This is a genomic window from Kitasatospora sp. NPDC004531, from assembly GCF_053602195.1.
This window is the reverse complement of record NZ_JBSGDD010000047.1, coordinates 1-55321: the sequence shown is the minus strand read 5'-3', so window position 1 is coordinate 55321 and position 55321 is coordinate 1. Positions and strand designations below refer to the sequence as shown.

49 protein-coding genes are annotated in these 55321 nt (G+C 73.8%); 28 read left to right on the top strand and 21 right to left on the bottom strand.

The annotated features are described in order from the left end of the window. Window positions 1–18: 18 nt before the first annotated feature. From ACWEMJ_RS19915 to ACWEMJ_RS19905, 3 genes are all read right to left on the bottom strand, one after another. A complete protein-coding gene (locus tag ACWEMJ_RS19915; RefSeq protein WP_452138383.1) occupies window positions 19–1164 on the bottom strand; it encodes a hypothetical protein in 1146 nt (381 codons plus the stop codon). 138 nt (window positions 1165–1302) lie between these two features. Further along, complete coding sequence (locus ACWEMJ_RS19910) at window positions 1303–2451, bottom strand: metallophosphoesterase (protein WP_452138382.1); 1149 nt, start codon at window positions 2449–2451, stop codon at window positions 1303–1305. A 147-nt stretch (window positions 2452–2598) separates the two neighbouring features. After that, on the bottom strand, window positions 2599–3756 hold the full coding sequence (locus ACWEMJ_RS19905; protein ID WP_073818037.1) for a LacI family DNA-binding transcriptional regulator: 1158 nt from the start codon (window positions 3754–3756) through the stop codon (window positions 2599–2601). 287 nt (window positions 3757–4043) lie between these two features. Between ACWEMJ_RS19905 and hisC the strand changes: the two genes are divergently transcribed. The 12 genes from hisC to ACWEMJ_RS19845 all read left to right on the top strand — a co-directional run bounded on the left by hisC (window position 4044) and on the right by ACWEMJ_RS19845 (window position 21209). Next, entirely contained in the window at window positions 4044–5120 is a 1077-nt protein-coding gene (gene hisC / locus ACWEMJ_RS19900) for a histidinol-phosphate transaminase (RefSeq protein WP_452138381.1), read from the top strand. Window positions 5121–5218: 98 nt separating this feature from the next. Next, entirely contained in the window at window positions 5219–6508 is a 1290-nt protein-coding gene (locus ACWEMJ_RS19895; RefSeq protein ID WP_452138380.1) for a TrpB-like pyridoxal phosphate-dependent enzyme, read from the top strand. A gap of 243 nt (window positions 6509–6751) precedes the next feature. After that, a complete protein-coding gene (locus ACWEMJ_RS19890) occupies window positions 6752–8119 on the top strand; it encodes an efflux RND transporter periplasmic adaptor subunit (RefSeq protein WP_452138379.1) in 1368 nt (455 codons plus the stop codon). After that, window positions 8116–8889, top strand: coding sequence for an ABC transporter ATP-binding protein (locus tag ACWEMJ_RS19885; RefSeq protein ID WP_452138378.1), 774 nt, complete (start codon window positions 8116–8118; stop codon window positions 8887–8889). Before ACWEMJ_RS19890 ends, ACWEMJ_RS19885 begins: the two co-directional genes overlap by 4 nt. After that, the gene (locus ACWEMJ_RS19880) at window positions 8886–10088 is read left to right on the top strand and encodes an ABC transporter permease (RefSeq protein ID WP_452138377.1); all 1203 of its coding nucleotides are present in this window, start codon (window positions 8886–8888) and stop codon (window positions 10086–10088) included. Before ACWEMJ_RS19885 ends, ACWEMJ_RS19880 begins: the two co-directional genes overlap by 4 nt. Window positions 10089–10101: 13 nt before the next feature. Next, window positions 10102–10695, top strand: coding sequence for a hypothetical protein (locus ACWEMJ_RS19875; protein ID WP_452138376.1), 594 nt, complete (start codon window positions 10102–10104; stop codon window positions 10693–10695). A gap of 222 nt (window positions 10696–10917) precedes the next feature. Next, window positions 10918–11610 (top strand): response regulator transcription factor, encoded by a 693-nt coding sequence (locus ACWEMJ_RS19870; RefSeq protein ID WP_452138375.1) that lies wholly within the window; start codon window positions 10918–10920, stop codon window positions 11608–11610. A 1-nt stretch (window position 11611) separates the two neighbouring features. Further along, entirely contained in the window at window positions 11612–13075 is a 1464-nt protein-coding gene (locus ACWEMJ_RS19865) for a sensor histidine kinase (RefSeq protein ID WP_452138374.1), read from the top strand. 261 nt (window positions 13076–13336) lie between these two features. Then, window positions 13337–14878, top strand: coding sequence for a cytochrome ubiquinol oxidase subunit I (locus tag ACWEMJ_RS19860; protein WP_452138373.1), 1542 nt, complete (start codon window positions 13337–13339; stop codon window positions 14876–14878). A gap of 11 nt (window positions 14879–14889) precedes the next feature. Beyond that, window positions 14890–15894, top strand: a complete 1005-nt coding sequence (gene cydB, locus ACWEMJ_RS19855) for a cytochrome d ubiquinol oxidase subunit II (RefSeq protein ID WP_452138372.1) — start codon at window positions 14890–14892, stop codon at window positions 15892–15894. 34 nt (window positions 15895–15928) lie between these two features. Beyond that, window positions 15929–19384, top strand: a complete 3456-nt coding sequence (gene cydD, locus ACWEMJ_RS19850) for a thiol reductant ABC exporter subunit CydD (RefSeq protein WP_452138385.1) — start codon at window positions 15929–15931, stop codon at window positions 19382–19384. A 43-nt stretch (window positions 19385–19427) separates the two neighbouring features. Next, window positions 19428–21209 (top strand): sensor histidine kinase, encoded by a 1782-nt coding sequence (locus tag ACWEMJ_RS19845; protein ID WP_452138371.1) that lies wholly within the window; start codon window positions 19428–19430, stop codon window positions 21207–21209. A 19-nt stretch (window positions 21210–21228) separates the two neighbouring features. On the opposite strand, the gene ACWEMJ_RS19840 is transcribed toward ACWEMJ_RS19845, so the two are convergent. The 5 genes from ACWEMJ_RS19840 to ACWEMJ_RS19820 all read right to left on the bottom strand — a co-directional run bounded on the left by ACWEMJ_RS19840 (window position 21229) and on the right by ACWEMJ_RS19820 (window position 24228). After that, entirely contained in the window at window positions 21229–21621 is a 393-nt protein-coding gene (locus tag ACWEMJ_RS19840; RefSeq protein WP_452138370.1) for a PIN domain-containing protein, read from the bottom strand. Then, entirely contained in the window at window positions 21618–21896 is a 279-nt protein-coding gene (locus ACWEMJ_RS19835) for a hypothetical protein (RefSeq protein ID WP_452138369.1), read from the bottom strand. The genes ACWEMJ_RS19840 and ACWEMJ_RS19835 overlap by 4 nt, the downstream gene beginning before the upstream one ends. A gap of 48 nt (window positions 21897–21944) precedes the next feature. Further along, the gene (locus ACWEMJ_RS19830; RefSeq protein ID WP_452138368.1) at window positions 21945–22757 is read right to left on the bottom strand and encodes an HAD family hydrolase; all 813 of its coding nucleotides are present in this window, start codon (window positions 22755–22757) and stop codon (window positions 21945–21947) included. Between the two features lie 64 nt (window positions 22758–22821). Further along, window positions 22822–23730, bottom strand: a complete 909-nt coding sequence (locus tag ACWEMJ_RS19825) for a hypothetical protein (protein WP_452138367.1) — start codon at window positions 23728–23730, stop codon at window positions 22822–22824. Between the two features lie 81 nt (window positions 23731–23811). Further along, complete coding sequence (locus tag ACWEMJ_RS19820; RefSeq protein WP_452138366.1) at window positions 23812–24228, bottom strand: hypothetical protein; 417 nt, start codon at window positions 24226–24228, stop codon at window positions 23812–23814. A 264-nt stretch (window positions 24229–24492) separates the two neighbouring features. On the opposite strand from ACWEMJ_RS19820, the gene ACWEMJ_RS19815 reads away from it, so the two are divergent. After that, window positions 24493–25428 carry a hypothetical protein gene (locus tag ACWEMJ_RS19815; RefSeq protein ID WP_452138365.1) on the top strand — a complete coding sequence of 312 codons (936 nt, stop codon included), beginning with the start codon at window positions 24493–24495 and terminating at the stop codon, window positions 25426–25428. Between the two features lie 189 nt (window positions 25429–25617). After that, window positions 25618–26514, top strand: a complete 897-nt coding sequence (locus ACWEMJ_RS19810) for a LamG domain-containing protein (protein ID WP_452138364.1) — start codon at window positions 25618–25620, stop codon at window positions 26512–26514. A gap of 54 nt (window positions 26515–26568) precedes the next feature. On the opposite strand, the gene ACWEMJ_RS19805 is transcribed toward ACWEMJ_RS19810, so the two are convergent. Continuing rightward, window positions 26569–27636: a ParB-like protein gene (locus ACWEMJ_RS19805; protein ID WP_452138363.1), complete on the bottom strand. Its 1068-nt coding sequence runs from the start codon at window positions 27634–27636 to the stop codon at window positions 26569–26571. Between the two features lie 151 nt (window positions 27637–27787). After that, complete coding sequence (locus ACWEMJ_RS19800; protein ID WP_452138362.1) at window positions 27788–28675, bottom strand: LLM class flavin-dependent oxidoreductase; 888 nt, start codon at window positions 28673–28675, stop codon at window positions 27788–27790. 340 nt (window positions 28676–29015) lie between these two features. On the opposite strand from ACWEMJ_RS19800, the gene ACWEMJ_RS19795 reads away from it, so the two are divergent. The 9 genes from ACWEMJ_RS19795 (at window position 29016) to ACWEMJ_RS19755 (ending at window position 37944) form a co-directional block, all read left to right on the top strand. Beyond that, complete coding sequence (locus ACWEMJ_RS19795; protein ID WP_452138361.1) at window positions 29016–30305, top strand: DUF7544 domain-containing protein; 1290 nt, start codon at window positions 29016–29018, stop codon at window positions 30303–30305. A 200-nt stretch (window positions 30306–30505) separates the two neighbouring features. Further along, entirely contained in the window at window positions 30506–31441 is a 936-nt protein-coding gene (locus ACWEMJ_RS19790) for a hypothetical protein (protein ID WP_452138360.1), read from the top strand. 34 nt (window positions 31442–31475) lie between these two features. Next, on the top strand, window positions 31476–32417 hold the full coding sequence (locus ACWEMJ_RS19785) for a hypothetical protein (protein ID WP_452138359.1): 942 nt from the start codon (window positions 31476–31478) through the stop codon (window positions 32415–32417). After that, window positions 32414–33259, top strand: coding sequence for a hypothetical protein (locus ACWEMJ_RS19780; protein ID WP_452138358.1), 846 nt, complete (start codon window positions 32414–32416; stop codon window positions 33257–33259). Before ACWEMJ_RS19785 ends, ACWEMJ_RS19780 begins: the two co-directional genes overlap by 4 nt. Beyond that, window positions 33256–34269 carry a hypothetical protein gene (locus ACWEMJ_RS19775; RefSeq protein WP_452138357.1) on the top strand — a complete coding sequence of 338 codons (1014 nt, stop codon included), beginning with the start codon at window positions 33256–33258 and terminating at the stop codon, window positions 34267–34269. Before ACWEMJ_RS19780 ends, ACWEMJ_RS19775 begins: the two co-directional genes overlap by 4 nt. A gap of 129 nt (window positions 34270–34398) precedes the next feature. After that, window positions 34399–35397 carry an ABC transporter ATP-binding protein gene (locus tag ACWEMJ_RS19770; protein ID WP_452138356.1) on the top strand — a complete coding sequence of 333 codons (999 nt, stop codon included), beginning with the start codon at window positions 34399–34401 and terminating at the stop codon, window positions 35395–35397. After that, the gene (locus tag ACWEMJ_RS19765; RefSeq protein ID WP_452138355.1) at window positions 35394–36290 is read left to right on the top strand and encodes an ABC transporter permease; all 897 of its coding nucleotides are present in this window, start codon (window positions 35394–35396) and stop codon (window positions 36288–36290) included. The genes ACWEMJ_RS19770 and ACWEMJ_RS19765 overlap by 4 nt, the downstream gene beginning before the upstream one ends. 9 nt (window positions 36291–36299) lie before the next feature. After that, window positions 36300–37217, top strand: coding sequence for an ABC transporter ATP-binding protein (locus ACWEMJ_RS19760; RefSeq protein WP_452138354.1), 918 nt, complete (start codon window positions 36300–36302; stop codon window positions 37215–37217). A gap of 10 nt (window positions 37218–37227) precedes the next feature. Continuing rightward, window positions 37228–37944: an ABC transporter permease gene (locus tag ACWEMJ_RS19755; protein ID WP_452138353.1), complete on the top strand. Its 717-nt coding sequence runs from the start codon at window positions 37228–37230 to the stop codon at window positions 37942–37944. Window positions 37945–38011: 67 nt separating this feature from the next. On the opposite strand, the gene ACWEMJ_RS19750 is transcribed toward ACWEMJ_RS19755, so the two are convergent. Continuing rightward, window positions 38012–39259, bottom strand: a complete 1248-nt coding sequence (locus ACWEMJ_RS19750; protein WP_452138352.1) for a CynX/NimT family MFS transporter — start codon at window positions 39257–39259, stop codon at window positions 38012–38014. Window positions 39260–39319: 60 nt separating this feature from the next. Further along, a complete protein-coding gene (locus tag ACWEMJ_RS19745) occupies window positions 39320–40039 on the bottom strand; it encodes a FadR/GntR family transcriptional regulator (protein ID WP_452138351.1) in 720 nt (239 codons plus the stop codon). 337 nt (window positions 40040–40376) lie between these two features. Here ACWEMJ_RS19745 and ACWEMJ_RS19740 point away from each other — a divergent pair, with 337 nt between their 5' ends. Next, a complete protein-coding gene (locus ACWEMJ_RS19740; RefSeq protein ID WP_452138350.1) occupies window positions 40377–42194 on the top strand; it encodes an LCP family protein in 1818 nt (605 codons plus the stop codon). 63 nt (window positions 42195–42257) lie between these two features. Here ACWEMJ_RS19740 and ACWEMJ_RS19735 read toward each other — a convergent pair whose 3' ends face one another. The 9 genes from ACWEMJ_RS19735 to ACWEMJ_RS19695 all read right to left on the bottom strand — a co-directional run bounded on the left by ACWEMJ_RS19735 (window position 42258) and on the right by ACWEMJ_RS19695 (window position 52302). Next, entirely contained in the window at window positions 42258–43070 is an 813-nt protein-coding gene (locus tag ACWEMJ_RS19735) for an HAD family hydrolase (protein ID WP_452138349.1), read from the bottom strand. 45 nt (window positions 43071–43115) lie between these two features. Further along, window positions 43116–44393, bottom strand: a complete 1278-nt coding sequence (gene serS, locus ACWEMJ_RS19730; RefSeq protein WP_452138348.1) for a serine--tRNA ligase — start codon at window positions 44391–44393, stop codon at window positions 43116–43118. A 672-nt stretch (window positions 44394–45065) separates the two neighbouring features. After that, the gene (pheA, locus tag ACWEMJ_RS19725; RefSeq protein WP_452138347.1) at window positions 45066–46001 is read right to left on the bottom strand and encodes a prephenate dehydratase; all 936 of its coding nucleotides are present in this window, start codon (window positions 45999–46001) and stop codon (window positions 45066–45068) included. Window positions 46002–46113: 112 nt separating this feature from the next. Continuing rightward, window positions 46114–47319 carry a Dyp-type peroxidase gene (locus ACWEMJ_RS19720; RefSeq protein ID WP_452138346.1) on the bottom strand — a complete coding sequence of 402 codons (1206 nt, stop codon included), beginning with the start codon at window positions 47317–47319 and terminating at the stop codon, window positions 46114–46116. Next, a complete protein-coding gene (locus ACWEMJ_RS19715) occupies window positions 47316–49373 on the bottom strand; it encodes a copper resistance CopC/CopD family protein (RefSeq protein ID WP_452138345.1) in 2058 nt (685 codons plus the stop codon). The genes ACWEMJ_RS19720 and ACWEMJ_RS19715 overlap by 4 nt, the downstream gene beginning before the upstream one ends. Before the next feature lie 2 nt (window positions 49374–49375). Further along, entirely contained in the window at window positions 49376–49855 is a 480-nt protein-coding gene (locus tag ACWEMJ_RS19710; RefSeq protein ID WP_452138344.1) for a copper chaperone PCu(A)C, read from the bottom strand. Continuing rightward, on the bottom strand, window positions 49852–50535 hold the full coding sequence (locus ACWEMJ_RS19705; protein ID WP_452138343.1) for an SCO family protein: 684 nt from the start codon (window positions 50533–50535) through the stop codon (window positions 49852–49854). Before ACWEMJ_RS19705 ends, ACWEMJ_RS19710 begins: the two co-directional genes overlap by 4 nt. Before the next feature lie 92 nt (window positions 50536–50627). Further along, window positions 50628–51344: a YcnI family copper-binding membrane protein gene (locus ACWEMJ_RS19700; RefSeq protein ID WP_452138342.1), complete on the bottom strand. Its 717-nt coding sequence runs from the start codon at window positions 51342–51344 to the stop codon at window positions 50628–50630. 133 nt (window positions 51345–51477) lie between these two features. Next, a complete protein-coding gene (locus tag ACWEMJ_RS19695) occupies window positions 51478–52302 on the bottom strand; it encodes a hypothetical protein (protein ID WP_452138341.1) in 825 nt (274 codons plus the stop codon). Between the two features lie 230 nt (window positions 52303–52532). On the opposite strand from ACWEMJ_RS19695, the gene ACWEMJ_RS19690 reads away from it, so the two are divergent. From ACWEMJ_RS19690 to ACWEMJ_RS19675, 4 genes are all read left to right on the top strand, one after another. After that, complete coding sequence (locus ACWEMJ_RS19690) at window positions 52533–53147, top strand: ATP-binding protein (protein ID WP_452138340.1); 615 nt, start codon at window positions 52533–52535, stop codon at window positions 53145–53147. 90 nt (window positions 53148–53237) lie between these two features. Then, the gene (locus ACWEMJ_RS19685) at window positions 53238–54470 is read left to right on the top strand and encodes an MFS transporter (protein ID WP_452138339.1); all 1233 of its coding nucleotides are present in this window, start codon (window positions 53238–53240) and stop codon (window positions 54468–54470) included. Window positions 54471–54573: 103 nt separating this feature from the next. Continuing rightward, entirely contained in the window at window positions 54574–54963 is a 390-nt protein-coding gene (locus ACWEMJ_RS19680) for a YciI family protein (protein WP_452138384.1), read from the top strand. A 48-nt stretch (window positions 54964–55011) separates the two neighbouring features. Continuing rightward, entirely contained in the window at window positions 55012–55245 is a 234-nt protein-coding gene (locus ACWEMJ_RS19675) for a hypothetical protein (protein ID WP_452138338.1), read from the top strand. The last annotated feature ends 76 nt before the right edge of the window (window positions 55246–55321 follow it).

Sequence of the window (55321 nt, the reverse complement as noted above, 5' to 3'; positions counted from 1 at the left end):
GGGCGATCGCGCCTGCCGTCAGTCGTCGTCCCGGCGCGGGCGGCCGTCCCGGTCGGTCAGCCCCTCGGGCCCCGGGCTGGTGAAGTCGGGTGCGGTCCAGTCGGGGTGGCTCCCCGGCCCGGGGCCGGTGAAGCCGGGGCCGTCGGTGCGCTTGCGGCCGCGGTCGTCGGTCAACCCCTCCGGCCCCGGCCCGGTGAAGTCGGGGCTGCTGTGGCCCGGCCCGGTGAACCCTGCCGGGCGCGGGCGGCCGTCCCGGTCGGTCAGCCCCTCGGGCCCCGGGCTGGTGAAGTCCGGTGCGGTCCAGTCGGCGTGCGCCTCGGGCCCGGGGCTGGTGAAGCGGGGGCCGTCGGTGCGCTTGCGGCCGCGGTCGTCGGTCAACCCCTCCGGTCCGGGGCTGGTGAAGTCCGGGCTGTGGTGGCCCGGGGAGGTGAATCCGCCGAGCCGCGGGCGGCCCTGATCGTCCGTCAGCCCCTCCGGCCCGGGGCTGGTGAACCCGGGGCTCGCGTACCCGGCGCGGCCGAAGCCGGGGCTGTGCAGGTCCGGTCGGCCGGTGCGGGCGTGCGGGACGCCGGGCGTCGGGGTGTGGTTGGCGTGCAGCCAGGGCAGCAGGGCGCGTTCGCGCAGCGCGCTGTGCCAGGCGGCCCGGGCCTCGGCCAGCTCGGCGTCCTGCCGGGGGTCGGCGCCGGGGGCGGGGGAGGTGGCGCGGAGCGCGGTGAGGACGAGTCCGGCGCCGCCGATCAGCAGGGCGGCGGCGGCGACGGCCAGCGCGAGCAGTCCGGCGGTGACGGTGGAACGGCCGAGCGCCAGCCCGGGCGCGACGGCCCGCAGCAGCCAGCCGAGCAGCAGCAGCGCCAGCCCGGCGGACCCGGCCAGCACCGGGGTCAGCACCGTCAGCACCGGGAACAGCCCGGCCCCGGCGGGCGGCTCGCCGTCCGGCCGTTCGGCGAGCGCGGTGCGCAGCGCCAGGTAGCGGGCGTACTCGGCGGCGGCGGGCGCGGCGACGGTGTCGGCGTCGGCGAGGGCCCTGGTGTGCAGCTGTTCGGCGGTGAGGTGCTCGCCGGGCGCGGCCAGGGCCTGCCGGACGGTGGGGTCGCGCAGCGCTTCGTCGAGCAGCCGCGCGAAGTCGGCGCGGTCCTCGGCGAGCAGGCGCGGCGGGTGGCTCATGGGTACCCCGTTCCGCGAGGTGGACGACAAGTCGCAGGCCTCGATGGTAGGGGTGCGCGGGAGCACGCCGACAGGCTCTTTCCGGAACTTCGGGACGCCCGATTCCCTTGCCCCGTCGAGCAGTTGTTCTCCCGGAGGTCAGTTCAGCGGCAGCCGGGCGACCAGCAGGCGGCCGTCCATGGTGACGCCGCCGTCCATCGCGATGGCCAGCTCGTCCGCGTAGATGTACGGGCCGGGCACGTGCGGCGGGATGCCGTCCTCCGGGTGGTCGCCGGTCAGGTACGGGATCGGGCTGTGGCCGTGCACCACCCGGTAGCCGCCGTACATGGCGAGCAGCTCCTGCGCGGCCATGGTGCCGGCCTGGCCGCGGAACGCGAACCGCTTGGTGAACTTGCGGAACGCGTCCCACCATTCGTCGATGCCCTCGTCGGCGAGCAGCGCGTGCACGGCGTCGTTGACGTCGGCGATGGTCTCGCCGTACTCCAGGTACGCGGTGGTGTCGGAGTGCAGCAGCAGGTGGCCGTCCTCCAGGGCCATCGCGGGCAGCCGGGACAGCCAGCTGATGTGGTGCGGCTGGAGGCGTTCCAGGTCGTGCTGCTGGCCGCCGTTGAGCCGCCAGGCGGCGAGGAACGAGGCGGTGCCGGCGGTGGACTGGACGGCCTCGTCGCCGTAGCGGGCGGCGCCCAGGAACAGCAGTTCGTGATTGCCCATCAGGGCGCGGCAGTAGCCGCCGGCGGCGGCGGCCTCGGCGGCGAGCTGCATCACCAGGTCGATGACGCCGATGCCGTCCGGGCCGCGGTCGGTGAAGTCGCCGAGGAACCAGACCCGGGAGCGGCCGGCCGACCAGTGGCCGTCGGCGTCGATCAGGCCCTGCTGGTGCAGCGCGGCGAGCAGTTCGTCGAGGTAGCCGTGCACGTCGCCGATGACGAACAGCGGGCCGGGGCCCTCGCCGGGCTCGGGCTGCGGGTACGGGAAGTGCACCTCGACGGCCGGCGCGGGCTCGATCGGCGGGCCGAGCTCGATGGTCGGCGGGTCCTCGTGCGGGACGGCCATGGTGGGGGCGTAGTGCCCGGGCACCGGCGCGTTGTCGCCGAACTGCCCGGCGGGGGCCCAGTGCTGCTCCAGGTAGTGGGCGCCGCCGTAGGTGCTGTGGGTGTCCTCGTACTGGTAGCCGGCGGGTTCCGCCGGCTCGAACCAGGAGCCTTGGGGGAGCACGTCGAGGTCCTGGCGGGAGCGGATGCCCGAGTGCGGGTGCTCGGGTTCGCGGAAGAGGTCCTCGGGTGTCATTCGCCCATCATAGGAAGCGCACTCTCCCGCCGTCCTCACCTGGTCGGTATCCGTTTTCCCCGCCGACCGGTCGGGCGGCGGATCGGCCGCCCGGTCTGCCCCGGTCCGGGATGGTCCGGACCGCGGGCGGGCGCGGGCGGCGGGCGCTCAGACCTCGCCCGGCGGGCGGGGCGGACTGACCGTGGTGCGCGGGCTGCGGCGCTGCGAGGAGGCCCGCACGATCAGCTCGGTGGGCATCAGGGTGCCGGGCGGCGGGCCCGTCCCCGCGGTGCGGTAGCGCGGCGGGAAGAGCCGCCCGGGCACCGATCCTGATCCCGCGTCGACTCCTTCGATCGCGTCGATCAGCAGGTTGACCACGGTGGTCCCGATCCGACGCGGTTTCAGCGACAGTGTGGTGATGGGGGGTTCGGTGTTGGCGTAGACGTCCGACTCCGAGCAGCACACCAGCAGCAGGTCGTCCGGCACCCGCAGGCCGTAGCGGCGGGCGGCGGCCAGCAGGTCGGTGCCGTTCGGGTCGAACAGTCCGTACACCGCGTCGGGCCGGTCCGGGCGGGCCAGCAGGCGGTCGGCGGCGACCGCGCCGGCGGCCGGGTCGTGCGCCGGGTACGCCTCGTACACCGGCTCCTGGCCGACCCGGTCGCACCAGGCGAGGTACGCCTCGGTGGACAGCCGGGTGTAGGTGTCGGTGGAGGTGCCGGTGAGCAGGCCGATCCGGCGGGCGCCGGCCTCGCTCAGGTGCTCCAGGATGCCGAGCACCGCCGCCTCGTGGTCGTTGTCCACCCAGGCGGTGACCGGGCAGTTGCCCGGTTTGCCGTCGGAGACCACCGGCACCCCGGACCGGTACAGCTCGGTGACCAGCGGGTCCTGGTCGGGCGGGTCGATCACCACCGTGCCGTCCAGCGCGATGTTGCTCCACACGTCGTGCCGGGAGGACGCGGGCAGCACCACCAGGGCGTAGCCGCGGCCCAGCGCGGCGCTGGTGGCGGCCCGCGCCATCTCCGCGAAGTAGGCGAACTCGGTGAAGGTGAACGGCTCTTCGCCGTACGTGGTGACGGTCAGGCCGATCAGGCCGGACCGGCCGGTGCGCAAGGTCCGGGCGGCGGCGGACGGCCGGTAGCCGAGGCGCTCGGCTACCTCGCGGACCCGGCTGCGGGTCTCGTCCGGGAGCCGGCCCTTCCCGTTGAGGGCGTCCGAGACCGTGGTGATGGAGACTCCGGCGGCCGCCGCGACGTCCCGGATGCCTGCCCGTTCCAGGCGCCGTGAGGCGGTGGCTCGGCGACCGTTCTGATTGGCTGCTGCTGTCATGGCGGACCGATCGTATGGCGCGTCGCAGCGTTCCGTGACCGGATCGCTACGGGCCGTCGAAGATACGTTTCTCCATGACCGACTCAGGGTCGCACCCTTCGAGAACTGCGATTTTCCGGCTCAGATACCTCTGACATGTGCCAAAGGAACCCGGCAGAATGGCTGATCTGCACCCGTAACCCGGACGAGCATCTCACCCGCACGGGTGAGGAGCGGTCGGTATCGTTCACGGCACCCGACCGGGGAGCGACCGGTACCACCGCCGAGGAAGAGAAACGGAGAACCCCGTGGTTCAGCGCGAGCACGGCCCCCGCCTGCGGCCGACCCTGGACGACATCCCCAGCTACAAGCCCGGGAAGCCCGCCGAAGCGGACTCCTACAAGCTGTCCTCCAACGAGAACCCGTACCCGCCGCTGCCCGGCGTGCTGGAGGCCGCGGTCGCCGCCGCCGGCGGCTTCAACCGCTACCCGGACATGGGGGTCGGCGCGCTCACCACCGAGCTCGCCCGGCGCTTCGACGTCCCCGCCGAGCACATCGCCACCGGCACCGGCTCGGTCGGCGTCGCCCAGTCCCTGGTGCTCGCCACCGCCGGCGAGGGCGACGAAGTCATGTTCGCCTGGCGCTCGTTCGAGGCCTACCCGATCATCACCCAGGTCGCCGGCGCCACCCCCGTGCCCGTCCCGCTGACCGCCGACGAGGCCCACGACCTCGACGCAATGCTCGCCGCGATCACCGACCGGACCCGGCTGATCTTCGTCTGCAACCCCAACAACCCGACCGGCGCCGCCCTGCACCGCGAGGAGCTGGTCCGCTTCCTGGACGCCGTGCCGTCGCACATCCTGATCGTCCTCGACGAGGCCTACCGCGAGTTCATCCGCGACGAGGACGTCCCCGACGGCATCGAGCTGTACCGCGACCGCCCCAACGTCTGCGTGCTGCGCACCTTCTCCAAGGCGTACGGCCTGGCCGGCCTGCGGGTCGGCTTCGCCGTCGGCCACGAGCGGGTCGCCACCGCGCTGCGCAAGACCGCCGTCCCGTTCGGCGTCAGCCAGCTCGCGCAGGACGCCGCGGTCGCCTCGCTGCGCGCCGAGGAGGCGCTGCTGGAGCGGGTGGAGGCGCTGGTCGCCGAGCGCGTCCGGGTGACCGCCGCGCTGCGCGCCCAGGGCTGGACGGTGGTCCCCTCCGAGGCCAACTTCGTCTGGCTGCGGCTCGGCGAGCGCACCCTCGACTTCGCCGCCGCCTGCGCCGAGGCGGGCGTGGTGGTCCGCCCGTTCCCCGGCGAGGGCGTGCGGATCTCGATCGGCGAGGTCAAGGGCAACGACCTGTTCCTGGGCGTCGCGGAGGCGTTCCGCAAGGAGCTCTGACGGATCGTGGGAAACGCGGGGCGGGCATTCCGGTTGCCCGCCCCGTCGGCGTGGAAGGACTCCCGGCGGCAGCGATCGCACCGCAGGGGAGAGCCCGGATGAGCCAGCACACCGATCCCACGCCCACCACCTGGTACAACATCATTCCGGACCTCCCGGAGCCGGTGCCGCCGATGCTGCACCCCGGCACCAAGGAGCCGGTCACCGTCGAGGACCTCACCCCGCTGTTCCCGGCCGAGATCGCCGCCCAGGAGCTCGGCGGCCCCCGCGAGGTCGACATCCCCGGCCCGGTCCTCGACCTGTACCGCCGCTGGCGCCCCGCCCCGCTGGTGCGCGCCGAACGCCTGGAGCGGGCCCTCGGCACCCCCGCCCGGATCTACTACAAGTACGAGGGCGGCAACCCCACCGGCTCGCACAAGCTCAACACCGCGCTCGCGCAGGCGTACTACAACAAGCGGGCCGGCGTGACCCGGCTGGTCACCGAGACCGGCGCCGGGCAGTGGGGCAGCGCGCTGGGCCTCGCCTGCTCGTTCATGGAGCTGGACTGCGAGGTCTTCATGGTCCGGGTCTCCTACGACCAGAAGCCCTACCGGCGGGCTCTGATGGAGACCTACGGCGCGCGCGTGCACGCCTCCCCGTCCGACCTGACCGCCGCAGGCCGGGCCGTGCTCGCCGAGGACCCGGCGAACCCCGGCAGCCTCGGGCTGGCGATCGCCGAGGCCGTCGAGTCGCTGGCGGCGGCCGGCGGCAGCGCCAAGTACGCGCTCGGCTCGGTGCTCAACCACGTGCTGCTGCACCAGACCGTGATCGGGCAGGAGGCGCTCGTCCAGTTCGAGCGGTTCGACGACTACCCGGACGTGGTGATCGGCGCGGCCGGCGGCGGCTCCAACTTCGGCGGGCTCGCCTTCCCGTTCCTCGGCGAGCAGTTGGCGGGCCGCCGGTCGGTGCGGGCGGTCGCGGTGGAGCCCGCGTCCTGCCCCACGCTGACGCAGGGCCGCTACGACTACGACTTCGGCGACAGCGCCGGCACCACCCCGCTGCTGAAGATGCACACCCTCGGCCACGCCTTCACCCCGCCGCCGATGCACGCCGGCGGGCTGCGCTACCACGGCATGTCGCCGATCGTCAGCCACCTCAAGGAACTCGGCCTGCTGGAGGCCGTCGCGGTGCCGCAGACCGCCTGCTTCGAGGCCGGGGTGGCCTTCGCCCGCGCCGAGGGCATCGTCCCCGCCCCCGAGTCCACCCACGCGGTGCGGGTGGCGATCGACGAGGCGCTGGCCTGCCGGGAGTCCGGCGAGTCGAAGGCGATCGTGTTCGCGCTCTCCGGGCACGGCAACTTCGACATGCAGGCCTACCTCGACCACTTCGCCGGGAAGCTGACCGACTGACGCTCCCGCCGTCCGAGGCTCCCGCCGGCCGACGCTCCCGCCGTCCGAGGCTCCCGCCGGGTGAAGCGGGGACGGGACTTCGCTGGGAGCTCCCTGGGCGTTCGGTCAAGAGCTGGTGGTCCGCCGGTGATCCGGCGGGCCGCCGGTGGTCGATGAGCGGTGATTCGTCCGGATCGCGACGCCCAGCGGGCTCCCAGGATCCGCCCAGGGCGGCGAAAGAGCCCGGGGCGATGCTTCTGCGCCATGAAGGTGCTTCCGCGACGGCGTGGTGCCGTCCTCGTCAACTCCGCGCTCGGCGTGGCCCTGCTGGGCGGGGCCGCGCTGGCGTACACCACCCTGGACAGCGGGACCGGCAAGGCCGCCACCGGCCCCAAGGTCCGCACCGCCACGGTCGCCAAGGGCGCCGTCCAGGCCACCGTGTCCGGATCGGGCACGCTGTTCTCGCCCTCCGACGCCGGGCAGGACTTCACCACCGGCGGCCGGCTGACCGCGGTGAAGGTCGCGGTCGGCGACACGGTGAAGAAGGGCCAGGTGCTCGCCACCGTCGACACCACCACCGCCCAGCAGCAGGTCGACCAGGCGCAGTCCGCGCTGAACACCGCCCAGGCCAACCTGAGCAAGGCGGAGGCCGGCGAGAGCGTCACCACTACCGTTCCCGGATCCTCCAACTCCGGTGCGGGCACGGGCGGTTCGGGCACCCGAGGCGGCTCCGGCGGCACGGCCCAGGCCACCCCGCAGCCGACCACCACGACCACCGTGAAGATCGACCAGGCGCAGATCGCCCAGGCCCAGCAGCAGGTCGACAACGCGCAGACCACGCTCGCCAACGCCCGGACGGCGCTGGCCGGCACCACCCTCACCGCCACCACCGACGGCACCGTCGCCTCGATCTCCGGCAAGGTCGGCGACACCGTCGCCGGCGCCGGCTCCGCCGGCTCCGGCAACGGCTCCTCGACCTCCGCCAAGTCCGGTACGTCGAGCGGCAGTTCGAGCACCACCCCGACCGGCTTCGTGGTGCTGACCAACCCGTCCGGGATGGAGGTCACCGCCAACTTCTCCGAACTGGACTCGCTGAAGCTGAAGAAGGGCCAGCCGGCCACCGTCACCCTGAACGCGCAGTCCGACACCAAGCTCGACGCCACCGTGCTGTCGGTCAGCTCGCTGCCGTCCAGCACCGCCAACGGCGCCGTGCAGTACGGCGCGACCCTCCAGCTCACCGGCGACACCGCCGCGCTGCGCACCGGGCTGAGCGCCACCGTCTCGGTGGTCACCGGCTCCGCCGAGAACGCCCTGTCGGTGCCCACCGCGGCCCTCCAGGGCACCGGCGCCACCCGCACCGCCACCGTGGTGCACGAGGACGGCAGCACCGAGCGCGTGCAGGTGACCGTCGGCATCGAGGGCGACACCACCGCGCAGGTCACCGAGGGCCTCACCGAGGGCGAGAAGGTCGAGCTGACCGCCACCACGGCGGGCACCGGCAACGGCTTCCCGTCCGGCCAGTTCCCCGGCCTGGGCGGCGGCGGCACCGGCGGCTTCGGCGGCGGCACCGGCCGCAACGGCGGTGGCGGCAACGGCGGTGCGGGCAACGGCGGCGGGGGTTCGCGCGGATGAGCAGCGGCAAGCCCCCGGTGATCCGGATCCGCCGGGTCACCAAGTCCTACGGCCACGGCGACGCCGTCGTGCACGCCCTGCGCGGCCCGCTCGGCCCGGACGGCGCGCCCCTCGGCGTCGACCTGGACATCGCCGAGGGCGACTACGTCGCGGTGATGGGCTCCTCCGGCTCCGGCAAGTCCACCCTGATGAACATCCTCGGCTGCCTGGACGTCCCCACCTCCGGCCGCTACCTGCTGGACGGCGCCGACGTCGGCCACCTCGACGAGCGCCGGCTCGCCCTGGTCCGCAACCGCAGGATCGGCTTCGTGTTCCAGTCCTTCAACCTGGTGCCGCGCACCACCGCCCTCGCCCAGGTCGAACTGCCGCTCGCCTACGCGGGCGTCCGGGCCGCCGAACGCCGCCGCCGCGCGCTGGCCGCGCTCACCCTGGTCGGCCTCGCCGACCGGGCCGGCCACCGGCCCAACCAGCTCTCCGGCGGCCAGCAGCAGCGCGTCGCGGTGGCCCGCGCCCTGGTCACCGCCCCCGCGATGCTGCTCGCCGACGAGCCCACCGGCAACCTCGACAGCCGCTCCACCGAGGAGGTGCTCGGCATCATCGACGACCTCAACGCGCGCGGCCGCACCGTCGTGGTGATCACCCACGAGGACGAGGTGGCCCGGCACGCCAAGCGGGTCGTCCGCCTGGTCGACGGCGCGATCGTCTCCGACGTCCGGCAGGCCCCCGTCGACGGCCCGCCGCCGGCCCGGGCCGCGGAGGTGGTCGCGTGATCGCCTGGCAGATGGTCCGCTTCGCGGTCGGCGGCCTGGCCGCCAACAAGGTCCGCTCCGCGCTGACCATGCTCGGCGTGCTGATCGGCGTCGCCTCGGTGATCCTGCTGCTCGCCGTCGGCAACGGCTCCTCGGTGGCGGTGAAGGAGTCCATCACCTCGCTCGGCACCAACTCGCTGACCGTCTCCTCCGCGGCCTCCCGCGGCTCCGCCACCGCCGCCAAGAAGCTCACCGTGGAGGACGCCAAGGCACTCGCCTCGGCCACCGACGCTCCGGCCATCAGGTCCGTCGCCCCGGTGGTCACCACCAGCGGCACCGCGCTGTACGGCAACATCTCGTACCAGCCCGGCCAGATCGTCGGCACCTACCCGGCGTACTTCGAGACCGCCAACCAGAAGATCGCGAAGGGCGACTACTTCTCCGCCGACGACGTGCTCAACTCCCGCAAGGTCGCCGTGCTCGGCTCGACCACCGCCAAGGAGCTGTTCGCCGCCGAGGACCCGATCGGCAAGAAGATCACCATCGGCGGCACCCCGTTCACCGTCACCGGCGTGCTCACCGCCAAGGGCTCCACCGGCTTCAACGACCCCGACGACGTGGTGGTCGCCCCGCTGCCGACCGTGCAGAACGCGTTCACCGGCTTCGGCTCGGTCAACCAGATCCTGGTGCAGGCGTCCTCCGCCGACACCACCGCCGAGGCGCAGTCCGACATCACCCGGATCCTGATGGGCACCCACGCCCTCAAGGACCCGACCAAGGTCGACTTCCGGATCAGCAACCAGACCTCGCTGCTCAGCGCCCGCGAGTCCACCACCAAGACCTTCACGGTGCTGCTCGGCGCGGTCGCCGCGATCTCGCTGCTGGTCGGCGGCATCGGCATCACCAACATCATGCTGGTCACCGTCACTGAGCGGACCAGGGAGATCGGCATCCGCAAGGCGCTCGGCGCGCCCCGCGCCGTCATCCTCGGCCAGTTCCTCGCCGAGTCCACCCTGCTGTCGGTGATCGGCGCCGGCCTCGGCGTGCTCGCCGGGATCGTCGGCTCGCACTTCTCGGTGGTCGGCATCAAGCCGGTGGTCATCCCCGAGTCGGTGCTCGGCGCGTTCGCCATCGCCGTCGCCATCGGCCTGTTCTTCGGCAGCTACCCCGCCAACCGGGCCGCCTCGCTGCGCCCCATCGACGCCCTCCGGCACGAGTAGAAGGAGCCCTTTCATGTCGGACGAGCAGGAGTTGCTGGCCACCGCGCCGGACGCCCGCGACATCACCGCCGAGCTGGCCGCGCCGCCCCGCCGGAAGCTCCCCTGGCCCACCCTGGCGCTGGCCGGCGGCCTGATCGCCGTGCTGTCCTTCGCCGGCGGCGTCTGGTACCAGAAGGACAACGGGCCCGCGGGCGGCGGCACCCGCGCCTCGGGCGGCCAGCTCCCGGGCGGGCAGAACGGCCAGCAGGGCGGCCGCCGCGGCACCGGCCAGTTCCCCGGCGCCGGGCAGAACGGCCAGGGCGGCCAGCAGCCCGGCGGCGGCGGCTTCACCCGCGGCACCGTCAAGCAGGTGGACGGCACCACCGTCTACCTGACCGACGCCAACGGGAACACCGTGAAGGTCACCACCGGCGACTCCACCAGGGTCACCACCACCAAGGAGGGCAAGGTCGGCGACCTCCAGCCCGGCCAGAGCGTCACCGTGCTGGGCAGCAAGGGCGCCGACGGCTCCTACAGCGCCACCCAGCTCACCGAGGGCGGCGCGGGCGGCCGCGGCGGCTTCGGCCCGGGCGCCCCGGGCGGAGCCGGTGCGGGCCCCACCGGCTGACTCAGCCGATCTTCATTCCTTTGGCGTAGCCTGCCCGGGCTAGGGTTCTGTCTGACGATGTTCGGTCGGGTGCACCCGGCGGACCTCGTCCGACCGTCCCGGAAACCGCCCGGGCCGGCCCTTTTCGTCCTCGCCCGGGAGGCGGAGCAGATCGTGTCAGGCGCAGTGCAGTCGAGCCCGTCCGCAACGACCCCGGCAGGCGGTGAACCGTTCCTGCTGGTCGTGGACGACGAGCCCAACATCCGCGAACTGCTCTCCGCCAGCCTGCGGTTCTCCGGCTTCCGGGTGGCCTCCGCCGCCACCGGCCAGGAGGCCCTGGACGCCATCGCCGCCGAGCGCCCCGACCTGGTGGTGCTCGACGTGATGCTGCCCGACCTGGACGGCTTCACCGTCGTCCGGCGGCTGCGCGACCAGACCCAGTGGCCGGGCAGCCCCGAGCACGTCCCGGTGCTGTTCCTCACCGCCAAGGACGGCACCGGCGACAAGGTGCAGGGCCTGGCCGTCGGCGCCGACGACTACGTCACCAAGCCGTTCAGCCTGGAGGAGCTGATCGCCCGCATCCGGGCGATCCTGCGCCGGGCCGGCGGCCCCGCCGACGACGGCCGCCTGGTGGTCGCCGACCTCACCCTCGACCCCACCGCCCACGAGGTCACCCGCGGCGGCGTCCCGGTCTCGCTCTCCCCCACCGAGTTCAAGCTGCTGCACTACCTGATGTCCAACGTCGGCCGGGTGGTCTCCAAGGCGCAGATCCTCGACCACGTGTGGGCCTACGACTTCGGCGGCGACCTGTCCATCGTCGAGTCGTACATCTCCTACCTGCGCCGCAAGCTCGACTCCGGCCCGGCGCACGGCCCCAAGCTGATCCACACCGTGCGCGGCATCGGCTACGCGCTGCGCCGCCCGCCGAACAGCTGAGATGGCGCGCATCTCGCTGCGGACCCGGCTGCTGGTGCTGGCGCTGCTGCTGGTCACCACCGGCCTGGTGGTCAGCGACACGCTGGTGCTCGGCGTCGTCCGCGGCCAGCTGGTCGAACGCGCCGACCAGCAGCTGGAGCGCTACGCCGAACCGCTGTCGCGCCGCGCGCCGAGCAGGCAGCAGTCCCCGGTGTCGGTGTTCAGCCCGCAGACCGTCGGCCGCCGCAGCGGCCAGACCCTGCCCAGCGAGTACGTGGTGCGTTACCTGTCCGCCGACGGCGCCGTGCTGTCGGTGCTGCGCCAGCCGCTGACCGACTCCGAGCCCGCCCCGCAGCTGCCCGTGCTGACCGCCGCCGACCTGGCCGGGCGGGAGGCCGAGCCGTTCACCGCCAAGGTGCCGCGCGGCAGCGAGTGGCGCTCCCTGGTGCTCCCGCTGCAGCGCACCGTCGCCACCGACTTCGGCTCGCCGCGCTTCGTGCAGGTCGCGGTGCCGCTGGACGACGTGCAGTCCACCATCAGGCACCTGCGCTCGACCTTCTTCACGATCGGCGGCGCGCTGCTGGTCGGCCTGGCCGGCCTGGGCGCCCTCGCGGTCCGGGCCGGGCTGCGGCCGCTGCGCCAGCTGGAGGCGGGCGCGCAGCGGATAGCCGACGGCGACCTCTCGCACCGGATGCCGGAACTGCCCGCCCGCACCGAGGTCGGCCGGCTGTCGGCCGCGCTGAACCGGATGCTCACCGACATCGAGACCGCCTTCGCCGACCGCGCCGCCTCCGAGCGCCGGATGCGCCGCTTCGTCGCCGACGCCTCGCACGAGCTGCGCACCCCGCTGGCGGGCATCCGGGGCTTCGCCGAACTGCACCGGATGGGCGCGCTGGACGACGTGGACCGGGCGATGGACCGGATCGAGTCGGAGGCGGTCCGGATGGGCGGCCTGGTCGAGGACCTGCTGATGCTGGCCCGCCTGGACGAGGAGCGCCCGCTGAACCTCGCCCCGATGGACCTGCGCACCCTCGCCGCCGACGCCCTGCACGACCTGACCGCGCTCGACCCGGGCCGCCCGGTCGCGCTGACCGGCCCGAACGGCGAGGGCGCCCCGCAGCCCGCCCCGGTGTTCGGCGACGAGGCCCGGCTGCGCCAGGTGGTGACCAACCTGGTCGGCAACGCGGTCAAGCACACCCCGCCGGGCACCGCGGTACGGATCGGCGTCGGCCGGGTGGACGGCGGCTGCCTGCTGGAGGTGGCCGACCGGGGCCCCGGCATGACGGAGGAGCAGGCCGCGCTGGTGTTCGAGCGCTTCTACCGGGTGGACGCCTCCCGCACCCGCCGGGCCGGCGAGGGCGGGGGAGCGGGCCTGGGCCTGGCGATCGCCTCGGCCCTGGTGGCCGCGCACGGCGGCGAGCTGAGCCTGCGCACCGCGCCGGGCGACGGCGCGGCGTTCCGGGTGGTCCTGCCGCACCAGCGCTGAGGCGGCGTCAGCGGCAGGGGTGTCAAGCGCCGTTCGGTACAGCCGGGGCTCCTCGCGGCGGCTTGTGGCGGCCCGCGCGGCCGACCGATCATCTGGCTGTCGGCAAATACCCCCCCCGTGCGAACGCACCGATAAGCATCATGGATACTGCTCTTGTGAACGTGTTCACGTTCACAAGCGGACAAGCTTGGGCAGGTACGCCACCCCCGCGTGCTAAATATGCTTTTTGTCCGGTATGCACATCCTGTGAGAGAGGGCGCAGTGGACCTAGCAGTCGCTCACGAGACCATCTCGCGATGGCAGTTCGGCATCACCACCGTCTACCACTTCCTCTTCGTGCCACTCACCATCAGCCTGGCCACGATCGTGGCCTGCCTGCAGACGGCGTGGGTGCGTACCGGCAAGGAGAAGTACTTCCACGCCACCAAGTTCTGGGGCAAGCTCTTCCTGATCAACATCGCCATGGGCGTGGTCACCGGCATCGTGCAGGAGTTCCAGTTCGGCATGAACTGGTCCGACTACTCCCGCTTCGTCGGCGACGTGTTCGGCGCCCCGCTGGCGATGGAGGCGCTGATCGCCTTCTTCTTCGAATCCACCTTCATCGGCCTGTGGATCTTCGGCTGGGACAAGCTCCCGAAGAAGATCCACCTGGCCTGCATCTGGATGGTGGCCATCGGCACGGCGCTGTCCGCGTACTTCATCCTGGCCGCCAACTCCTGGATGCAGCACCCGGTCGGCTACCGGATCGACCCCGCCACCGGCAAGGCCCAGCTGACCGACATCGTGCGGGTGCTGACCCAGAACACCACCCTGGTGCAGGTCTTCCACACGCTCACCGCGGCCTTCCTCACCGGCGCCGCCTTCGTGGTCGGCATCTCCAGCTACCACCTGTGGCGCGCCAAGCGGGGCAAGCAGCCCGACCGGCGCAAGACCGCCGCGATGCGCACCTCGCTGCGCTTCGGCCTGGCCATCGCCGTGGTCGCCGGCCTGGGCACCGCGATCAGCGGCGACACCCTCGGCAAGGTCATGTTCGAGCAGCAGCCGATGAAGATGGCCGCCGCCGAAGCCCTCTGGGACACCCAGGCCCCCGCCCCGTTCTCGGTGTTCGCCGTCGGCGACGTCTCCAAGGGCCACAACTCGGTCGCCCTGGAGATCCCCGGAATACTGTCCTTCCTCGCCCACAACGACTTCTCGTCCGAAGTCCCCGGCATCAACGACGTCGCCGCCGCCGAGGCCGCCGCGCACGGCGGCGACCCGACCGACTACATCCCCAACATCTTCGTCACCTACTGGGGATTCCGGCTGATGATCGGCTTCGGCATGACGTCCTTCGTCGCCGCGCTGATCGGCCTGTGGACCACCCGCCGAAGGTTCTGGCTCGCCCCCGAGCACCGCACCGGCGACGACGAGCCGCCGAAGCTGATGCTCACCAGGAACCGCGAGATGAGCGTCTTCTTCACCCGGTGGAGCTGGCGGATCGGCATCCTCACCATGGGCTTCCCGCTGATCGCCAACAGCTTCGGCTGGATCTTCACCGAGATGGGCCGCCAGCCCTGGGTGGTCTTCGGCCTGATGTTCACCCGCGACGCGGTCTCCCCCAACGTGAGCGTCGGCACCCAGGTCCTCGGCCTGTGCACGCTGACCGCCCTGTACGCGATCCTCGCCGTGATCGAGGTCAAACTGCTCGCCAAGTACGCCGCCGCCGGCCCCGACACGGACGAGAAGCCGCCCGCCAAGGACCCGACCCTGCGCGGTCCCTCCGACGACGAGGACGCCGACAAGCCCCTCGCCTTCGCGTACTGAGGACGGATCACATGCACCTGCACGACCTCTGGTTCATCCTGATCGCCGTCCTGTGGATCGGCTACTTCTTCCTGGAGGGCTTCGACTTCGGCATCGGCATCCTCACCAGGCTGCTGGCCCGCGACACCACCGAACGCCGCGTCCTGATCAACACCATCGGCCCGGTCTGGGACGGCAACGAGGTGTGGCTGCTCACCGCCGGCGGCGCCACCTTCGCGGCCTTCCCCGACTGGTACGCCACCCTGTTCAGCGGCTTCTTCATCCCGCTGCTGGTCATCCTGGTCTGCCTGATCGTCCGCGGCGTCTCCTTCGAGTACCGGCACCAGCGCGACAGCGAACGCTGGCAGCGCAACTGGGAACTCGCCATCTTCTGGACCTCCCTGCTGCCGTCCTTCCTGTGGGGCGTCGCCTTCGGCAACATCGTCCGCGGCGTCGAGATCGACCAGGACAAGAACTACGTCGGCACCCTCTGGGACCTGCTCAACCCGTACGCGCTGCTCGGCGGACTCACCACCCTGGTGCTGTTCACCTTCCACGGCGCGGTGTTCGCCGCCCTCAAGACCGACGGCGACATCCGGCACCGGGCCCGCGTCCAGGCCAACGTCCTCGGCCTGGTCACCGCGGCCCTCGCGGCGGCCTTCCTGATCTGGACCCAGATCGACTCCGGCAACGGCTGGAGCCTGGCCGCGCTGATCGTCGCCGTGCTCGCCCTGGTCGGGGCGCTCGGCGCCAACCAGGCGGGCCGCGAGGGCTGGGCGTTCGGCCTCAGCGGCCTGACCATCGTCGCCGCCGTCGGCATGCTGTTCCTGTCGCTGTTCCCCGACGTGATGCCCTCCACCCTGAACGCCGACTGGTCGCTGACCGTCAGCAACTCCTCGTCCTCGCCCTACACGCTCAAGGTGATGACCGTGGTCGCCCTGGTCTTCACCCCGATCGTGCTGCTCTACCAGGGCTGGACGTACTGGGTGTTCCGCCGCCGGATCGGCGTCCAGCACATCCCCGCCGCCCACCACTGAGCCAGGAGCACACCTGATGGACAGCCGGCAGCGGATGCGACCGATCGACCCCCGGCTGCTGGCCCACGCCCGCACCACCCGCGCCTTCCTCGCCGGATCCGTGATCCTCGGCGGGGTGGGCGCGGCCCTGCTGGTCGCCCAGGCCGCGCTGATCGCCGACCTCGTGGTCCGCGCCTTCCAGCGCGGCCAGCACCCGCTGTGGGGGCCGCTGCTCGGCCTCGCCGGCGTCACCCTCGGCCGGGCGCTGGTCGCCTGGCTGACCGAACTCACCGCGCACCGCTCGGTCGCCACCGTCAAATCCACCCTGCGCCGCCGCCTGCTCGACCACGCCACCGCGCTCGGCCCCGGCTACCTCACCGGCCGCCGCACCGGCGACCTGGCCACCCTCGCCACCCGCGGCGTCGACGCCCTCGACGACTACTTCGCCCGCTACCTGCCGCAACTGGCCCTCGCCGTGGTCGTCCCCGCGGTCGTGCTCGCCCGGATCCTCGGCGCAGACTGGGAGTCCGCCGCGATCATCTGCGTGACGCTGCCGCTGATCCCGCTGTTCATGATCCTCATCGGCTACGCCACCCAGGCCCGCACCGACCGCCAGTTCGCCGGCCTGTCCCGGCTCTCCCACCACTTCCTCGACGTCGTCGCCGGCCTGCCCACCCTCAAGGTCTTCGGCCGCGCCAAGGCCCAGGCCGCCGCCATCGGCCGGATCACCGAGGACTACCGCCGCGCCACCCTGCGCACCCTGCGGCTCGCCTTCGTCTCCTCCTTCGCCCTGGAACTGCTCTCCACCCTCTCCGTCGCCCTGGTCGCCGTCTCCATCGGCTTCCGGCTGGTGAACGGCACCCTCGACCTGGAGACCGGCCTGCTGGTGCTGGTCCTCGCCCCCGAGGTCTACCTGCCGCTGCGCCAGGTCGGCGCGCTCTACCACTCCAGCGCAGAAGGACTCGCCGCCGCCGGGAAGATCTTCGAAGTCCTGGAGACCCCGCTGCCCGAGGCCGGCCGCCGCCCCGCCCCGCCGGCGGCCGGCGCCGACCTGCGCGTCGAAGGCCTGACCGTCCGCCACCCGGGCCGCGCCCAGGACGCCCTGCACGAGGTCTCGCTGGTGGTACCGGCCGGACGCACCACCGTGCTGACCGGGCCCAGCGGCGCCGGCAAGACCACCCTGGTGAACGCCGTGCTCGGCTTCGTCCGGCCCGACGCCGGACAGGTGCTGATCGGCGGACAGCCGCTCGCCGACACCGACCTGGCGAGCTGGCACGCCCAACTCGCCTGGGTCCCGCAGCACCCCCACCTGTTCGCCGGCACCGTCGCCGAGAACGTCCGCCTCGCCCGGCCCGACGCCACCGACGCCGAACTCGCCGCCGCCCTCGCCGCCGCCCACGTCGACTTCGCCCGCCCCGACACCCCGCTCGCCGAGAACGGCCACGGCCTCTCCGCCGGCCAGCGCCAACGCCTCGCCCTGGCCCGCGCCCTGCTCGCCGACCGGCCGCTGCTGGTGCTGGACGAGCCCACCGCGCACCTCGACCCCGTCACCGAGGCCGCCCTGCTGGAGACCCTCCGCGGGCTCGACCGCACCGTGCTGCTGATCACCCACCGGCCCGCGCTGATCGCCCTCGCCGACCACCACGTGCACCTGCCCGGCCCGCCGGCCGAGCCCCGCCCCGCCGCTCCGGAGCCCGCACCGGCGGCGACCCGGCCGGTACCGCGACCGGCGGAGCAGGACGAACCGGCCGCCGACGGACCCGCCCGGGTGCCCCGAATGTGGCTCGCCGTGCTGCTCGGCTCGCTCGCCCTCGGCTGCGCCGTCGCCCTGATGGGCACCTCCGGCTGGCTGATCTCCCGCGCCTCGCAGATGCCGCCCGTGCTGTACCTGATGGTCGCCGTCACCTCCGTCCGGGCGTTCGGCATCGGCCGCAGCGTGTTCCGCTACGCCGAACGGCTGGTCTCCCACGACGCCGTGCTGAAGGCCCTCGGCGGAATCCGCACCGCCGTCTACCGCCGCCTGGAACAGCTCGCCCCCGCCGGCCTCCCGCAGTTCCGCCGCGGCGACCTGCTGTCCCGACTGGTCGCCGACGTGGACGCCGTCCAGGACTTCCACCTGCGCTGGCGACTGCCCGCCGCCACCGCCGTCGTGGTCTCGCTCGCCGCCTCCGCCGCCCTCGCCGCCTTCCTGCCGCTCGCCGGACTCGTGCTCGCCCTCGGCCTGCTGCTCGCCGGGGCCGCCGTCCCCGCGCTGGAACGCCGGATCTCCGGCCGCCTGGAGCGCCGGCACGCACCCGCCAAGGGCGAACTCGCCACCGCCGTCCTCGACACCCTGACCGGCACCGCCGAACTCACCGTCGCCGGCGCCCTCCCCGCCCGGCTGCGCGCCACCCGCGCCGCCGACGCCGCGCTGACCCGGCTGGCCGGGCGCTCCGCCGCCTCCGGCGCGCTCTCGGCGGGCCTGGTCGCGCTGGTCTCCGGCCTGACGGTGGTGGCCTCCGCCGCCGTCGGCGTGCACGGCGTCGCCTCCGGCGCGCTGCCCGGCGTCTGCCTGGCCGTCGTCGTCCTGACGCCGCTCGCCGCGTTCGAGGCGGTCGCCGGGATGCCCACCGCGGTGCGCTTCCGCGAACGCGCCCGGGCCTCCCGGGAGCGCCTCGCCGAGGTGCTGGCCGCACCGCTCCCGGTGGTCGAACCGGCCGCGCCCAGGCCGCTTCCCGCCGAGCAACTCCCGCTGGTGGTCAGCGACTTGACCGCCCGCTGGCCCGGCGCCGCGGACGACGCGCTGCGCGGCGTCGACCTCGAACTGCGGCCCGGCCGGCGCGTCGCGGTGGTCGGCCCGTCCGGCTCCGGCAAGACCACCCTGGCGCACGTCCTGCTGCGCTTCGTCGAACCCTCCGGCGGCTCCGTGCGGCTGGCCGACGGCGTGGACACCCGGGACCTGGCGGGCGAGGACGTCCGCCGGGTGATCGGCCTGTGCGCGCAGGACGCGCACGTCTTCGACAGCTCCGTGCGGGAGAACCTGCGACTGGCCCGCCCCGACGCCGACGAGGACCGGCTGCGCGCCGCGCTCGGCCGGGCACGGCTGCTCGACTGGGTGGACGGCCTGCCGGACGGCCTCGACACCATGGTCGGCGAACACGGCGCCCGCCTCTCCGGCGGCCAGCGCCAGCGCCTCGCGCTGGCCCGCGCGCTGCTCGCCGACTTCCCCGTGCTGGTGCTGGACGAGCCCGCCGAACACCTCGACGTCGCCACCGCCGACGCCCTCACCGCCGACCTGCTGGCCGCCACCGAGGGCCGCACCACGCTGCTGATCACCCACCGGCTGGCCGGCCTCGACGACAGCAGCGTCGACGAGGTGCTGGTGCTGGACGACGGCCGGGTGGTCGAACGCGGCCGCTGGTCGCAGCTGGCGGACCGGCCCGGCGGCCGGCTGAACGCGATGCTGGCCCGGGAGCGGGCCGGCGAGACGCGCGTCGCGGCCGCCGCCCCGGCCGGTCGGGCCGCGCGCTGACCCGAATACCGGACGAACTGGGACGAACGGGCACACTGGTGGCATGGATCACCCGGCCGCCGAGAACGGTCCACCGCGCATCCCCGAGATCTCCTCGCTCGGGCTGGACACCCTGGTCACCGAGGTCTCGGAACGGCTTCAGTCCGCCGCCGCCGTGGCCGACCGGATGCAGCGCCTGCTGGAGGCCGTGGTCTCGGTCGGCGCCAACCTCGACCCGCACACCACCCTGCAGCGGATCGCCTCCGGCGCCGCCGAACTGGTCGACGCCCGGTACGCCGCGCTCGGCGTGGTCAACCCGCACGGCGGCGGCCTGTCGGACTTCATCCACGTCGGCGTCGACGGCGCCACCGTCCGCCGGATCGGCCACCTGCCCACCGGCGGCGGCATCCTCGGCGCGCTGATCGACGACCCGCGGCCGCTGCGGCTCACCGACCTGTCCACCGACCCGCGCTCGGTCGGCTTCCCGCCCGGACACCCGCCGATGGTGTCCTTCCTGGGCGTGCCGATCCGGGTCCGCGGCGAGGTGTTCGGCAACCTCTACCTGTCCGAGAAGCAGGGCGGCGGTTCCTTCACCCCCGAGGACGAACAGGTGGTGCTCGCGCTGGCCGCCGCCGCGGGCGTCGCGATCGAGAACTCCCGGCTGTACGAGGAGGGCCGGCGCCGCGAACGCTGGATCACCGCGGCCGCCGCCGTCACCACGTCGCTGCTCTCCACCGACGAGGCCCGGATCGCGCTGACGGTCGCCGCCGAACAGGTCCGCGAACTCGCCGAGGGCGCGCTCGGCATGGTCCTGCTGCCGGCCGGCGAGGACCGGATGCGGGTCGCCTACGCCTCCGGGGAACGCGCCGACTACCTCGCCGGCGAACTGCTCCCCCGGAGCGGCCTCGCCCCCCGGCTGCTGGCCGGCGAACCCGTGAACCTGGACGATCCGGCCACCGCCCCCGAAACCGCCTCGGTCGGCCAATTCGACCGGCTGGCAGGGGAGTTCGGGCCGTGCCTGGCCGTGCCGATGGTGTCCGCGGGCCGGGTGCTGGGCGCGCTGTGCGTGTGGCGGGCGGCCGGCACCGCGCCCTTCACCGGCACCGAACGGCAACTCGCCCAAACCTTCGCCTCGCAGGCCGCGCTGGCCCTGCGCCTCGCCGAGTACCAGCTCAACCAGCAGCGCCTCGCGGTCTTCCAGGACCGCGACCGGATCGCCCGCGACCTGCACGACCTGGTCATCCAACGCCTCTTCGCCACCGGCATGATGCTGGAGGGCGCCGCCCGCCGGGCCGTCGTCCCCGAGGTGCGGCAGCGCATCGGGCAGGCCGTCGACGAACTCGACGCCACCATCCAGGAAGTCCGCACCACCATCTACGCCCTCCAGCACGACGACACCGACGACGAGCCCGACACCCTGCGCACCCGCGTCCTGCGCGAGGGCAGTCAGGCCGCGGCGGCGCTCGGCTTCCGGCCCGCGATCACCTTCACCGGCCCGGTCGAGAGCCTGGTCGGCGAGCAGGCTTCGCGCCAACTCCTCGCCGCGCTGCGGGAGATGCTCTCCAACACGGCCCGGCACGCCCGCGCCTCCCGGGTCGCCGTCGAACTCGACGCCACCGTCCACCTCGGCCCCGACGGCCGCCCCGTCCGCCCCGACCCCGACTCGCCCGGCCTGCCCGGCGTCCTGCTCACCGTCACCGACGACGGCATCGGCATCCCCCCGGACGGCCGCCGCTCCGGCCTGCGCAACCTCACCCGCCGCGCCGAAGCCCTCGGCGGCGACGCCTGGCACGAACCCGGCCCCGACGCCAAGGGCACCCGCGTCCGCTGGACGGCCCGGCTGTGACGGCCGGTCGACGGGGAGGTCAGACGGGCAGGACCGCGATGCGCGGGTGGCACAGTCGCCGCAGATCGTCGGTGTCACTGGTCACGACGGTCACCCGGCCGCGCTCCAGATGGGCCGTCGCGGCGAGCATCGCGTCGATCGCGTACTTGTGGCCGTGCAGGCCCTCGGCTGCCAGCAGCCGGCTCGCGTCCCGTGCGACCTCCTCGGTGACGGGGCGCACCTTGGTGAGCGAGACGGCGTGGTCGAAGGCCGCTTGTGGCACCTTCGGGTCGCGGGCCTCGACCAGGGTGGCGGCGCTGGTGACCAGCAGCAGGTCCAGTGTGCGGGCGGCGTCCAGCCAGGTGGTCATCGAACGGTGCCGTCGGGAGAGCTTGGAGAGCGCCTCGCTGTCGAGCACCAGCGTCCCGCTCACGCGGCGTCCGCGGAAGCGTCTCCGGGGTGTGCGGCGTGGTGGGCGCGGACGCTCTCGACCAGGGCCGCGACCTCGGCCGGGTCGACCGGGCCGTGCTCGGCCTCCGCGGCGGCGATGAAGTCGTCGACGGCCTCCCGCTGCAACTGCCGCTGGACGGCCTCCTCGATGTAGGAGGAGACGCCCTGCTTCCCGGCGCGCGCGCGGATCGCTTCGAGGGTCTCGGCACGCAGCGAGACGCTTGTCACCCGGGTCCGGCCGGGGCGGGAGCTCTCCATGGGGAAAGTGTAGTACCCGATGTGTGACAGGCCCGGGGCGGGCGGAGGTCAGAGGAGGGTTTCGATGATCGCGGCGACGCCGTCGTGTTCGTTGCTGGCGGTGTGGCGGGTGACGGCGGAGAGGACCAGGGGGTGGGCGTTGGCGACGGCGTAGGACTGGCCGGCCCAGGCGAGCATGTCGAGGTCGTTGGGCATGTCGCCGAAGGCGATGACCTCGGTGGCGTCGATGTCGTGCTGGGCGCACCAGCGGGCGAGGCTGCTGGCCTTGGTGACGCCGGGGGCGCTGATCTCGACCAGGGGGATGGGGCTGGAGCGGGTGACTTCGGCGAGCGGGCCGACGGCGGCGCGGGCGCGGTCGAGGAACTCGTCGGGGGAGAGGTCGGGGTGCTTGCCGAGGAGCTTGAACAGGCCGTCCACCCGGCCGGAGGCGAGCAGTTCGGCGGCCGGGCCGACCGGGTGGTCGTCCTCCGACTCGCCGAAGAAGACGGTGTACCCGGCCTCCCGGGCGAACCCGCCGGGGAACTCGAACGCGAAGGCGGTGCCGGGCAGTTCGGCCCGCAGCCGCTCCACCACGGCGAGCGTGTCGGCGCGCTCCAGCGGACAGGTCTCCAGCAGTTCGCCGCGCCGGACGTCGACCACCGCGCCGCCGTTGGAGCAGATCGCCACGCCGTGGCCGCCGATGTGCGGGCCGAGGTGGCGCATCCAGCGCGGCGGGCGGCCGGTGACGAACACCACCTGCACCCCGGCGGCCTCGGCGGCGGCCAGCGCGGCCGCCGTCCGGGCGGAGACCGTCCCGCCGGGGCACAGCAGGGTGCCGTCGAGGTCGGTGGCGATCAGGCGGGGGCGCGGGGAGGCGGTCATCCGTCCATCTTCGCGCACTTGTACGGGAAGCGGGCCCGCCCCCGGGGAGGCGGGCCCGGGGCGGTCAGGCGGCGACGTTCAGGGTGAGCGCCGCGGTGTGCAGGGTGCCGCCGGTCTGGAACTGGAGGAACAGCCGCCAGTCGCCGGGCTTCGGCAGTTCGGCGTGGATCGACAGGGTCGGGCCGCCGCCCCGGGCGGTGACCTCGGTCTCCGGGTGGAGGTGCGCGAACGCCTGGTCGCCGGCGTGGAAGGCGGTCAGGTGGGCGTACGTCTCCAGGTAGGGCTCCAGGTCGGTGACCGGCTGCCCGTCCTTGCTGACGGTGACGGTCAGCTCCCCGGCCGCGCCGGCCTTCGGCGCGCCCGCCACGGCGACGGTGTAGCCGTCGACGGTGGTGCTCGTGGCGGCCGCCGGCAGCGGCACCGCACTGGCCTGCCCGGCGACGGTCGTGGTGCGGCTGAGCACCAGCCCGGTGCCCTTGCCGCTGCCCGCGCCGGGGACGAACGAGGCGTACATCCGCCAGTCGCCGGGCTGCAGGGCGGCCAGCGGGGCCGTCCAGGTGCCGTCGGCGGAGCGCGTCGGGTGCAGGTGCTGGAAGCCGGACAGGTCGGAGCGGATCGCGTAGAAGTGCATCTCCTTGGTCTGCTCGGGCTGGTACTCGGTCAGCACCTTGCCGTCCGGGCCGGTCACGGTGAACCGGTACTCGGTGCCGGCCAGGCTGCCGTCGAGGCGGTAGCCGCCCCGCTCGGCGGCCAGTCCGTCGGCGCTGTCGCCCATGCCCGCCATGCCCTCGGGGCCGTGGCTCATGCCGGGCATGGCGTCGTGCCCGGCGGCGGAGCCGCTCGCGGAGGGGGCGGCGCCGTGCTCCATGCCGGGCATCGGGTCGCTGCCGCAGGCGGCCAGCGTCAGGGCGAGCGCGGCGGCGGCAGCGCCGGCCAGCAGGGTGCGGCGGGTGGTCGTGGTGGTGCGGGTCATCGGAGTTCGCTCCAGGATGCGGGTGTTCTGCGGGCAGGACGCGGCGCCCGGCGGCCCTCGACGGGCGGCCGGGTGGCGTTCTCACCTGCGGGCGACGCAGACCCTGGTCAGCAGTTCCCGCCCGCTGTCCGGCGGTGACCTGCCGGTCTCGGCGCCGCCCGTCCGGAGCGGTCCGGCGACGGCGGGCGGCTGCGGGTGGCTCCACGGCGCGGCGGCGGACGGGCCGGCCAGCGGCGCCCGGTCGCGGGCCGGGGTGGAGACGCAGTCGGCGGAGGTCCGACCGTGCGCGCCCGGCGCACCCGCGGCGACCCGCCCGCCCCCTTCATCGGCGTGCGCCCCCGGGTGGGCCGCCATCGCGGCGCCTTCGGCCGGGTGGCAGCCGGCGGCGCTCGCCGGGCTCCCGTGCATCAGGAACAGCCCGAGCAGCAGGGCGCACAGCACCGCCCACCGGGCGACCGTCCGCCCGGCGGGGTGGCTCACCCGCACGGCCCGTTCCACCCGGGAAACGATACCCCCGCCCCGTATCTGTGCACGTGGGGCGGCAACGGGTCGGGCTGTCGGCCGACGGACCGTCAGAAACTGGTCCGTCCGGGTGAGGTACGGGTGCGACCGACTGTTGCCCCGCGGTGACGAATCACTGATCTGCCTCGGACATCCGATCGACAGAATTCTTTCAGCGGCGCTCGCCCGGCCAGCGGAAACGATCAGGGGCACCCGCCGCATCCACTACTCGCAGTCACCAGTTCCTGGGGGGAACTTCCGATGTCCGTCCGTACCCGCCGCACCCGCCTCGCCGTTCTCGCCGCCACCGCCGTGCTCGGCGCCACCATTCCCGTCCTCGGCGGGGCCACCAGCGCCTGGGCCTGCGGCGACGCCCAGCCGGCCGCCTCCGCGACCGCGTCCGCCCCGGCCGACGCCCCGGCGGCGGAGCCCAAGCCGGAGGTCGGGCTGCTCCCCCGGGACGCCCGCACGATCACCGAGGGCGGCGCCGCGGTCGAGTTCGGCGTCGAGGTCTACAACGGCGGCACGGAGATGCTCAAGGGCGTCCAGCCGTTCCCCACCTTCTCCAACGACGCGGGCGACATCGCCGGCAACCTGCACGCCGAGGACCTGGTCCTGCAGGTGGCGCACAACGGCGTCTGGAAGACCATTGCGCTGAAGCCCGGCTGCGACCCGACGCTGCGCGGCGACTACTCCTTCCTCGCCACCGACCTGGCGCCCGGCCGCGCCACCCGCTTCATGTTCCGGCTCTCGGTCACCTCGCACTCCACCGCGGCCCAGAAGCAGGTCGACGTTCGGGTCGGCGTCCAGCAGCCCTACCAGAGCCACCTGCGGGAGACCCCGCACTTCACCCTCCCGATCGTCCACCCCGCCGCCCCGGCGCCCACCGCCACCACCAAGGCCCCGAGCGCCCCGGCCGCGACCCCCTCGGCGCAGACCCCGGCCGTCAAGGACGCCGCGGCCCCGGCCGCCGCCCCGGCCGTCGTGCCGGCTGCCGCCCCGGCCGTCGTGCCCGCCGCCGCGGTCGAGAGCACCACCCCGAGCCCGGCCTCCGTTCCGGCCGGCACCGTCAACCTGGCGTCCACCGGCGGCGGCTCCGGCTCGACCCCGATGCTGATCGGCGGCACCGTCCTGGTGCTGCTCGGCGCCGGCGCCGTCACGCTGTCCGCCCGTCGTCGGGCCACTCGCCGGGGCTGACGGAATCTGCTCAACTCCCGTTCGCCTGGCGGTTGTTCAGGCGAACGGGACGCAGCGACGAGCGCCGTTCCGGTTCGCGTGTTCGAACCGGGCCCCCTAGAGTTCCGCCGACAGGCAAGCGGACGGATCGGGGAGAACGTGGCGGGCAGGCGGGCGGCGGGCAGTGCGGCGGGCGCGACCAGGGAGCCGATGGCGGGGGGACCGGAAGCGGCGTACTGGCGGACGATGGCCGAGGTCGACGCACGGGAGGCCCGCCGCAAGCGGACCCTGGGCATCACCGCGCTGGCCACCGGCCTGGTGACCGTCGGCGCGATGGTCGCCGTCGCGGTGATGATGGACGACTCCGCCGGCCCGGCCATCCCCAAGGCGGCGCAGGTCGGCGCCGCCCCCTCCGCCGCCCCGTCCGCGAGCGCCTCCGCCGGGCCGGGCGGCAAGGGCGGCACCGGCACGGAGGTCGCCGACACGGTGCCCGGCCTGAAGCTCGGCGGCGCCGCGAAGGTGGGCGCCGCCGCCGGCCGCGACGGCAAGGCGCTGCAGCTGACCGGCAGCGGCGACGCCTGGGCCGAGGCCGCCGACGCGTCCGTGGACACCACCAAGGACTTCACCGTCTCCGCCGTGGTCCGCAACGACGCCGCGAGCGCCTCCAAGGCGGCGCTGTCGCAGAACGGCGAGCAGTTCTTCTCCTTCTACCTGGGACGCGAGGACGCCGGGAGCAACCGCAACCGCTGGGTCTTCAAGGTGCAGACCGCCAACCAGGACGGCAAGAGCGCCCTGGCGGTGTCCGGCGGAGCCGCCGCCACCGGCCAGTGGACCACCCTGACCGGCGTCTACAACGCCAAGGCCAAGTCCATCTCGCTGTACGTGGACGGCACCCTCGCCCAGACCACCGCCGCGCCGTCGGTCGTGCACGGCACCGGCCCGCTGGAGCTCGGCCGGGCCCGCTCCAAGTCGCAGTGGACGGACGCCTGGAACGGCTCGATCACCGGCGTCCAGGTCTGGAAGAAGGCGCTGACGGCCGACCAGGTCTCCAAGGCCGCCACCGGCAAGGCCACCGAGGCCCCGGCCGTGAGCCTGCTCGGCTCCTGACACCCGGGACGCGCGAAGGCGGCCGCCGGCCCCCTTCGCGCGTCGCGTGCCGACTCAGCCCAGGCCGTTGACCCGCCTGTACTCCAGCGCGTACGCCAACTTGCCCGGCTTGGCGTCCGAGTACGGCTTGCTCAGCTTGTCGAACTCGCCCTTGTTGGCGGCCTTCCCGGCGTTCCACTGGTCCAGCGCGCCCAGCTCGGCCGCGGTGAAGCCGTTGTTGACGACGGTGCTCTTCGGCAGCGCCGCCATCGCCTGGGTGGTGCCCTTCACGGCGGCCAGGTAGCCGGCCAGGTCGGACCGGTCCCAGGAGGAGAGGTCGACCGGCGCGGCGTCCCGGATCCAGCTGCCCCAGTAGAACTCCTGGAACGGCACCGAGTTCTGGGTGTAGCCGATGTCGCGGCCGAAGTAGAGCAGGCTGCGGTACTTGTCGTCCTGGAAGTTCGCCAGCCCGACCGAGGTCGGCAGCTTGTTGACCTTCACCGGGTTGCCCTGCGGGTCGCTCAGGTACACCCACTTCTCGGCCCGCATCCGCTCCCAGAAGTCCTTCTGGGTCAGCGTGCTCAGGTTGGCCAGCACCCGCAGCCGCACGTGCAGGTTCGCGCCGCCGTCCGGGGTCTCGTAGAACGAGGTCAGCGTGTGGTGGCCGTCCGTCAGGAACGGTTCGCCGCCCGGGCCGATCACCACGGTCTTCATCGCGGCCGCGCTGTCCGCGGTCTCCCCGCCGACCGGCAGCGCGCAGCTGAAGGAGGACGGGTCGTCCAGCCGCGCGTCCGGCCGCACCGCGACCGCCTCGATCCGGCCGTCCGCCTCGCACCAGTCGCTGAACTTCTTGTTGACCGCGTCCTTGCCGAGCGTGTACCGGCCGAGCTTGTAGTACACCTCGTCGAAGCCCAGCGACGGCTGCGTCGGGTGGACGTCCCCGATCCGCACGTCCAGCAGCTCCCCGGGCCGCGCGCACAGGTAGCCCGCGAACGGCGTGTGCCGGTTGTCGTGCCCGCAGAACGACGGACGCTGCCCCGGCGCACCGGGCGCGGCCACCGCGCTCGGCGCCGTCGCGGCAACACTGACCAGGGCCGCGCCGACCGCCAACAGCGGGACCGCGGACGGGACTCGGAATCGCATGACACTCCCTGCGAGGGTGGCTGAATGTGCCCGTGAGCGTCCCAGCGCCCGGCCAACGCCCGGCATCACCACCGTGGCATCGCGGCGAACGCGGCCCGACGATCGCGGCTCGGCCGACGTCGCCTCCGGGGCTCGGCCGTCCGGTCCCGGGTCAACTCAGCTGGTCGAGGCCCTCGGTGGCGATCCGTTCGAAGACGTCGGGGTCGGTGGCGAAGATCGAGTCCGGCACCGGCCAGTGGATCACCAGCTCGGTGATGCCCAGTTCCTGGTAGCGGCCGGCCCAGTCGACGAAGGCGTTCAGGGACTGGAGCGGCTTCTCGGCGGTCGAGCCCTGCAGCAGCAGCTTCTCCAGCTCGCCGACGTCCCGGCCGGCCGCCTCACAGGCCGACGTGAGCTTTCCGAGCTGTCGGGCGATCACCTCGGGCGCCTGCTCCACCGGCACGTCGGCCGGGCCGCGCGGGTCCCCGTACGTCACCCAGCCCTGCCCGTACTCCGCCGCGAGCCTGAGCCCGCGCGGCCCGGTGGCCGCCACGTAGAACGGCACCCGGGGCGACTGCACGCAGCCGGGGATGTTCCGCGCCTCGACCGCCGAGTAGAACGTCCCTTCCCGCGTGGTGGCGTCGTGCCGCAGCAGGTCGTCCAACAGCGGCAGGAACTCCGCGAACCGGTCCGCCCGCTCCTTCGGCGACCACGCCTGCTGGCCCATCGCCGTCGCGTCGAAGCCCGTCCCGCCCGCGCCGATGCCCAGCGTGAGCCGCCCGCCGGACACGTCGTCCAGCGTGATCAGTTCCTTGGCCAGCGTCACGGGGTGGCGGAAGTTCGGCGAGGTCACGAGGGTGCCCAGACGCATGCGCTGGGTGGCCGTCGCCGCGGCCGTCAGCGTCGGGACCGCCCCGAACCACGGCTCGTCCCGGAAGGACCGCCAGGACAGGTGGTCGTACGTGTACGCGGCGTGGAACCCGAGGTCCTCGGCCCGCTGCCAGATCTTCTGCCCCTCGCCCCACCGGTGGATGGGGAGGATCACCGTGCTCAGACGCATGCAGCCGACCCTACGCGTACCCACCGGCGAGTGACGGTTCGAGCAGGCTTCGGCGACGGTGCCCGGGGGCCGGGGCGCGGAGGAGGGGTGGTCACGGATGGCCGAGGGAGGCCCGGAACTCGGCGTCCGGCGTGTGCGGCACCTGTTGAACGACCAAGTCGGTGCGCTCGACCGTGTCACGGAGACCGTCTGCCTCTGGGTCGGCCTCCTCCCGCGCAGATGGCGTGACGGGAGGTCGGGAGGGCGGCAGGGGGTGGGTCGGGGGTGGGCGGGGGTGAGGCCTAGGCTCGTCGGCAAGTTCCGGGGCCGGCCCGGGGCGGTGGTTTCTGGAGGGGTTCGGATGAGTACGGACGGCGGCGGTTCCGGGCAGCGGCCCGGCGGGCAGTGGGGCCAGGGGCAGCCCTACGGTCAGGGCCACTGGCCGGGGGCGGGCGGCCCGGGCGGGTGGGGGCAGGGGCCCTGGGGGGCTGCTCCGGTCGCGCCGAAGCCGGGGGTGATCCCGCTGCGTCCGATGTCGTTCGGCGAGATGTTCGGCGCCGTGTTCGACACCATCCGCCGCTGCTTCACGGCGCTGTACCTGCCGCTGCTGGCGGTGACGGGCGTCGGCGCGGTGCCGGTGGTGCTGGTGTCGCTGCTGGGCGTGGGCGGTGTGCGCGACGCGCTCGACCGGCTGCCGAAGGACGGGGAGGACCCGACCGGCGAGCAGCTGTGGGACGTGATGAGCCCGATGCTGCTGCTGTTCCTGGTGGTCGGACTGGTGCTGTTCGTCCAGTACCTGATCGCCGCGCCGCTGTCCACGGTGGTGCTGCGGGCCGCGACGCTGGGCCGTCGGATCACGGCCCGGCAGGCCTGGAAGGAGACGCTGCCCCGGCTGTGGCCGGCCGTGCTGTCGCAGGCCGCGGTGTTCGTGCCGCTGATGCTGCTGTACGTGGTGGCGCTCGTCGTCCCGTTCGTCCTCGGGGTGCTGTTCGACAATCCGCTGCCGATGCTGCTGCTGCTCGTGCTGTTCCCGGTCGTCGCGATCGGCGCGTTCTTCGTGATGATCCGGCTGATCCTGCAGGTGCCGGTGGTGGTGCTGGAGGAGAGCACGCCGGTCGGCGCGATCCGCCGGGCCTGGCGGCTCAACGAGGGCAACTGGTGGCGCAGCCTGCTGCTGACCACGGTGGTGGCGCTGACCGGCCGGCTCGCGGCCAACATCGTGGCGGCCCCGTTCATGATGGTCCTCAGCGGCATGATGCCGGCCGTCTTCTTCGGCAACCTCGACCAGCAGGAGACGGCCACGGTGCCCAGCACCGGCGCGCTGACCGTGGTGCTGGCGCTCGGGATGCTGTTCATGCTGGTGTTCACGATGGTGACCGCGCCGCTGACCCCGCTCGCCAACGGCGTCATGTACATCGACCGCCGGATCCGCAACGAGCGCCTCGACATCGCCCTGGCCGAGGCCGCCGGTATCCCGCTGACCGACCCCGCCGCACCGCCCGCCGCGTACGCCGGGCAGGCGCCCGCGCAGCCCTCCGCGCAGCCCTCCGCGCCCGCGCCGCGCGCCCCGGAGGAGCCGCCTGCGGTGCCCGCGGATGCCCCGTCGGATCGGCCTGCTCCGTCCACGAAGGATGACTCGGGGACCAGCTGATCGGGCCGGGGGTTGCGTTTCGGTCACGGCCTGTCCGATTGGCTCGGGATTGCGGCAAATCGGCGGCGCGGGCGTGTTGTTGACGGCTGCACAGGACTCCCATAATTCGTGCACCGCATGGTGACGCCGGTGTTCGAGCCGGCCGGGGGGACGGTTCGTGCCGCCATGCGGTCGTCCATGCGCACTCTGGGGGGAGACCCTTGTCCGTTTCCGAACCGACCCCTGGTCAGGAGTCGGCCGCCGAGCCTGCCGAGCAGGCGGCGGCCACCGAACCCAACCCGTCGTCCACCCCGGCTCCGCCCGGCCCCGAGCAGCCCGCGGTCGAGCTGCCCGCGGGCGACGAGGCCGCATTCGACGAGGCCGCGGCCGCCGAGCAGCAGCCCGCCGCAGGCCGTGGCGGGCTGCCCCGGGCGGCCGCCGTGGCGCTGTCGGTGGCGGTGCTGCTCGCGGTGACCGCGACCAGCGCCGCCATCACCGTCGCCGTCGGCAAGCCCGACCGGAACAAGGCGGTGGCCGCCGCGCCGGCGCCCGCCACCAGCGCCTCGGCCAGTGCGAGCGCCTCCGCCTCGCCCAGCCCGTCGCCCAGCGCGCCCCCGTCGGCGATCCCGGCGCCCCGCCCGTCCAGCACGCTGCAGGGCAGCGTCTCCGGCGGCAAGCACACCGGCGACCTGCGGTACTTCCTGCTGCCGGTGCCGGACAACGCCGACCCGTACGGTTCGCCGGACGGTGCGATGCTGAGCACCGACGACCTCCAGGCGCAGTACAGCGACGACGTCGACATCAAGGAGGTGCTGGACTCCTGGGGCTTCAAGGACGCCGCCGGCCGCACCTACCGCCTCCGGGACGGCAAGACCGAGGTGCGCTCGGAACTCAAGCGCTTCGGCCGCACCGACCGCGCGCAGGGCTTCGCCGACCACTCGGGCTACGGCGACGACTCGTTCGACATCGACGGGGTGCCGAACGCCAAGGGCTACATCTTCAAGCCCAAGCAGCAGGCGTACACCGGTGCGCTGATCGGCATCGGCGTGGTCGGCGACGTGGTCTACGAGATCACCGTCGAGGTGCAGGGCGACCCCGACAAGGCGCTGCTCGCCGACGCCATGAAGCGCGAGCGCGACCGCCTCACCAACGGCTGACGTCCGTCCCGAACTCTTCTTCCAGGAGTACCAGTTGAGCACCGAGTCCACGGGCGCCGCGGAGCCCGGGGCGGCCGCCGCCGTGCCGTCCGAACCCCCGGCGGCCGGCCCGGCCGTCGAAGCACCCCTCGAAGCACCCGCCGAGCAGCCCGAGGCGCCGGCCGCAGAAACCCCCGAGACCCCCGAAACCCCCGAGACGGCCGCCGAGGCCCCCGAGGCCCCCGAGGCCCCCGAGGCCTTCGGGCAGGTCGAGACGCTCGCGGCCGGCCCGGAACCCGCCCGCAAGCAGCGGAAGTTGAGCGCCGGCGCGCTGTTCCTGACCGCCGTGGTGGCCGGCCCGGTGATCGGCGCCGCCGTCGGGTACGGCATCCAGGCCTCGCGTCCGGCGACGCCGCTGCCGGCGCTGGTCGCGCCGAAGCTCGGCTACTCGGCCGAGCGGGTCGACGCCAAGGCGCTGGCCGCGGCCGGTCCGCAGCCGCTGAACATCGACGGCGACCTGCGCGCCCTGCTGATCAAGCGCCCGGACGGCTCCAAGGACCGGACCGAGGGCGACGGCGACCGCTGGATGTCCGTCGCGGACCAGGCGGAGACCTTCGGCGACAGCGCCGAGACGTTCAGCAACCTGCTGCTCTCCGGCTGGCGCCGGGAGGCGACGGTCAGCTGGTCCGTCGATGACGTCACCTACCGGATCTACCTGACGCAGTACGCGCCGGAGAGCGCGAACAAGGCGCTCGCCGGCATGAGCCCGCGCCGCAGCGATGTGGACATGTCGAAGATTCCGGGCAACGACGACAGCGTGGTCATGGTCTCCAAGGTGCCCTCCACGTACGCCCGCAGCACCGAGCAGTACTACTGGGCCGAGGCCCTGGCCCGGAAGGGCACCGTGCTGATGGCCGTCGAGGTCTTCGCCAAGAACCCCGTGGACCGGTCCCAGCTGGAGGACATCGCCAAGCGACAGTGGGAGCGTCTCGCGTGACCGACATCGAATCCCCCGAGCCGGCCGCCGCCACGTCGACCGGTGCCGAGGTCGTCCAACTCGGCGAAACCGCAACGGAGTTCACCGAGCAGACGGCCGCGCCCGCGAAGCCGCGCCGTACCGCGCTGAAGGCCGCCGCCGCGCTGGTCGCGGCGGCGCTGGTCGGCGTCGGCATCGGCGAGGTGATCATCAAGGTCCACTACCAGGACACCCCGGCCCCGACGGTCGCGGCCCCCGCGCCCTCGGCGAGCCAGGCCGCCCAGCAGCAGTGGGGCGCGAAGTCCAACGGCAACCACTTCGGCAGCCTGCGGGACCTGCTGCTGCCGGTGCCCGGCGGCTACCGGCTGGGCCCCGACTACAAGTCGATCGGCAACGACCACGAACTCCGCGACCAGGACCTGGACAAGGCCCGGGAGGACTTCCTCGCCCACATCCCGGAGAAGTACCGCAAGGACGCCCAGGACGCGCTGACCTCCCTGCACCTCCAGGGCATCGGCGCGCGCAGCCTGGTCACCGCGGACAACCGGACCATGGTGACGCTGGTGCTGAGCCAGTACAACCAGCAGGCCGTGGCCGCGGAGAACAACTCGTACGGCAAGTGGTACACCGACAACGAGCTGTACCGGCTCGGCCCGGGCGTCGTCGGGCACCCCGAGGCGCACTGCGCGCTGCCGATGCTGAAGGCCGGCGACGAGCTCGACTCCCTGGAGTGCTACGCCGGCGTGGGCGACCTGCTGGTGCAGATGGAGGTCGAGGGGGTCGCGCCCCTCGACCAGAACAAGGTCGTCGACCTGTTCCGTCAGCAACTCGACCGACTGGCCATCCCGGGAGCCACCGCATGAGCACCGACATCACCCCGAACTCCGGGCCGGTCGAGCCCACCCGCCCGGACGCGGAGACCGCCGCCCCGACCGGCGTCCCGGCCGATGCCCCGATCGCCGTCGAGCCGCCCGCCGAGGACGGCACGCCCGCCCGGACGCCGAAGCCCGACCGCAAGCGGCTCTGGCAGGTCGGCGCGGCCCTGCTGCTGACCGTGGCGACCGGCGCGGCCGCCGCGGTCGCGGTGACCCTGCCGGACCGCACCGACCTCCCCGGCCTGGCCACGCCGAACGACGGCCGGTACGCCTTCCCGGAGTTGACGCTGCCTCCGCTGCCGGTCGGCGCCTCCGCCCCGGCCGACTACCGGGTCAAGACGCACGCCGCCGACCTGCGCGGCCTGCTGCTGCCGCTGCCCAAGGGCGCCGTCGGCACCGGCCCGTCCGCCGCCCCGAGCGCGAGCCCGAACGCGTCCGGCTCCGCGTCGCCGAGCCCGAGCCCGAGCGCCGACCCCGGCGCCTCCGGCACCGCGTCGCCGAGCGCGCCGGCCACCCTGCCGCCGGTGGCGGGCCGCTGGATGCCCTGCGACCGGGACATGATGCTGGCCAAGGAGGACAAGTACGCCAAGTGGCTGATCAGTGACGCCTGCCGGGCCGCCGCCGGCCAGGGCTGGACCGCCAAGGACGGCACCACCACCGAGCTGCGGCTGATCCGGTTCGGCTCGCAGGACGAGGCGAGCCACTTCTTCTCCAACACCGACATCATGGGCGAGACCAAGGACATCGAGTCCTCGCGCCTCGACCAGGACGGCAAGTACCCCGTCGCGTTCGGCCAGGTCGTGGTCCGCCTCTCGGAGGCCCGGTCCGGCGGCCTGCCCACCGGCCGGCTCGGCTGGCTGCAGTGCGGCGACATCGTCGCGCTGGTCCAGCTGACCAACCCGCACGGCGTCAACGACCAGGCGTTCCACCAGGTGCTGCTGCTGCAGAGCGCGCTGCTGGCCGGCGGCATGAGCAACGCCGACACGAAGGTCAGTTGACGGAGCGTCGGCTCCGGCCCGTCCCCCGGAACCCCTAGGGGGCGGGCCCGGAGTGTCATCCCGGGGGCGTACGGAACCCGGGCTCTTCAGCGCATTCCCCGCCCGGGACTCCGGCACTAGGTTGAGACCGTGTCCACAGTCATCAAGACGGACGGCCTCACCAAGAGGTTCCCCCGGGTCACCGCGCTCGACCGGCTCACCGTGGAGGTGCAGCCCGGCGTGGTCGGACTGGTCGGAGCGAACGGCGCGGGCAAGTCCACCCTCATCAAGATCCTGCTCGGGCTGTCCCCCGCCACCGAAGGAACCGGCCAGGTGCTCGGCCTGGACATCGCCACCCAGGGCGAGGAGATCCGCGCCCTGGTCGGCTACATGCCCGAGCACGACTGCCTGCCGCCGGACGTGTCCGCCACCGAGTTCGTGGTGCACATGGCCCGGATGTCCGGCCTGCCGGCCGCCGCCGCCCGCGAACGCACCGCCGACACGCTGCGCCACGTCGGCCTGTACGAGGAGCGCTACCGCCCGATGGGCGGCTACTCGACCGGCATGAAGCAGCGCGTGAAACTGGCCCAAGCACTCGTCCACGACCCGCAGTTGGTGCTGCTGGACGAGCCCACCAACGGCCTCGACCCGGTCGGCCGGGACGAGATGCTCGGCCTGATCCGCCGCGTCCACACCGACTTCGGCATCTCGGTGCTGGTCACCACCCACCTGCTGGGCGAACTGGAACGCACCTGCGACCACCTGGTGGTGATCGACGGCGGCAAGCTGCTGCGGTCCTCCTCCACCGCCTCGTTCACCGAGGCCACCCAGCTGCTCGCGGTCGAGGTCACCGACCACCCCACCGACCTCGCCTTCGACTCCGAGACGGTGCTGCGCGAACGCCTGACCGCCGCCGGACTGACGGTGCGCGCCGACGGCGGCCGCATCCTGCTGGTCGAGCTCGCGGGCGACGAGACCTACGACACCATCCGCGACACCGTGGACGACCTCGGCGTCGGCCTGATCCGGCTGGAGCAGCGCCGCCACCGGGTCGCCGAGATCTTCAGCGCCGGCCCCGAGGCATCCGAGGCACCCGAGGTGCACGACGAGCAGGCCGCGGCCGTGCCGGCAGGAGGCGAGCAGGCATGACCACCCCCGCCCAGTCCCACAGCGGCGTCATCCACGACATCGGCTACCGCCCCTACACCGGGCCCCGGTTGGGCCGCGGCTACGCCACCCGCTCGCTGTACGTGCAGAGCCTGCGCGCCGCGTTCGGCCTCGGCCGCTCCGGCAAGTCCAAGGTGCTGCCGTTCCTGCTGTTCGGCGGCATGACCGCGCCGACCCTGGCGATCATCGCCATCGTCGCCTTCGCCGACCTGAAGGAGATGCCGCTGGACTACGCCCAGTACCTCGGCAACTTCGGAGTGCTGACGCAGATCTTCCTCGCCGCCCAGGCCCCCGTGCTGATGTCCCGCGACCTGCGCCACCACGTCGTCCCGCTGTACTTCTCCCGGCCCGCCAGCCGCGGCAACTACGTGGCCGCGAAGTTCGCCGCCATGGTCAGCGCCCTGCTGATCATCCTGGTGCTGCCGCTGCTGGTGCTGTTCGTCGGCGCGATGCTCAACAGCTTCCCGCTCGGCGACAACCTGGCCCACCTCGGGTACGGCCTGGTCGCCGCCGTCCTGTACGCGCTGCTGTACTCCGCGCTCGGCCTGCTGATCGCCGCCGCCACCCCGCGCCGCGGCTTCGGCGTGGCCGCCATCATGGGCACCCTGATGATCACCGCCGCGGTGTCGGCGATCGCCCGCGGCCTGACCGGCGGCTTCGACCCGGTCCCCCGGGAGTCCGCGCACTGGGCCAACCTGATCTCGCCCACCGCCACCGTCGAGGGCCTGGTCAACAAGGTGTTCGACACCGGCGGCGAGAGCTTCGACAAGCTGATCGCCCCCGGCACCACGGGCGTGCTGGTGTTCGCCGCGGTGATCGTCCTGCTCACGGCCGGCAGCTACGCGCTGACGCTGCGCCGCTACCGGAACGTCTGAGAGGCAGCCATGGCCGTCATCACCATCGACAAGGTCTCCCGCTGGTTCGGCAACGTGGTCGCCGTCAACGACGTCACCATGACCATCGGACCGGGCATCACCGGCCTCCTCGGCCCCAACGGCGCCGGAAAGTCCACCCTCATCCACATGATGAGCGGCTTCCTGGCCCCCTCCTCCGGCGCGGTCACCCTGGACGGCACCCCGATCTGGCGCAACCAGCAGGTCTACCGGCACATCGGCCTGGTCCCCGAGAAGGAGTCGATGTACGACTACCTGACCGGGTGGGAGTTCGTCCTCGCCAACGCCGAACTGCACGGCCTCGCCGACCCCGGCGCCGCCGCCGAGCGGGCCCTCACGCTGGTCGAGATGGAGTACGCCCAGGAGCGGCAGACCGGCACCTACTCCAAGGGCATGAAGCAGCGCGTCAAGATGGCCTCCGCCCTGGTCCACGACCCGGCGGTGCTGCTGCTCGACGAGCCGTTCAACGGCATGGACCCCCGCCAGCGCCTCCAACTCATGGAACTGCTGCGGCGGTTCGGCGCCGACGGACGCACCGTGCTGTTCTCCTCGCACATCCTCGAAGAGGTCGAGCAACTCGCCCGCCACATCGAGGTGGTGGTGGCCGGACGGCACGCCGCCTCCGGCGACTTCCGCGAGATCCGCCGCCTGATGACCGACCGCCCGCACCGCTACCTGGTGCGCTCCAGCGACGACCGGCGCCTCGCCGCCGCACTGATCGCGGACGGCTCCACCTCCGGCATCGAATTCGACGCGGCGGAGCGGGCGTTGCGCGTCCAGGCGATCAACTTCCAGGGCTTCACCACCCTGCTGCCCAAGGTCGCCCGCGAGGCCGACGTCCGGCTGTACACCGTCTCCCCGGCCGACGAGTCGCTGGAAAGCGTCTTCTCGTACCTGGTCTCGTCCTGAAGGGCCCCCGATGAACACCACCGTCGCCAGGCTCACCGCGCGCGGCCTGTTCGGCCGCCGGCGCATCCTGATCCTGCTGGCCGTCCCGGTCGTGCTGCTGGTCATCGCGGTGATCGCCCGCAGCAGCACCCTCGACAAGCTGGAACTCGCGCACAGCATCCTCGGCACCCTCGCCCTGGGCACCCTGGTCCCGATCACCGGCCTGATCACCGGCACCGGCGTCATCGCCACCGAGATCGAGGACGGCTCGATCGTCTACCTGCTGGCCAAGCCGCTGCCGCGCTGGAAGATCGTCACCACCAAGCTCGCCGTCGCCATCGGCACCACCTGGCTGCTCGCCGCCGTGCCGACCTACCTGGCCGGCCTGCTGCTGTACGGGAGCGCGGACGGCATCGCGATCGGCTACGCGCTCGGCACCATGGTTGCCGGCGCCGCCTACAGCGCGCTGTTCCTGCTGCTCGGCGTGGTCACCCGGCACGCCGTGATCGCCGGACTCGCCTACGCGCTGATCTGGGAGAGCCTGATCGGCAACTACGTCGAGGGCGCCCGCACGCTGTCCGTCCAGCAGTGGGGCCTGTCGCTGACCGAGGCGATCGCCGCCGACGGCACCGTCACCGCCCCGGTCGCCCTGGCCACCTCGGTGTGGCTGCTGATCATCGTCGCGGTCGGCGCCACCGCGCTGGCCTCCGTCAAGCTGGCCGGCCTCACCCTCAGCGGCGAGGAGTAGGCCCGGGCGCACGTGAGAACGGCGGGGACGGCTGCGCGCCGTCCCCGCCGTTTCGCGTCCGCGGGTCTCAGACCGTCCGGTCGCGGCCCGCGCCCCAGCCGGCCGCCGCCGCCACCCCGGCCAGCACCAGCATCACGATCAGCGTCGCGTCCCAGCTGCCGGTCAGCTGCTTCAGCGTGCCGCCGCCGACCGGGCCGGCCGCCGCCACCAGGTAGCCCACCGCCTGGCTCATCCCGCCGAGCCGCGCCGCGCCCAGCACGCTGTCGGTGCGCAGCACGATGAACGCCAGGCCCAGGCCCAGCGAGCCGCCCTGCGCCAGGCCCAGCACCGTCGCCGAGAACCAGGCGCCCGACACCGGGGCGAGCAGCAGCCAGGCGATGCCGGCCGCGTTCAGCCCGGCCATCGCCAGCGCCAGCCCGCGCTGCCGGGTCATCCGGCCCGCAGCCAGCGGCACCAGGAACGCGCCGACCACCTGCACCAGGTTGCTGAACGCGAACACCAGGCTGGCCTCGCCCTGCGGCATCCCGTGCGAGCGCAGAATGGTCGGCATCCACGCGACCAGGGTGTACACCAGCAGCGAGGAGATGCCCATGAACGCGCTGATCTGCCACGCCAGCGGCGACTTCCACGGGCTGACGGAGCTCCGCGCGGGCACCGCCGCCGCCGGGGCCACCCGCACCGGCACGGTGGGCTCCTGACGGGCCTTCAGCACCTGCGGCAGCCAGACGATCCCGGCGACCAGCGCCAGCACCGACCAGGCGCCCAGCGAGGCCTGCCAGCCGCCGCCCAGGGCGTGCTCCAGCGGCACCGACAGGGCCGCCGCCATGGTCGCGCCGACCAGCATGGTGGTCGAGTACACGCCGGTCATCGCCGCCGCCCGGTGCGGGAACTCGCGCTTCACCAGGCCGGGCATCGACACGTTCAGCACCGCGATCGCCACGCCGATCACCACGCAGCCCGCGTACAGCGCCACCGCCGACGGCAGCACCCGCAGCAGCACGCCCGCGCCCAGCGTCAGCACCGCGCCCAGCACCACCCGCTCGGTGCCGAAGCGGCGGGTCAGCCGGGGCGTCAGCGGCGCGCCCACGCCCTGGAACAGCACCGGCACGGTGGTGATCAGGCCGCTCGCCGCCGCCGACAGGCCGAAGGTGTGCTGGATCTCCTCCACCATCGGCGACACCGCCGCCAGGCAGGCCCGCATGTTCAGGGCGACCAGCACGATCCCCGCCAACAGCAGGGCGGGGTGCGCGAACCTGGCGGTTCGGGTACCGACCTTCGGATCGAGGACGGGCTGCGCGGTACGGGTGGCAGACATGGCGGAGCTGACTCTCTGTGCTGGTGAACCAAGAAGCAGGACGGGGGAGTTGACGCGGCGTTACTTGCGCGCGGCGATCTCGGCGAGCAGCTGCTCCACCGCCGCCGTCGGCTCCGCCAGCAGGGCCCGGCAGGCCGCCTCGGCCCGTTCCGGGTCGCCGCTCTCGATCGCGTCGACCAGCGCCCGGTGGGTGTCGATCGCCACCTCCGGCATGTCGTGGTCGCCGAACGCGGCGCGCATCGCCTCCCGCACCGAGGCCCCGAAGTACCGGTACACCTCGGCCAGCGCCGGATTGTGCGCCGCCTCCACCACGGCCGTGTGGAACTCCAGGTCGTGCTCGACGGTGGCCTCCCGGCCGGCCCGCTCCGGGTGCGCGGCCATCACTTCGGCCTCCCGGGCCAGCGCGGCGCGCATCCGGGCCAGGTCGTCCGCGGTGTGCCGCTCGGCGGCCAGTCGGGCCGCCTCGGTCTCCAGCGCGGCCCGCACCTCCAGGACGTCCCGCACCCCCGAGCGCTGCACTCCGCGCAGCACCGACGCCGGGTCGCTGGTCGAACGGACGAACGTCCCCTCGCCCTGCCGGGAGACCAGCATCCCCGCGTGCACCAGCACCCGGATCGCCTCCCGCACGGTGTTGCGCCCGACCCGCAGCCGCTCGGCGAGCTCGTGCTCGGTCGGGATCCGCGACCCCACCGGCCACGCCCCGGCCGCCAACTGCTCGCGCAGCTGCTCGATCGCCTCGTCCACCAGCGAACGCCGCCCGGCCGCCTGCAATCCCTCCACGCCGGGCTCCCTTCTCGTTCACAAGTCGACGCCGGTCATCCTACAACTGTCTTGCCCGGTCATCCTACAAGTGCCCTGGCGTGCGGAAACACCGGGCCCTGAGGGCTCTCGGGAGGGTGGCGCGGGGTGCGCGGGGACGCCGAAGTCTGATGTCTCACACGGGAGATCGGGAACCGACGGTCGGCACACGGCGTTCCAGAGCTCGGAGTGGTGCCCCGGGCCGTGACTTTGGAAATGATCCCTTTATATGCTCCGCTCTCTAGCTACTTCCGTTCGCCCCGGCAGACGGAGCGGTTGCTGAGGCGCCCGACGGCCGCCTCCGGTGAAGGGTGTACGTATGGCAGGCCAGAGGGCGGGGGCGTCCGACGCGGACGCCGGCTGGTGGGAGAACCTTCCGCCGCAGGACGACACCTACCGGCAGGACGCGCCTCCTCGCGACGACGCGCCGTCGCCCGGTGTGCCGCGCCGCCGGGCGGGCAGCCACGACGACCCGCCGGCCGGCGGACGGGCCGGAGCCCGTCGGGCCCAGGGCCGCGGCCCGGCGGCCACCCCGCCCCGCTCCGGACGGCGGGCGGCCCCCGCCGCCGAGCCCGAGACCGAGTCGGCCGACGGGTCCGGTTCGGGGGGCCGGGGCGGATCGCGCCGGGCGGCCGCGCAGGGGCGGCGCAAGCCCCGCAAGGCCAAGAAGATCATCATCTGGTCGCTGGTCGGCACCAGCGTCGCGGTGGTCGGCACCGGCGGCTACTTCTACTGGCGACTGAACGCCAACATCTCCTCCTTCGACCGCGACGGCATCGCCAAGGACCGCCCCGCGGCCGCCGCGGCCGACGCCCAGGGCCGCCGCCCGATGAACATCCTGCTGATCGGCTCCGACTCGCGGGAGGGCAACAACAAGGACCTCGGCGGCGGTGAGGAGGGCGGCGCCCGCTCCGACACCACGATCCTGTTGCACGTCTACGCCGACCGGAAGCACGCCGTCGGCGTCTCCTTCCCCCGCGACGCCATGGTCGAGATCCCCGAGTGCAGGCTCCCGAACAAGAGCTTGACCAAGCCGAAGCCCAACGGCATGTTCAACAGCGCCTTCTCGGTCGGCAACACCGAGCAGGGCAACCCGGCCTGCACCCAGAACACCGTCGAGAAGCTCACCGACCTGCGGGTCGACCACACCATCGTGGTCAACTTCGAGGGCTTCGCCTCGATGACCAAGGCCGTCGACGGTGTCGAGGTCTGCCTGCCCAACCCGATCCACGACTACGACCTCAACCCCAAGCTGCCCAAGAAGGGCGGCAAGGAGATCTACCCGGCGGGCGTGCAGAAGGTCCAGGGCCAGGCCGCCCTGGACTACGTCCGACTGCGGCACGGCATCGGCGACGGCTCCGACGTCGGCCGGATGCAGCGCCAGCAGGCGTTCCTGGCCTCGCTGATCAAGTCGGTCAAGTCCAAGGGCATGAGCCCGACCAACCTGCTGCCGCTGGCCGACGCCGCCACCAAGTCGCTCACCGTCGACCCCGACCTGGACAGCGTCGACAAGCTGCTCGAACTCGCGATGTCGCTCAAGGACATCGACCTGCACAACATCAAGTTCATCACCACCCCCTGGCACTACCAGGGGGACCGGATCGGCCTCAACCACCCCGAGGTCGACCAGCTGTGGGCCGCCCTCAAGGCCGACCGCACCCTCGACGGCACGGACGCCTCCGGCGGCCAGAGCCCCTCCCCGAGCGAGCCCGCCGCGCCGTCCTCCAGCGCCCCCGCCACCCCGGTCAACGGCACCGGCATCAAGGTCGCCGTCCTCAACGGCAGCGGCGGCACCGGCCTCGGCAACAAGGCCTCGAACGCCCTGAAAGCCGCGAAGTTCACCGTCACCAGCACCGGCAACGCCGGCAGCCAGAACCACGCCACCACCGTGGTCCAGTACGGCTCGGGGCAGAAGGCCAACGCGGAAACCGTCGCCTCGCTGTTCCCCGGCGCCACCGTCGAGGCGGGCTCCACCGCCGGGATCACGGTGGTGCTCGGCAAGGACTACGCCGCGAGCGCCGGCGGCAACGGCCAGGGCGGCGGCGCCACCCCGGACCCGGGCCCGCTGTCCTCCTCCGTCTCCGAGGACGCCCGCTCCGCCGACGACGACATCTGCTCCAACGTCAGCTACGGCTGAGGCCGCACACACGAAAGCGCCACCGGCACCCGGCCGGTGGCGCTCTTTCGTCCGTGCCGCGGATCAGAGGCCGAAGACCCGCTCCAGCACCACGGCCACGCCGTCCTCGTCGTTGGAGACCGTCACCTCGTCGGCGACCGCCCGCAGCTGCTCGTGGGCGTTGCCCATCGCCACGCCGTGGGCGGCCCACCGGAACATCGGTATGTCGTTCGGCATGTCGCCGAACGCGATGGTCCCGGCGGCGGTCACGCCCAGCCGGGCGGCCGCCAGCTTCAGGCCGGTGGCCTTGGTCAGGCCCAGCGGCAGCAGCTCGACGATGCCGTCGCCGGCCATCACCACGCCCACCAGCTGACCGGCCACCGACCGGGCGGCGTCCGCGAGTTGATCGTCCGTCAGCTCGGGGTGCTGGATGTACACCTTGCTGACCGGCGCGGCCAGCAGCTGCTCCGGCTCGACCTGCCGCACCGGCAGCCCGGTGGCGATCCGCAGCCGGTACCCGGGCCCGGCGACCACCTCGCCGTCCAGGCCGTCCTGGTTGGCGGCGATCGCCAGCGGGCCGACCTCGGCCTCGATCTTGGCCAGCGCCAGCGCGGCCAGCTGCCGGTCCAGGGTGAGCGAGGTCAGCAGCTTGTGCGCGCCAGCGTCGTACACCTGCGCGCCCTGCCCGCAGACGGCGATGCCGGTGTAGCCGATCTCGTCCAGCACCGGCTTCGTCCAGCCCGCCGAGCGGCCGGTGACGATGATGTGCCGCGCCCCGAGCGCCGTGACGGCGCCCAGGGTCTCGCGGGTGCGGGCGGAGACGTTCTCGGCGCTGGTGAGCAGCGTCCCGTCGAGGTCGGTGGCGACCAGCCGGAAGGGCAGGGCGTCGGTGCTCATGCGCGAAGTGCTCCAGATGCTCCGGGAACGGCGGGACGGCGGTGGCTACTTGGCCGCGGGCTCCAGCACGGCCTTCCCGCCGAGGAACGGCCGCAGCGCCTCGGGCACGACCACCGAGCCGTCGGCCTGCTGGTGGTTCTCCAGCAGCGCGACGATGACCCGGGGGACGGCGACCAGGGTGCCGTTGAGGGTGGCGAGCGGACGCACGCCGTCCTTGTCGCGCATCCGGATGGACAGCCGGCGGGCCTGGTACTCGGTGGTGTTGGAGGTCGAGGTGACCTCGCGGTACTTGCCCTGGGTGGGGATCCACGCCTCGATGTCGAACTTGCGGGCGGCGGACGCGCCGAGGTCGCCGGAGGCGACGTCGATCACCCGGTAGGGCAGCTCCAGCGCGTTCAGGAAGTCCTTCTCCCACTGGAGCAGGCGGCGGTGCTCGGCCTCGGCGTCCTCGGGGGTGGTGAAGACGAACATCTCCACCTTCTCGAACTGGTGGACGCGGATGATGCCGCGGGTGTCCTTGCCGTAGGTGCCGGCCTCGCGGCGGAAGCAGGACGAGAAGCCGGCGTAGCGCAGCGGCAGCTTCTCGGCGTCCAGGATCTCGTCCATGTGGTAGGCGGCCAGCGGGACTTCGCTGGTGCCGACCAGGTACCGGTCGTCGTCCGCGAGGTAGTACACGTTCTCGGCGGCCTGGCCGAGGAAGCCGGTGCCGTCCATCGCGGCGGGGCGGACCAGCGCCGGGGTGATCATCGGCGTGAAGCCGGCCGCGGAGGCCTGCGCCATCGCCATGTTGACCAGGGCCAGCTCCAGCAGCGCGCCCGGGCCGGTCAGGTAGTAGGAGCGGGCGCCGGCCACCTTCGCGCCGCGCTCGGTGTCGATCGCGCCGAGCAGCTGGCCGAGTTCGACGTGGTCGCGGGGCTCGAAGCCCTCGGCGGCGAAGTCGCGCGGGGTGCCGATCTCCTCCAGCGTGACGAAGTCCTCCTCGCCGCCGACCGGGGCGGCCGGGTCGATCAGGTTCGCCAGCGAGCGCTGCAGCCGCTCGGCCTCGTCCTTCGCCGCGCTCTGCTCGGCGTCGGCGGCCTTCACCTCGGCGGCCAGCTCCTTGGTGCGGGCCAGCAGGGCGGCCTTCTCCTCGCCCTTGGCGGCGGCGACCTGCTTGCCCAGCTGCTTCTGCTCGCTGCGCAGTTCGTCGAAGCGGGTGCCGGCGGCGCGGCGGCGCTCGTCGGCGGAGAGCAGGGCGTCGACCAGGTCGACGTCCTCCCCGCGGGAGCGCTGCGAGGTTCGTACGCGGTCCGGGTCGTCACGGAGCAGGCGAAGGTCGATCACGGATCCAGCCTACCGGCCGGGACGGGCCGGGTTCCGGCCACGGTGCGGCCTGGGCGGGTATGTCGCGCTCTGTCTGGAAATCTGGCACCCTGTCCCCGGCCGCCGGCGCGGGGGCGGTGACATGCACCCGCCCGCCTGGGGATAACTGCCGGCAGCCTGTGGATAACTCCGGTGGACGACGACGCCGGGGGCAGGTTGTCCACAGGCGGGGAGTCGGGCCTGTGGACAACGGGAATCCGATGCTCCGTGGGCCTCCGAAACGGCAATTCCGGGGTTTAAACCTCGATACGTCTTCCCGGGTGAGGGAATTCGCTCGCTCGCACAGGTGATTTGTCGGCGGAGGGGTGACTCTGGTCCGATTAGTCCGCCCTATGCCCCTAGCTGATGATCCGACCGGCTCTGCGGGTGTCTTTACCGGTATGTCGACTCCCCGGCCTCCCTGTGGATAACTCGGCCCGCCCTGGGGACAACCGCCCCTGTGGACGCCGGAGCCCGCCCTGTGGATGAACCGCCGGCCCCCACCGCCCCCGCGACGCCGCCGGTGAACGCCGGTCGGCCGGTCAGGTGACGTCCGGGCGTGTCGGAAATGAACGGATCGGAGCCCGCCGCCGGTCCGGTTCCGGCCGAAATGGCGCTCTTGCGCGCCGGCGGTATTCGCCCCCGCGCACGGGTTCAGAGTTCGGCGCGGCCGTCCAGGCAGCGCGACAGCCAGTCCGCGGCGTCGGCGAAGTCCAGCTCCGAGGTGCCCCGCCGGAGCGGCGAAGCGGTGCCCCGGTCCGCCCGCGGGTACGAGCCGAGGAAACGCACCTGCGGGCACATCCGCTTCAGGCCCATCAGCGCCTCGCTGACCCGCCGCTCGCTCAGGTGGCCCTCGCAGTCGATCAGGAAGCAGTAGCTGCCCATGCCCTCGCCGGTCGGCCGGGACTCGATCCGCATCAGGTTGATGCCGCGCACCGCGAACTCCTGCAGCAGCTCCAGCAGCGCCCCCGGGTGGTCGTCCGGCAGCCACACCACCATCGAGGTCTTGTCCCAGCCGGTCGCCGAGGACACCCGCCCCGGCCGGCCCACCAGCACGAACCGGGTGGTCGGCGCCGCCGCGTCCTGGATCTCGTCCGACAGCACCTGGAGCCCGTACAGCTCGGCGGCGAACGAACCCGCCACCGCCGCGTCGTAGCGGCCGTCCTGGACCAGCCGGGCGCCCTCGGCGTTGGACGCCGCCGACTCCCACTGCGCGTCCGGCAGGTTCGCCGCCAGCCAGCGCCGCACCTGCGGCTGCGCCACCGGATGCCCGGTGACGGTCTTCACGTCGCCCGACGCGGTGCCCGGGCGGACCAGCAGCGCGAAGGAGATCGGCAGCAGCACCTCGCGGTAGATCATCAGCGAGCTGCCGTTGATCAGCTCGTCGCTGGTGGTGGTGACCGCGCCGTCCACCGAGTTCTCGATCGCCACCATCGCGCCCGCGGCCTCGCCCGCCCGCACCGCGTCCAGCGCCGCCGCCACCGACGCCACCGGCGTCAACTCCCGCGTCCCCGCCTCCGGCAGGGTCCGCAGCGCGGCCTCCGTGAAGGTGCCCGCGGGCCCGAGATAGGTGTAACGGGTCGCCGACATGACCGCCTCCGAACGAACAGCGTGACGCGAACTGCGTGCGGGCCCACAGGGCCCGGTCTGCCACCTTAGCCACTCCCGGGCGCCCGCCGTGCCGCCGTCCGCCCGGCGAACGTCAGCCCTCCAGCAGCGGCTGCCCCACGTACCCGCCCTCCGGCGCACCCGGCGGCACCGCGAACAGCGCGCCCGCCTCGTGCCGCAGGAACCGCGACAGGCCGTCGCCGCGCGCCAGCCGCTGCTGCACGGGCACGAAGCCGCGCGCCGGGTCGGCCTGGAACGCGGCGAACAGCAGGCCCGCGTCGGGCGAGCCGTCCGCCCGCAGCCCGTCGTGGAACGAGAACCCGCGGCGCAGCATCGCCGCCCCGCCGTTGGAGCCGGGCGCGGCCACCCGGACGTGGGCGTCCGGGGCGATCGCCAGCGTGCCGTCCGGGGCGGTCGCCGCCAGGTCGACGGGCGTGCGCTCGCCCGCGTCCGGGCCGCCGGACAGCGGGGCGCCGTCGCTCTTGCGGCGGCCGACCAGCCGCTCCTGGCGGTCCGTCGGCAGCGACTCCCAGTCGTCCAGCAGCATCCTGATCCGGCGCAGCACCGCGTAGCTGCCGCCGGCCATCCAGTCGGGGCCGGTGGCGAACACCTTCGCGGCGAAGTCCGGGTCCTGCGGGCGCGGGTTGTTGGTGCCGTCGACCTGGCCCATCAGATTGCGGCCGGTCGTCGGACGCGCGGTCGCGCCCGGCGTGCGGGCGAAGCCGGACATCTGCCAGCGCGGCGCGGCCGCGCCCGCCGCCAGCCGGCGCAGCACCCGCAGCGCGTGCACCGCGACCAGCGCGTCGTCCGCGCCGATCTGCACCCACAGGTCGCCGTCCGAGCGGGCCGGGTCGAGTGCGTCGCCGGGGAACGCGGGCACCGGGGCCAGCGCGGGCGGGCGGCGGTCGGCCAGGCCCAGCTTGTCGAACAGGCTCGCCCCGAAGCCGAAGGTGACGGTCAGCGAGTTCGGGCCGGCGTCCAGCGCGATGCCGTCGCCGCCCTCCCCGCCGGGCTCGCCGACGGCCATCCGCGCGGCGGCCGCCGACCAGTCCCGCAGCAGCGCCGCCGCCCGGTCCCGTCCGGTCCCCGGTGCCAGGTCGAACGCCGCCCACTCCACCCGGGCCTGCGCGGGCTCCACGATGCCGCCCTGCCGGGGGCCGTGGAACGCCACCCGGGCGCTGCCGGGCAGCGGCGGCGCGGCCTCGCCCGCCGAGGCCCGCCCGCCCCACACCCCGCCGACGGCGCCCACGGCCAGCCCGGCCCCGGCCCCGCCGAGCACCGCCCGCCGCGAGACCGTCACGGCCCCACCTTCAACTGCTGGGTGGCCGTCACCTGGTCGATCTCGGAGGAGCGCACCGTCACCGAGACCACCCACATCCCGGCCAGCGGCAGCTGCGCGGTGCCGCTCCACGCGCCCGTGCCCTCGGCCTGCAGGGTGACCGGCAGCGGACCGAGGTCGCGGTCCGGCAGGGTGAACGCCAACTGCACCTCGGGCACCTCGACCGGCTGCCCGGCGGCGTCGGTGAGCTTCAACGCGACGGTGTTCGGGCCGGTGCCGACCGGGTTGACGGTGACCAGGGCGGTGCCCTTGGCGTTCGGCGTGCGGCCGCCGGTGTCGTACGGCAGCTTCAGCTCCTGCGACTTCCCGGGCACCGCGGACGCCCCCGCCACCGGGGCGCCGCCGCCCGCGCCGGGCTGCGCGGCGATCGCCCCGGCGACCCGCCCGGGCGGGTTGTTGGTGAGCATCGTGGTGACCACCAGCACCAGCGCGGCGACCGTCGTCTCCACCAGTACGCTGCGGCGCAGCCCCGCCCGGACCGGCGAGCCCTCGGCGCTGCGGCGCTGCCGCGCCGCGGCCCGCACCGCCTGCTGGCGGGCGAGCTGCGCGGCCCGCTCGGGGTCGACCCCTTCGGCGCCCGCGGGCACGGCGACGGCCTCGGCCTCGGCGGGGACGACCGCCTCCGCGCTCCCCGCGGTCCGCAGCCGGGCCGTCCAGGCGCGGGAGATCCACGCGACGCCGAGCATCGCCGCCACACAGCCGACCTTGATCAGCAGCAGCCGTCCGTACGCGGTGTCCACCAGCGCGCCCCAGCTGCCCAGGCCCCGCCAGGACTGGTAGACGCCGGTCGCGGCGAGCACCGCGACCAGCCAGAACGCCAGCTTGGAGAAGCGCTCGACGGCGGCCACCGGCAGGCCGTGGCGCAGGCCGGCGACCAGGACGGCGAGGCCGCCGAGCCAGCCCGCCATGGCGAGCAGGTGCAGCGCGGCCAGCGGCAGCGCCAGCGGGACCTGGATGCCGACCGAGGAGTGGTCGGCGCCGACCCAGGTCGCGGACAGGGCGAGGGCCAGTGCGAGCCCGGCCAGGCCGAGACCGAGGCGGGCGTCGCGCTGCGGGCGCTCGGCGGCGGCCCGCTCCAGCCGGCGCAGCTCCGCCTCCTCCTCGTCCTTCGGCTCGGCGGCGGCCTCGGCGTCCGGCGCCGCCTCGCCGTCCGGCGCCGCGTCGGCGGGCTTCGGCCGCAGGCCCAACTGGCCGACCAGCAGCGACAGGAAGACCCCGGCGGCGGCGAGCAGCAGCAGGCGGGCGGCCAGCGCGGTGCCGATCCGCTCGTCCAGGGTGGCGCGCACCAGCGACAGGTCGAAGGCCTGGCCGAGACCGGTGCCGCGCTCGTAGGGGCCGCGCAGCATCAGCACCGCGACGGTGGACAGCAGCAGCGCCACCCAGCCGGTCATCAGCAGCCGCTGCACGCCGCGCACGGCCGCACCGGCCGGCCAGACCACGATCACGAACGCGGCGGCGCCGGCCAGCAGCGCGAACGCGCCGTAGGCGACGGTGCGGGCGGTGCCGTAGGCGAAGGCCACCGCGCCGTCGGCCTCGCCGCCCTGCACGGCGGAGGCGTTGACGGTGGTGTCGGAGGCCGCGCCGATGGAGAAGGTGAACGCGCCGCCGATCGGGTGCGAGTCCTCCGAGACGGCCCGCCACGCCACCGTGTAGGTGCCGTTGCCGAGGCCCGGCCGGAGCGCCACCCGGGCGGTGGCGGACTTGCCGTCCACGTGCTCGGGCCGGCCGTCGTCGACGGCGGCGCCGCGCGGATCGAGCACCCGCACCGAGTCCGCGGACAGCGAGACGCCCTCGCTGAAGGTCAGGGTGACCGCGCCGGGCGCGGTCGGCACCACCGAGCCCTGGGCGGGGTCGGCGCCCTCCAGGGTCGCGTGCGCGGACGCCGCCGTCGCCCCGCCGAGCACCAGGGCGAGCGCCGCCACCAGCACCGCCAGCAGCGCGCCCAGCCGCCGCCGTACCACCACCGTGCCCACCTGTGCGCCTCTTCTCGTCGCCGCGCCGTCTGCTGCTGCCATCGCTAACTGCCCGGACGGTACGTCAGCGGCTTCACCGGGACCTTGACCACGACGGTGCCCGCCTTGGCGAACTCCAGGTCCAGCTCCAGCTCGTCGCCGAGGGCCGGCTGCTTCGACCACTCCATGATCATCAGGTGGTTGCCGCCGCGCGCCAGGTCCAGCGTGCCGTGCGCCGGGACCTCCAGCTCACCGACCTCCTGCATGGTCTGCTCGGTCGAGCGGTGCATGGTCACCGAACCGGCGCCCGGGCTGGTCACCTTCACCAGCCGGTCCGCGCCGCCGTCGTTGCGCACCGTCAGATACCCCGCGCCCATCCCGCCGGGGGTGGCGGGCAGCGGTATGTACGGGTCGGCCACCGACAGCTTCGGCGCGGCCGAACCGCCGCCGTCCGAGGACTGGCAGGCCACCACCACGGTGCCCGCCGCCAGCGCGGTCGCCAGGCCGGCCCCGATCAGCGCGCTGCGCCGGAACGCGCGGCTCACACCGCCACCCCCTTGGCGAGCAGCTCCAGGTCGTGCCGGTAGGTGTCCGTGGTGGTGCCGGCCATGTACAGCAGGTGCGCCTTGTCGTCGGTGGGCAGGAACGCCAGCACCTGCGCGCCGTGCGTGGAGGTCACCGAGCCGTTCGCGGCGACCACCGGGTCCTCGACCATGATGCCGAGCGGCTTCGCGGCGGCCTTCACCTTCGCCAGGTCGCCGGTCAGCCCGATGAAGTCCTTGCCCATCGAGTCCAGCCAGGTCCGCAGCACCTGCGGGGTGTCGCGCTCCGGGTCGGTGGAGACGAACACGATGTCGAGCTTCTGCCGCTCCTCGGGCGTCAGCTTCGACATCGCCACGCCGATGTCGCCCATGGTGGTCGGGCAGACGTCCGGGCAGCTGGTGTAGCCGAAGAACAGCAGCACCGTCCGCCCGGCGGTGCGCGCCTTCAGGTCGTACGGCTGCCCGGAGGTGTCGTTCAGCACCAGGTCCGGCTTCTCGAAGTGCTTGCTGAGCACGGTGCCCTGGTACTGGCTGGTCGAGGCCGGCCTGCTGACCTTCGCCGCCCCGCTGTTCTCCCCGCCGCCCGAGGAGGACGAGGAGCAGGCGGACAGCGCGAGCGAGGCGCCGAGGACGAGGGCGGCGGCCGTCAGGAGTCGGGGCCGGGTGCTGCGGAGGGGTGCCAAGGGACTTTCCGTTCCGTACGTGGGAGGAGCTGCTTCGGGGAGCTGGTGCCGGGGCGGGGCCGCCGCGTCCGCGGCCCCGCCCCGGCGGGGGATCAGTTCGCGGAGCGGCGGCGCAGCCCGGCCACGCCGAGCGCCGCGCCGACCGCGCCGACCACGATGCCGACCACGCCCAGGGTGCGGGCGGCGGAGTCGGAGGACTTCGCGGCGGGCGCGGCGTCCTGCTGCTTCGCGGCGGTGTCCGCCGAGTGGTCGCCGGCGGCGGCGCCGCCCTTGGTCAGGGCGAGCACCGGGGCGGGCTTGCCCGGCTCGGGCTGCCCGTCCTTGGTCTCCTCGATCCAGCGGACCACGTCGCCGTTGTCGTAGGTCTGCAGCGCCTTGAAGGTCAGCCTGTCGGTGTCGGTGGGCAGCGCGCCCAGCGAGACCTTGAACTCCTGGAACTGCCCGGGGGCGATCTTCGTCCCGGCGTCGGCGGTCCAGGTGATCTTCGAGACGGCCTCGGTGATCTGCTGGCCGTGCGAGTCCAGCGGCTTGTCGAGCTTCGACTTCTCCAGGGTGGCGGTCCACCCCGGCAGCGGCTGGGTGCGCACCGACGCCATCGGGTGGTCCAGCGGCAGGTTGACCTCCAGCTTCACGGTGGAAGCGGTGTCGCTCTCGTTCGGCACCCGGAACGCCACGGCGGTGTACCCGCCCTGCTCGGCGCTGCCCGGCTGGACGGAGACGTGCGCGAACGCGGGAACGGCGGACGCCAGCAGGGCGCCGGCCGCCACCACGAGCGCGCCGACGGAACGACGGGCGGAAAGCGAACGCATCAGGGGACTCCTGAGGAAACGGGCCGCGCGGACACGCGCGACAAGAGGGGTGTGGGGATCGACCGGCCCACGCACGGCGAGGGCACGGCGGCAGCCGTGCGCGCCAAGACCCCCGGCCCTCCACGGGCCCGGCTCAGCGCGCGAACGCCACCGCGGGCGGTCCCCTGCGCAGCACGCTGTGCCGCAGCACCGCCGCCACCGGCAGCCGCCAGTCCTCCGGTCGTCCGACCCGCCGGGCCGGCGCCGGGCGCGACGTGCCCAGCAGCAGCGCCGCCAGCAGCGCCACGGCCGTCCGCAACGGCGCCGCCCACTCCCGGGCGGTCAGCGCCGCCGCCCGCACCAGCCGCCACAGCGCGGCCTCGCCGCGCCGCAGCCACCAGCCCGCGAGGACCGCCGCCGCCAGGTGGGCCAGTGCCATGCCGGGCGTCAGCCCCAGCCAGCCCGCCGCGTGCGGCGCCACCGTCGCGTACGCCTGCGGGTCCAGGCCCGCCGCGCTCACCACCTGGTCCGCGGTGGTGTCCAGCGGGACGACCGTCAGACCGTCGCCGGGCGTGTCGTTGCACAGCAGTCGGCCCGCCACGGACACCGTCGTGCCCGACCCGCCGATTCCGGCCATTCCCGGGTGCGCCATCGCCGCGCCACTGCCCAGGCCCTCGCCGAAGCGGTGGAAGAGCAGGTGCAGGCCCAGCTGCCCGGCGCCCAGCGCCGCCGCGATCGCGCCCAGCGAACGTTCCCGCCCGCCCAGCAGCGCCGCCGTCGCGCACACCGCGGCGAAACCCGCCGCCAGCGTGTCCGGCGCCACCGCGCCGCCCGCCCGGGCGTGCCCGAACGCCGCCACCACCGTGCACACCAGCGCGAACGGCACCGCGCGCAGCACCCGCAGGTCCCAGGCGGCCACCGAGACCCGCGCGGCGGGCAGGGCGGCGCCCCGGCGGGCGGCGGCGGTGGGGTCAGTCATGGCCGAGCCATCATCTCACCGCCTACACCCGCCCCCGGGACAGGCCCCGGAACCCGCCCGGAATGGCGCGAACCCGACCGGCGCACGCACCCGGCCACGCGCTGCCGGGCACACCCGCCGAGGGCAGTCCATCCGCCGAACGGGCGGTACCGGCGCGTGCCGACGGTTCGCCGCGCGCCACCGAGGAGATAGCTAGTTGTATGTGGAGCCGCAGCCAGGAGGGATCTCCCGTGGACATCTGGTGGACTCTGCACCTCAAGCGCGACCCGGCCAGCGTGCCGCTCGCCCGCCGCATCATGCTCGGCGCCATGGACTCCGCCGGAGTCGACCCGCAGGACGCCTTCGACCTCGGCCTCGCCCTCACCGAGGCCTGCGCCAACGCCGTCGAACACGCCGGGCCCGGCCACCTCGGCGACACCTTCCAGGTCACCGCCGCACTCAGCGGCGACCGCCTGCGGATCGAGGTCGCCAACACCAGCCCCGCCCCCGGCGCCCCGGCCCCCGCCCGCCCCGCGCCGCGCCGCCGCCCCGCCGACGACCGGCCCGCGCCGCGCTGCCGCACCCGCCGGGGCCGCGCCTCCGTCCCCGCCCGGGTCCTGGCCACCCGCAGCCCCGCCGCCGACCGGCCCGCCCCCTACGACACCCACGTGCTGCCGGCCCTGCGCCCCGCCCTCCCGGCCACCGACCCCGGCGCCGTCCCCGACCTGACCGCCGAGTCCGGCCGCGGCCTCTTCCTCATCCACGCGCTCGCCGACCACGTCCAGCTCCGCACCCACCCCCAGCGCGGCGCGACCGTCAGCTTCGACAAGATCCTCAGCGCCCCGCTGCTGCGCACCGCCTCCTGAGACGCCCGCAGCCGGTCCCGAGGTCCGAAACCCGCTGGTCGAGTACCCCCGTGCGCCGGTTATGGTCTAGTCCAATCACCGGAGGGGACCATGACCACCACTGCCGCCGAGCCGGCTTCCGCTTCTCTCAGCCCGCTGGCCCGGATGGGGCAGGCCCTGCGCGGGCGGGACTTCCGGATCTGGTTCGCGGGGCAGCTGATGTCCGCCTCCGGGGCGCTCGCGCAGGGCGTCGTGCTGTCGTGGATCGTCTACCGGCTGACCGGCGACGCCGTCTGGCTGACGGTGCTGACCGCCTGCACCTGGGGGCCGACGCTGCTGCTCGGCCCGTGGGCGGGGGCGCTGGTGGACCGGTCCGACCGGCGGCGGCTGCTGATGGTGACGCAGACGCTGATGCTGCTGCTCGGTCTCGCGCTGGCCGTCACCACCGCGCTGTTCGGGCCGGTGCTGTGGCTGCTGCTGGCCCTCGCCACCTGCACGGGGCTGGTCGCGACGGTGGACGCCCCCGCACGGCAGGTCTTCGTGGTGGACCTGGTCGGCACCGGCGCGGTGGCCAGCGCCGTCGGCCTGTGGGAGGTCGCGCTCAACGCCTCCCGGGTGATCGGACCGGGCGTGGCCGGCGCGCTGCTCGACTTCGGCGGCCCGTCCTGGGCGTTCGCGTTCAACGCGCTCGGCTACCTCGCCCCGCTGCTCGCCCTGACCAGGCTGCGCCCGGCCGTCGCCGCCCGGAGCACCCCCGCCCGGCGCGCCGCGAGTGCCCGCGGCGGGCTGGCGTACGCCCGCCGGTCGCCGATTGTCCGGGGTCTGCTGCCGATGTCCGCCGCCAGCGGCCTGATCTTCGCGATGAACCTGACCGTTCCGCCGCTGGTGGACCGTTCGCTGCACCTCGGCCCGGGCGGGTACGGCCTGCTGATGGCGGCGTTCGGCCTCGGCGGGCTGCCGGGGGCGCTGCTGGCGGCGTCCGCGCCGGAGCCGACGCCGCGCCGGGTCCGCAGGCTGGCGGTGGCCACCTCGGTCGCCGTGCTGGCCACCGCGCTGGCGCCGAACGCCTTCCTGGCGGTGGCCGGCATGGCGGCCGTCGGGGTGACCTCGATCTGGTTCATCGCGACCGCCAACACGCTGGCCCAGCTGCGTTCGGACCCCGACATGCGCGGGCGGGTGATGTCCCTGTGGGGCAGCGCGATGACCGGCACCCTCCCGTTCACCGGGCTCGCCGTCACCTTCGTCGCGCAGCACGTCGGTGCCCGGACGGGCTTCTCGCTGGCCGGCGCGGCGCTGCTGCTGGCCACCCTGGCCGCCTGGCGGGCGCTGCGGCCCGCGGTCTGAGCGAATGCCCGGGGCGTGGTGTCGAGAAGCGTGCCGCGGCTCCGTCCCCGGGACGATGGGGCGAGAGCGCCCGTACCGAGAGGAGCCGTCCGCCGTGACGCACATGCTGCAGATGCACTTCAGCCAGTCGGACACCGACATCCTGCCGATCCCCGACTGGGACCCGGCGGCGACCGCCGCGCACATCGCCTTCATGCGCCGTTCGGTCGCCGAGCTCACCGCCAGCGGCGAGCTGGTCGAGGCCCGGGGGCTGGCGCTGCCCGACACCGCGCGGGTGGTCCGGGCCGGGAACGGCGAGCCGGAGGTGGACGGGGGGCCGTTCCCGGCCGGCAAGGAGTTCCTGTACGGCTGGTGGATCGTCAACTGCGCGACCGACGAGCGGGTGCTGGAGATCGCCGCCGCGCTGTCCGCCGCGCCGGGGCACGACGGCCGGCCGATGAACATGCCGATCGAGGTCCGCGAGGTGCTGTCGGAGCCCCCGACGCAGCCCTGAGCGGCGCGCGAATTGCCGGGTTCGTCCGGTCGACGCACGATGGTGATCATGATGCATCAGATGCGCGCCGAGACCGCCCCCGCCGGTCCCACGGACTCCGTGGTCAGCTGGCACATCGTCCGTGACGCGAACCTCACCGCCCTGTGCGGCAAGGAACTCGCCGCCACCGCCCCCGTCCAGGACGCCACCAGCTGGACCCTGGACCCCGACCGCAACTGCCACACCTGCGGAGCGCTGTACCTCCGCGAGAGCCCGTACCTCCCGGGCGAGCACCGGGAGTGACGAACGCCGAACGGCCGGCCCCGCGCGGGGCCGGCCGGGCGGAGGCGGGGGCGGGGGGCGCGGGCCCCCCCCCCTT

Bases quoted from the DNA above. Each gene is read 5' to 3' on its own strand.
- ACWEMJ_RS19715 (WP_452138345.1), bottom strand. From the start codon at position 49,373: ATGGCAGCAGCAGACGGCGCGGCGACGAGAAGAGGCGCACAGGTGGGC.
- pheA (WP_452138347.1), bottom strand. From the start codon at position 46,001: ATGTCGGCGACCCGTTACACCTATCTCGGGCCCGCGGGCACCTTCACG.
- cydD (WP_452138385.1), top strand. From the start codon at position 15,929: ATGCGACCGATCGACCCCCGGCTGCTGGCCCACGCCCGCACCACCCGC.
- ACWEMJ_RS19810 (WP_452138364.1), top strand. From the start codon at position 25,618: ATGGCGGGGGGACCGGAAGCGGCGTACTGGCGGACGATGGCCGAGGTC.
- ACWEMJ_RS19760 (WP_452138354.1), top strand. From the start codon at position 36,300: ATGGCCGTCATCACCATCGACAAGGTCTCCCGCTGGTTCGGCAACGTG.
- ACWEMJ_RS19835 (WP_452138369.1), bottom strand. From the start codon at position 21,896: ATGGAGAGCTCCCGCCCCGGCCGGACCCGGGTGACAAGCGTCTCGCTG.
- ACWEMJ_RS19685 (WP_452138339.1), top strand. From the start codon at position 53,238: ATGACCACCACTGCCGCCGAGCCGGCTTCCGCTTCTCTCAGCCCGCTG.
- ACWEMJ_RS19680 (WP_452138384.1), top strand. From the start codon at position 54,574: ATGCTGCAGATGCACTTCAGCCAGTCGGACACCGACATCCTGCCGATC.
- ACWEMJ_RS19890 (WP_452138379.1), top strand. From the start codon at position 6,752: ATGAAGGTGCTTCCGCGACGGCGTGGTGCCGTCCTCGTCAACTCCGCG.
- ACWEMJ_RS19755 (WP_452138353.1), top strand. From the start codon at position 37,228: ATGAACACCACCGTCGCCAGGCTCACCGCGCGCGGCCTGTTCGGCCGC.
- ACWEMJ_RS19765 (WP_452138355.1), top strand. From the start codon at position 35,394: ATGACCACCCCCGCCCAGTCCCACAGCGGCGTCATCCACGACATCGGC.
- ACWEMJ_RS19695 (WP_452138341.1), bottom strand. From the start codon at position 52,302: ATGACTGACCCCACCGCCGCCGCCCGCCGGGGCGCCGCCCTGCCCGCC.
- ACWEMJ_RS19865 (WP_452138374.1), top strand. From the start codon at position 11,612: ATGGCGCGCATCTCGCTGCGGACCCGGCTGCTGGTGCTGGCGCTGCTG.
- ACWEMJ_RS19885 (WP_452138378.1), top strand. From the start codon at position 8,116: ATGAGCAGCGGCAAGCCCCCGGTGATCCGGATCCGCCGGGTCACCAAG.
- ACWEMJ_RS19735 (WP_452138349.1), bottom strand. From the start codon at position 43,070: ATGAGCACCGACGCCCTGCCCTTCCGGCTGGTCGCCACCGACCTCGAC.
- ACWEMJ_RS19895 (WP_452138380.1), top strand. From the start codon at position 5,219: ATGAGCCAGCACACCGATCCCACGCCCACCACCTGGTACAACATCATT.
- ACWEMJ_RS19825 (WP_452138367.1), bottom strand. From the start codon at position 23,730: ATGACCCGCACCACCACGACCACCCGCCGCACCCTGCTGGCCGGCGCT.
- ACWEMJ_RS19700 (WP_452138342.1), bottom strand. From the start codon at position 51,344: ATGCGTTCGCTTTCCGCCCGTCGTTCCGTCGGCGCGCTCGTGGTGGCG.
- cydB (WP_452138372.1), top strand. From the start codon at position 14,890: ATGCACCTGCACGACCTCTGGTTCATCCTGATCGCCGTCCTGTGGATC.
- ACWEMJ_RS19795 (WP_452138361.1), top strand. From the start codon at position 29,016: ATGAGTACGGACGGCGGCGGTTCCGGGCAGCGGCCCGGCGGGCAGTGG.
- ACWEMJ_RS19875 (WP_452138376.1), top strand. From the start codon at position 10,102: ATGTCGGACGAGCAGGAGTTGCTGGCCACCGCGCCGGACGCCCGCGAC.
- ACWEMJ_RS19905 (WP_073818037.1), bottom strand. From the start codon at position 3,756: ATGACAGCAGCAGCCAATCAGAACGGTCGCCGAGCCACCGCCTCACGG.
- ACWEMJ_RS19915 (WP_452138383.1), bottom strand. From the start codon at position 1,164: ATGAGCCACCCGCCGCGCCTGCTCGCCGAGGACCGCGCCGACTTCGCG.
- ACWEMJ_RS19675 (WP_452138338.1), top strand. From the start codon at position 55,012: ATGATGCATCAGATGCGCGCCGAGACCGCCCCCGCCGGTCCCACGGAC.
- ACWEMJ_RS19750 (WP_452138352.1), bottom strand. From the start codon at position 39,259: ATGTCTGCCACCCGTACCGCGCAGCCCGTCCTCGATCCGAAGGTCGGT.
- ACWEMJ_RS19845 (WP_452138371.1), top strand. From the start codon at position 19,428: ATGGATCACCCGGCCGCCGAGAACGGTCCACCGCGCATCCCCGAGATC.
- ACWEMJ_RS19800 (WP_452138362.1), bottom strand. From the start codon at position 28,675: ATGCGTCTGAGCACGGTGATCCTCCCCATCCACCGGTGGGGCGAGGGG.
- ACWEMJ_RS19805 (WP_452138363.1), bottom strand. From the start codon at position 27,636: ATGCGATTCCGAGTCCCGTCCGCGGTCCCGCTGTTGGCGGTCGGCGCG.
- ACWEMJ_RS19775 (WP_452138357.1), top strand. From the start codon at position 33,256: ATGAGCACCGACATCACCCCGAACTCCGGGCCGGTCGAGCCCACCCGC.
- ACWEMJ_RS19740 (WP_452138350.1), top strand. From the start codon at position 40,377: ATGGCAGGCCAGAGGGCGGGGGCGTCCGACGCGGACGCCGGCTGGTGG.
- ACWEMJ_RS19830 (WP_452138368.1), bottom strand. From the start codon at position 22,757: ATGACCGCCTCCCCGCGCCCCCGCCTGATCGCCACCGACCTCGACGGC.
- ACWEMJ_RS19910 (WP_452138382.1), bottom strand. From the start codon at position 2,451: ATGACACCCGAGGACCTCTTCCGCGAACCCGAGCACCCGCACTCGGGC.
- ACWEMJ_RS19815 (WP_452138365.1), top strand. From the start codon at position 24,493: ATGTCCGTCCGTACCCGCCGCACCCGCCTCGCCGTTCTCGCCGCCACC.